A 57,671-nucleotide genomic window follows, 5' to 3' on the forward strand; every position below is an offset into this window, starting at 1 on the left:
ACAATGTTACCATTGTTCAGCTTTAATTTATAAATTTAATCCTTTAATAATCTGTATCGGTTATTTAGGACTAGACAAATATTTAAAAACTTTAAGAAAGCACTTCCTGTACTTTATCTGCAGCCTCTTGAAACTCGGTAGCACTTAATACATCTAAACCAGAGTTGTCAATTAATTCTTTTGCCACGTCGGCGTTGGTCCCTTGTAATCGCACAATAATTGGTACGCTAATATTACCCATGTTTTTATAAGCATCAATAACCCCTTGTGCCACTCTATCGCATCGAACAATACCTCCAAAAATATTGATTAGAATAGCTTTTACAGCTGGGTCTTTTAATATGATTTTAAAAGCGGCTTCAACACGAGCGGCATCAGCAGTGCCTCCTACATCTAAAAAGTTGGCTGGTTCACCACCCGCTTGTTTAATTAAATCCATAGTAGCCATAGCTAAACCGGCGCCGTTTACCATACAACCAACGTTTCCGTCTAAATCTACGTAATTCAGTCCTTTCTCACCAGCTTCAACTTCAATGGCGCTTTCTTCTCTAATATCTCTTAAATCAACATAATCTTTATGTCTATAAAGAGCATTGTCGTCAATCGTAACTTTGGCATCTACAGCCATTATTTTATTATCGCTTGTTTTTAAAACTGGATTAATCTCAAATAATGAAGAATCAGATTTTACATAAGCTGTATATAAAGCAGTAACAAACTTGGTCATTTCCTTAAACGCTGTACCCGATAAGCCAAGGTTAAAGGCTACTCGTCGAGCTTGGAAAGGCATAATTCCTACAGCTGGATCAATTTCCTCAGTAAAAATTAAATGAGGTGTTTCCTCAGCAACGGTTTCTATATCCATTCCACCTTCAGTAGAATACATAATCATATTGCGCCCAGTTCCTCTATTAAGCAAAACAGACATATAGAACTCACTGGTTTCACTTTCTCCAGGATAGTAAACATCTTCGGCAACTAAAACTTGGTGCACTCTTTTTCCTTCGGCTGAAGTTTGCGGAGTAACCAAATCCATACCAATTATTTGCCCAGCAATTTCTTCAACTTCTCCAAGGTTTTTGGCAAGCTTTACGCCTCCACCTTTTCCACGACCACCTGCATGAACTTGTGCTTTTATTACATGCCAACTGGTTCCTGTTTCACTTGTTAATTGTTTTGCTGCTGCAACTGCTTCTTTAGCATTTTGTGCCACAATACCGCGTTGAATGCGTACGCCAAAACTGCTTAGTATTTCTTTGCCTTGATATTCGTGTAAATTCATAATGTCCTTGATAAGTTTAAGAAGCACAAATGTAAATAATAGCGGTTACTTACCCTAATAATTAATTGCGAAAACTTATTAAGAATAGCAAACAACAATATTTAATGTTAAATAATTAACATTTTGTTTAATGTTTACAAATTTTTTACTGATTTCTTTTTTATAAGTTTTAATAAAATATCTTTGGCGAAAATTTGAAATCATGACAGAAAATCAATTGCTTAAAATTGTACAGGAGTTCGGTAGCCCCATATACGTTTACGACGGCCATAAAATTGAAGCACAATATAAAAGACTTACAAGTGCATTTAAAAATGTGAAGCACTTAAAAATAAACTACGCCGTTAAAGCGCTGTCTAATATTTCAATATTAAAACTTTTGAGATCTTTAGGTTCTGGAATAGACACGGTATCCATTCAAGAGGTAAAATTAGGTTTGGCTGCAGGTTTTAAGCCAGAGCAAATTATATTCACTCCCAACGGTGTTTCCTTAAGTGAAATTGAGGAAGCCGCAAAACTTGGTGTAAAAATAAATATCGATAACCTCTCTATTTTAGAGCAGTTTGGCACAAAACACCCTAAGGTACCAGTTTGTATTCGTATTAACCCACATGTTATGGCGGGTGGAAATGCCAATATCTCGGTGGGTCACATCGACTCTAAATTCGGTATTTCCATTCACCAAATTCCTCATATTCTGCGCATTGTGGAAAACACTAAAATGACCATCAATGGTATTCATATGCACACGGGAAGTGATATATTGGATATTGAAGTGTTTTTATATGCCAGCGAAATTTTATTCGAAACAGCCAAGCAATTTAAAAACTTAGATTTTATAGATTTTGGTTCTGGATTTAAAGTACCTTATAAAGAAGGCGATATTGAGACCAATATTGAAGAATTGGGCCAAAAACTAACCGAAAGATTCAACCAATTCTGTAAAAATTACGGTAAAGATTTAACCCTTGCGTTCGAACCTGGGAAGTTTTTGGTTAGTGAATCGGGATGCTTTTTAACACAAGTAAATGCAGTAAAACAAACAACGTCAACGGTATTTGCTCAGGTAGACTCTGGTTTTAACCATTTAATTCGCCCAATGTTTTACGGGTCGCACCACGATATAAGTAACATCTCTAACCCAAATGGCAGAGAGCGTTTCTATACCGTAGTGGGTTACATTTGCGAAACTGACACTTTTGGCAGTAATCGTCGTATTAAAGAAATTACCGAAGGTGACGTCCTTAGTTTCAAAAATGCTGGAGCCTATTGTTTTTCTATGGCCAGTAATTACAATTCGCGTTTCCGTCCAGCGGAAGTACTCTGGTATAACGAAAAGGCACATCTCATAAGAAAACGTGAAACTTTTGAAGACATTATAAAGAATCAGCTTGAAGTTGACTTTTCTACACAAGAAAAAAAGACTGCTATTAAGTAATTTCCAACTAATCTTAGTTATCAAAAAAAGGCTTTACAAATGTAGAGCCTCTTTTTTTTTACACTAAACTCTATCGATATATTGTCACAAACTTGATAATATTCAATATTTTACGTAATATTAGCTTATATATTCCCCTAAGTCTTTTTTTAAAGTTTAATATCAACAAAAAGAGGCTATGCAAAATCTCAATTCTTTAATTCAAAAAAAAAATGGCTCAATAATCTAGAGCCAAACCTCTTCTATCAATTTTCACACATACCTTGATTATTATTTAACCCGATACTATGATTAAATTTTGTTTAACCAATGTCCTCCCAATTTGAAAGCAAAAAAAACCGCCTCTATAAACAAGAAAAGAAAACCTTGGAAAAAACTTAATCTTGTATTATCTGAAAATTCTTTTTTAAGATATTTTAACTTTTCCGCACTTTATTTAGCTCAGGGCGCACCAGAGGGCATTACTTTTTATGCCATTCCCGCTTGGTTAGCCATGAACGGAAAAACACCCGCAGAAATTGCTAGTTTTGTTGCTGTCATCGGAATCCCCTGGAGCTTAAAATTATTTATTGCGCCATTAATGGATAGGTTTACAATTCTTTCAATGGGCAGAAAAAGGCCGTGGGTAATATTTGGTCAATTGGGATTGATTATAAGTTTTTTAGCCATTGGACTTGTCCCTGATCCATTAAATAATTTAAGTGGTTTAATGATGGCTGGGTTCTTTATTAGTTTTTTTGGTGCCTTTCAAGATGTTGCCACCGACGGAATGGCTGTTGAAATTGTTCCAAATAATGAAAAAGCGCGCGCAAATGGCTTAATGTGGGGCTCTAAAACCATAGGAGTTTCAATTACACTTGTTGTTGGAACATCACTAATAAATCTATTAGGATTTTCAACAGCGATACCGTTCTTATCTCTTGCCTTTGCTTTTTTTATATTAGTACCTATATGCTTTAGAGAACGCCCAGGTGAAAAATTAATGCCATGGACTAAAGGAAAGCCTTCTGCGGATGCAGAAAAAATCCAACTCCATAGTTGGAAAAAGATATTTAAAAGGACTTTTTAAAGTCATTATTCTTCCATCCAGCATCTTTATGAGTATAGCCATTTGTTTTAATGGCATGCTAAATGGTCTTGTTGATACGCTCTTGCCCATTTACACAATTCAAGAACTAGGATGGACAAACACCTCTTTCTCACAAGCTTATTCAACAACCAGTTTAATTAGTGGTCTATTTGGTATGTTTGCCGGTGGTGCCTTAGTTGATTACTTCGGTGAAAAGAGAATGCTTACTATATATTTAATAGCAACAATAGCTTTACTATTTGGAATTGGGTTGTCTTCGTCATTATGGGGATTCAATGAAATCATTTTCAGCTTTATTTTATTATCATCTTTATTGGCAACATTTATTAGTATTGCATTTTTCGCAACAGGAATGAAGCTATGTTTTAAAACAGTTGCAGCCACCCAATTTACCCTATACATGGCAATCTCTAATATGGGTAGAGCATATGGTTCGGGACTCATCGGTCAATTAAAGGCATTTTTTGAATGGGAGCAAATTTTCCTATTTATTGCAGTGAGTCCGTTGCTAACGGTATTGATATTACAGTTTATAAATTTTCGAAAACACAAAAAGTCGATGGAAAATTTTGTAGAAAAAATTATAATTCAATAAAACATGAAAACTAAAAGATATTGCATTGTTCTCAAAAGAATTGATATCAGTAAAAAAATTACTATATTTAAATTCTGGCTTTAATAATCGAAAGCTAGCCCCCCCTTCTCACAGCATTAGTAGCAAAAAATAAAACAACATAGCCCTAAATTAATATTTAAAATCCTGTGTTAGAATAGTTCTAACACGTGTATATATTAATTTAAAACCAACCGAAATGAAAAAATTATTGTTTTTAATGTTGTTACTACCGCTATTAGTAGTATCACAAGAGAATGAATCTTTTTTACTGAATCTATCAGAGATTACTGTTAAAACAGGTCATAACGCACAATTTATTGAGGGTGTAAAAGCATGGAAAGAATGCTATTTAGAAAATGATGGCGAAGACAAATGGAATATTTGGAAGCGTGTTCAAGGGGAGGGCAATGTATATACCATGACAAGTGCCATGGCTAATTGGGCAGAAATGGATGAAAAAGATGACCCAGCAGGAAAAGAATGTAGAATGATTGTTGTCAACTTAATCATGCCGCATGTTAAAAGTGTTCATTATAATATAGCGCGTTCTATGCCAGAGTTGAGCAGAAATGCCCCAATGCCTGAAGACACAGGATTAGTGTGGGTTTATAATGTAAAAGTTAATAATTCATCAGATTTTAATGACGTTGTTTCTGAAATAAGCAAAGCGGTTAAAAAAGCTGAAGGAGATAGCAGAGGAACTTGGTATAGTGTTATGGGTGGATCTCCAGAGGTAGCTGATTATTTTATTGGTGTTCCATTCAAAAACTTTGCTAGCTTAGATGTTGAACGAGATGGTGTTTGGAAAATTTATGAAAATGCAAATGGCAAAAACAAAACCGATGCGCTTAGAGCAAAATTTAGAGCTTCCGTTTCAAGTGATTGGTCGTATATATATACACTAAATAAAGAATTATCAAACTAAATTAAACAAGTTTTATTTATAATAAAAAGTCCATCTATTTGGTTGGACTTTTTGTGTATATCACTATAGATTTTCAGTTCATTACTACTAACCATTAAAATCAACCAAAATGAAAAACAGTTTAAAACTCCTTCTTTTCTCAATGTTTCTTTGTGTAATGTCTTGTAAAAATGCTCAATTAGAAAAAAACATTTCGATGTATACACAAACTTGGGATCAAATTATTAACGATGGTAATATTGACCTCATTAATAACACCAATTTCGTAGAAGACATTATTCTGGTTTCAAGCCCTGAAAATATCGTGGGTATTGAAAACGTAAAAGCCTACTACCAAAACTTTCTTACCGGATTTTCAGATATTGAGTTTACAACGGTTGATGCTTTTGGGCAAGATGATAAAATTGTAAAACATTGGAGTTTTAAGGGCAAACATACCGGTGAATTCTTTGGAATGCCGCCCACTGGAAAACCTGTAAATATTGAAGGTGTTACCTTAGTAAAAATGCAAAATGGCAAAATTTTACAAGAGCATGATTTTATGGACAATATGGCTTTTTTACAACAACTAGGTGTTGTATCTGCATATGAAAATACAAGTTTAGTCAACAATCTTTATACTGCCTTTGGGGAAGGTGATATTCCAAAAGTACTCGCTGGTTTAGATGCCGAAGTAATTTGGAACGAAGCAGAAGGTAATGCTTATGCAGACGGCAATCCCTACATAGGCCCTGATGCCGTACTAGAAGGTGTTTTTGCTCGTGTTGGCGAAGAACATGAATATTTTAAACTAAGTGATATTGAAATTCACGACATGTATAACAATCAGGTATTGGCCACCTTAAGGTACGACGCCAAACTTAAAAAAACAGGAAAAACGTATAACGCCCAAGCTGCACACCTTTGGACTATTGAGAATGGTAAGGTAGTAGCATTTCAACAATATATAGACACCAAAAAATTAGATGATGTAAGTAAATAATATGTTTTATATCATCAGTAATTATAAAAAAGCGTCTCAAATTTGAGGTGCTTTTTTATTTTAGTTTTGCGTACAAAATTTTCCCTAGGTTTAGAAATAATGTTTGTTTATTTCTAAAAGCCCTTAATTCTAGTTTTTTGGCGGAAATTGGAAAGACATGATTTTAACAAAAGAAGTAGTCGATAAGGCATTGCTAATCAATTATGGCTATACACTTTTTGTTGTTTATATAGTTTGGATTTTGGTTATTGGCCTGCTCTATTTTCCAAGTAAAAAATATATGTTGTACAAAGCGAGCAACAAAGACAAATGGTGGTTAAGCTATTTGTTATTTTAATTTACCCGTAAACAAACTCACTTTTGAAGTAAACGGATTACCTGATGCTCGTCTTAACAGAACTATTTGCCCACAATGCCAAACGGCATCTTCAATGGGACCATTTATAATATTCCAAAATGGAAATTTAGTATCAAACTGACTTAAATCTTCTGTAACTATTAAAATTTCTGAAGCCTTTTTTAGGTTTTCTAAGGTAAGTTTTCGTTTCTCATCAAAACTTAAATTTGAATGTTCTTTTTTTTGCTCAGAAGTTGAAACGGCATTCAAAATAAAATTTGAAAGTCCTAATATATGATTGATAGTTTCACCACAAGAACGGCCAGATTCACTTGGTTTATAATTCAAATCTTCATCCCTCAATCCTTCGGTCGCCCAGTAGTAACGAAACCCTAAACCATCAAGCATTCTCGCCATAACTGCTCCCGCTGTATAGCTAATAGAATAATCTGGTATTTCCTGATACGGCGATTTATTCTCCTCTTGTGCCATACAAAAATTTGAAAGTGTTAAAACTGTAATTAAGATTAGGTTTTTCATAGATTCAATTTAAAAAGTTAAAGATAGTATTTCTATAAACGCCGAATATTTTGCGTTAGGTAATTTTATGTTAACTACAACTTTTGGAACTTGATTATTTTGGAGTCAAATAAAGCAATAGAAACATACCTGAATTAATATTTTAAATTTTTACCTGAAATATAAACCTGTTGAATTTGATTTGCACCATACGAATATGGGATAAATTGATAAGAATTAATAGGTTTCGTAAGAATAAAATTCGCTTTTTTTCCTGCGGTAATACTACCTATTTCATTTTGTAAGCCCATGGCATACGCTCCATTTATGGTAGCCGCATTAATAGCTTCCTCAGGTGTGAGTTTCATTTTTATACAGGCTGTAGAAACCATAAAATTCATGTTTCCAGAAGGTGAAGAACCTGGGTTATAATCCGAGGCCAAGGCTAATGGCAATCCAGCATCGATCATTTTACGCCCCGGTGTGTATGGAATACCCAAAAAGAAAGAACAGCCGGGTAAAGCTACTGGCATCGTTTGGGTGCCTTTTAAGGCTTCAATATCTTCAGTTCGCATTTCCTCTAAATGGTCTACCGAAAGTGCCTGGTACTTTACTCCTGCTTGAATCCCTCCAATGGAATTGAATTGGTTGACGTGAATTTTCGGGATTAGTCCGTGTTGTTTTCCAGCTTCTAGAATGCGCTCGGTGTCTTCAACCGAAAAATAGCCTTCTTCACAAAACACATCAATAAAATCGGCTAATTTGGCTTCTGCAACCAATGGAATCATTTCTCTTATAATTAGCTCTAAATAGCCTTCCTTATTGTTTTTATATTCATCTGGAACGGCATGCGCACCCAAAAAAGTAGCTTTTATAGGTAAGTCATAATTTTCCTTTAAGCGCTTAATGACACTGAGCATTTTTAACTCCGACTCCACCGTTAAACCGTAACCCGATTTAATTTCGATTGCACCTGTTCCCATGGCAATAATTTCCTCTAATCGGATTTTGGTTTGTTGATATAAATCTTCTTCCGAAGTTTGTTGAAGCTTTTTAGCCGAATTTAAAATACCACCTCCTTTACTGGCTATTTCTTGGTACGAAACCCCATTTATTTTATCAACAAATTCACTTTCGCGGTTTCCGGCATATACTAAATGGGTATGTGAATCGCACCAGGCAGGCAAAATCATTTTTCCTTTGGCATCAATGGTTTTATCTGCTTTTATTTCAGGGCTATCCTCCATTTTTCCGAAATCAGAAATCACACCTTCCTCAATCAATAAATAAGCATTTTTAATAGTAGGCAAATGACACATATCCTTACCTGAAACGAAATCAATAGGCTCTTCTCGAACTTGAAGTAATGCTTTTATATTTTGAAATAAGATGCGCATTAAAATAGGTTTTCTAACATTTTATCATCTACTAAGTTAGGCAAAGTTACTTTTAAACTAGGCGTACGTTCCATTTCACGCTTTATAGCAAACAAAGCCTCATCGTTTCTAGCCCAACTCCGGCGTGCAATTCCATTATTTACATCATAAAACAACATGCTTTTTAATCGTTCTTCGGCCTCTTTTGTACCATCCAAGAACATGCCGAAACCACCATTTATTACCTCGCCCCAGCCAACGCCGCCGCCATTATGAATGGATACCCAAGTAGCACCCCTAAAACTATCGCCAATGACATTTTGAATCGCCATATCTGCTGTAAATTGACTACCATCGTAGATATTTGACGTTTCACGGTAAGGTGAATCTGTACCACTCACATCATGATGGTCGCGCCCTAATACCACTGGACCAATTTCTCCCGAAGCTACAGCATTATTAAAGGCTTCAGCAATTTTAGCACGCCCTTCCGCATCGGCATATAAGATACGTGCTTGCGAACCTACGACCATTTTATTTTTTTTGGCATCTTTTATCCAAGTGATATTATCTTGCATTTGTAGTTGGATTTCTTCAGGCGAATTTTTCATAATCCCCTGTAGGACTTCCATGGCAATTTCATCAGTTTTATCTAAATCTTCTGGTTTGCCCGAAGTGCAAACCCAACGGAAAGGCCCAAAACCATAATCGAAACACATGGGTCCTAAAATATCTTGAACATATGATGGATATTTAAAATCAATATTATTCTCTGCCATCACATCGGCGCCGGCACGTGAAGCCTCTAAAAGGAAAGCATTTCCGTAATCGAAGAAATAGGTGCCTCGTTCCGTATGCTTATTTATTGCTTCGGCATGTCTTCGTAATGAGGCTTGAACCTTTTCTTTGAAAACTTCGGGTTCTTCCCGAATCAATCGGTTTGATTCTTCATACGAAATACCCACCGGATAATAACCACCCGTCCATGGTATATGCAACGACGTTTGGTCTGAACCCACATCAATAAAAATGTTTTCTTCATAAAACCGCTCCCAAACATCAACCACATTCCCAATATAGGCAATAGAAACGACTTCTTTTTCCTTTTGAGCTTCTATTACTCGAGCAACTAAATCATCTAAACTATCAACCAAAACATCTACCCAACCTTGTTCGTAGCGCTTTCTAACTGCTTTTTCGTTAACTTCGGCAGCAATCGTTATACAGCCCACTATGTTTCCAGCTTTGGGTTGCGCGCCACTCATTCCGCCTAAACCAGCAGTTAAAAAAAGCCTCCCCTTAGTCCCCTCCAAAGGAGGGAAAACCACGGTATCCTGATTTTTTGAGTTTGGGAGAGCTGCTATTTTTCTAAAAGCATTCATCACCGTAATCGTTGTTCCATGTACAATACCTTGTGGACCAATGTACATAAATGAACCCGCTGTCATCTGTCCGTATTGTGTAACGCCCAAAGCATTGAATTTCTCCCAATCGTTTGGCTTAGAATAATTGGGAATCATCATCCCGTTTGTAACCACAACACGTGGCGCATTTTTAGATGACGGAAACAGTCCCATGGGATGACCAGAATACATGTGCAACGTTTGCTCTTCAGTCATGTTTGCTAAATACTGCATGGTTAAAAGGTACTGTGCCCAATTTTGAAACACAGACCCGTTTCCTCCATAAGTAATTAATTCTTCGGGATGCTGCGCCACGTCTGGATTTAGATTGTTTTGAATCATGAGCATAATAGCCGCCGCTTGCAACGATTTTGCCGGGTAATCTTCAATTGGTCTGGCATATATTTTATAAGATGGTTTAAACCTATACATATAAATTCTACCGAAATCTTGTAATTCTTGCGCGAACTCTAGCGCCAACACTTCATGCCATTTTTTTGGAAAGTATCTTAATGCATTTCGAATGGCCAAACGTTTTTCCTCTTTCGATAAAACATCCTTTCGCTTTGGCGCTCTGTTGGCATCTGCAGGATAATCATATTTTATTGGTAATTCTTGCGGAATTCCTCGTAATATTTGCGCTTGAAATGTCATTTTTAATATTACCTTAAATTGAAAGCTTTAATTTTAACAAGTTCAATCATAGTATTGATATCGTTTTTTAAAATTCTATCATTTTCTAATTTCGGAACTTGTTTTCTAATGATCTTATGATTTTCTTCTATAATATCTGAGAAGGTATTGGGTCTTCTAAACTCCAAAGCTTGGGCGCTATACATTAATTCGATGGCCAATACTTTTTCGATGTTCCCTAAAATCTGATTGAATTTACGCCCCGAAATACTTCCCATAGATACGTGGTCTTCTTGCCCCAAAGAGGTTGGAATGCTATCTGCAGACGGCGGAAAACATAAAGATTTATTCTCGGTTACCAAAGCTGCGGTGGTGTACTGCGGTATCATAAAACCTGAATTCAATCCGCCACCAGTGGTTAATAACCTCGGCAATCCAAATTTACCTTCAATAAGCAAATAGCACCTTCTATCTGAAATATTACCCAATTCGGCTGCAGCAATCGAGCAGTAATCTAAAGCCATTGCCAATGGTTGCCCATGAAAATTTCCACCTGAAATTGCTTCGGTTTCACTTAACACAATGGGATTATCGGTTACCGAATTCATTTCAATTTTTGTTAACTTCAACAAGTGGTAATATGCGTTTCTTGATGCGCCATGTACTTGCGGAATACAACGCATGGAGTAAGGGTCTTGCACGCGCTCGCAATTTTCGTGAGAGTCTACATTCTGTGATTTATAAAGAAGCATTGTCATTCGTTCTGCGACTTCAACTGTGCCTCTAAACGGACGCAATTTATGTAATTCGTCACGAAAAGGTGCCGAACTTCCTTGGTAGCCTTCAATACTCATAGCTCCGCAAACATCGGCCAAATCTAAAAGATATTCCATCTTTTTTAAACCAACAATGGCATGTGCCAAAATAAATTGGGTGCCATTTATTAATGCCAAGCCTTCCTTGGCCTGCAATTCTATGGGCTTTAAATTATGTGATTTTAAAACTGCTTTTGCAGGAACAATATCCTCTCCTATCCGAAATTCACCTTCTCCCATTAATGGTAAAAACAAATGTGCCAATGGTGCCAAATCACCCGAAGCACCAACCGAACCTTGTTCTGGAACTATTGGCAATAAATCGTTTTCAATGAAATACATAATACGTTCTATAACATGTAAACGAATACCCGAAAACCCATGACTTAAAGCATGCACTTTACAAATCATCATTATTTTTGATAGTTCCTTTGCAATTGGTTCGCCAACACCAACAGCATGTGTAATCAGTAGGTTTTTTTGAAGAAGGCTGGTTTCTTCTAGAGAAATTTTAACGTCGCATAAAGGCCCAAACCCTGTATTAATACCGTACATGGGCTTAGTGGAATTTGCTAAAGTTTCCACTTTCTCCCTGCAGTCATTAATACTTTTAATGGCTTGTTCTGTTAATGTTGCTTTAAAACTACCGTTAGCAATAGCCAAAACCTTATCTACCGTAAGTTTATCAATACCGTATGCAAACATCATTTTAAATTTAAATATTAAGTATTAAGTATTACAAATTTATTGATAAATTTGATGCTTAATAAGACCATTAATATCAACATTTAATAACTATGAGTTATCAAATAGAATTACGACATATCAGATATTTTTTAGCCGTCGCTAACGAACTTCATTTTAGAAAAGCTGCCGAAAAACTATTTATTTCACAACCCGGATTAAGTCGACAGATAAAGGACATGGAAAGCTTTTTGGGTATCAATCTTTTTGATAGGCATAATCGACAGGTACAACTGACCCCGGTAGGGCTATACTTAAAAATTGAATTGACCAAAAACCTAAATAGTCTAAACACCATTTTAAACCATGCCAAACTATTGCAGGAGGGCAAAGACGGAAAACTCAATTTTGGTTACGTGGGTTCTGCTATGCAACGCATTATTCCCGACCTTCTTTTGGATTTTACCCAAAACCATCCCAATATTTTGTTTAGCTTGAAGGAAATGGACAATAATAAACAAATTGAAAATTTGCTTGCGCAAAATATTGACATCGGTTTTGTACGATTGGAACGCATTCCTCGTGGATTGCACATTAAACCCGTTTTGAAAGAACCGTTTTGTTTGGTTCTTCCTAAAAATCATCCAATAGATGCTTCAAATTTTAAAAACATGTTGCAATTAAAAAATGAGCATTTTATATTATTCGATTCTGAATACAGTGCATCATACTATGAAAATGTTATGGAGATTTTTGACGATAGTGGTTTTAGCCCATTAATCACCCATAATACCATTCATGCCGGTTCCATTTATAAATTAGTAGAGAACAATTTTGGTGTTTCTATTGTCCCCAAATCGTTAAAAACCAAAAACAATTCAAAAATTAAATTTATAGAACTCACCAAAATTCGCCAGCGCACGGTGCTTTCAGCCGTTTGGAACAAAGATAATCGCAACCCTATTTTAAATCATGCGTTAAGCTTAATTCACAACAAAATCATAAAATAATGGTATTGATAAATAAAAGACTATCTTTGCGCCTTGAAACTCAGAAAATGAGTTAAATTCCTCAGGGTGAGGATGTGTTACTGGAAGTTTAGGTTTAAGTATGTCGATTCTCTTCTTATGTAACACTACATAACATAATCGAATACTTATATTAAAATGAGCACATTCCAAGATTTAGGTCTTAATGACAACCTATTACAAGCCATCAACGATTTAGGCTTTGAAACCCCAAGTGAAGTACAACAAAAAGCTATTCCACTTTTATTAGATACTGAAGATGATTTAGTGGCCCTGGCGCAAACCGGAACCGGTAAAACCGCAGCATTTGGTTTCCCTATGCTACAAAAAATTGATATCGAAAGCCGCACCACCCAAGGCTTGATTTTATCGCCCACACGTGAGCTTTGTTTGCAAATAACCAACGAAATGAAACTTTACGGCAAATACTGCAAAGGACTTAATGTAGTGGCCGTTTATGGTGGTTCTAGTATTACCGACCAAGCCCGTGAAATAAAGCGTGGCGCCCAGATTATAGTAGCTACGCCAGGACGAATGAAAGATATGATTAGTCGTCGTTTGGTTGATATTTCAAAAATAGAATATGCCGTTTTAGATGAAGCCGACGAGATGCTGAACATGGGCTTTAAAGAAGATATTACGGATATTTTATCGCATTCACCAAAAGATAAGAGTACTTGGTTATTTTCGGCAACTATGCCTAAAGAAGTAGCTGCTATTGCTAGAAACTTTATGCATAAACCCAACGAAATTACTGTTGGAAACAAAAACGAAAGCACTAGTAACGTATCGCACGAATATTATTTGGTAAATGCCAGAGACCGTTACCAAGCCTTAAAACGTTTGGCCGATGCCAACCCAGATATATTTTCGGTGGTTTTTTGTCGCACAAAACGCGACACCCAAAAAGTTGCCGAACAGCTCATTGAAGACGGCTACAATGCAGGAGCGCTTCATGGTGATTTAAGCCAAAACCAACGTGATTTGGTAATGAATGCGTTTAGAAAAAACCAAATTCAAATGTTGGTAGCTACCGATGTGGCTGCCCGTGGTATTGACGTAGATGATATTACGCACGTTATTAACTATCAATTACCAGACGAAATTGAAACCTACACACACCGTTCTGGTCGTACGGGTCGTGCTGGAAAAACTGGGGTTTCTATGGTTATTGTTTCAAAAAGTGAAGTTCGAAAAATTAAGAGTATCGAGCGTATCATAAAAAAACAATTCGAAAAAAAGGAAATTCCCGATGGTATGGAGATTTGCGAGGTTCAATTGATGTCTCTCGCCAATAAAATCCACAATACCGAAATAAACCACGAAATTGACAAATACCTTCTAAGCATCAACGAATTATTTGAAGACACTACAAAAGACGAATTAATAAAAAAATTCTTTTCAGTGGAGTTTACGAGGTTCTTTAATTACTATAACAAAGCAAAAGATTTAAATATTTCTGTAAGCGCAAGCGACCGTGATGGCGGACGTGATTATAAAGGTGGAAGCAAGGATTCAACACGCTATTTCATTAACGTTGGTGGAAAAGACGGCTTCGACTGGATGAAGTTGAAAGACTTTTTAAAAGAACAGCTTGATTTAGGTAGAGATGACGTTTTTAAAGTGGAAACCAAAGATAGTTTTTCGTTTTTCAATACCGAAAATGAACTAAAGGAAAAAGTTTTGGCACACTTTACCGACTTTAAACACGAAGGTCGTTATGTAAATGTTGAAGTGTCTGAAAACCGGGGAGGCGGCGGAAGACGTGATGGTAAAAAAGGCGGAAAAAGACGCGATGGTCGACGCAGCGGTAACGGTGATGACAGAAAAGCGACCTCAGGAAATAGAGGAGACAGAAGACGCTCAGAAGGAAAATCGAAACCAAGACGTTCTAATTCTGGTGATTTTGCCAGTTCAAGGCCACGTCGTTCTAGAAGGTAACCCTAGCGATTAAACTAATTTGTTAATATTTAGTCAAAATAAAAACAGAAAGGCATTGCTAAAATTTTCTTTAGTACTTTTATTCTTAAATTAACGTTTTACCAAATCATGAAGAACTACTTAATACTTTTTGCGATTTTGCTGGCTTCCACTATGGGCATGGCTCAAGAGGCCGATAAAGTATTGGGTGTGGTTATTAATTCTTCTGATGACAAACCCTTGGAAAATGTTAATATCGTTAACCTTAACCAAGTTATTGGAACAACGACCAACAGCAAGGGTGAGTTTCAAATTTCGGCCAAACCCAACGATACGCTCCACCTTTCATATTTAGGTTTTAAATCTATTAAAGTGCGTGTTACCAACGACTGGCTAAAGTTTGGAAGCTCAAAAATTGAGTTGACCGAATTGGCCTTAGCCTTGGAAGAAGTGGTTGTAAACCAATTGAGACTAACAGGTTATTTAGAAGTAGACATAGAACAAGTGCCCGATAAAAACACCAATTACCGATACAGTATTTCTGGTCTGGAAGGCACAGGTTATGAAGCCAGTAAAAAATCTGGTTTAACCAAGGTGATTGGTTCTATTTTTAATCCTGCCGATTTCCTTCACCGCATGTTTGGCAAAAAGCCAAATGAACTACGGAAGCTCAAAAAGATGAAAGAAGATGATAAAATCAGGAATTTATTAGCTTCACGTTTTGACAGAGAAATGCTTATGGTTTTGTTGAATGTAAATCGTGTAGATTTAGATGAAATTGTGAGTCAGTGCAACTACTCTGAAGGTTTTATCAAAACTGCCAATGATTTGCAGATACTTGATGCCATTAGCGGATGCTATGAAGAATATAAGCTTCTTAGCCGAAACCGTAGCAAAAGACTTTAAAAAGAATTTAGATTGAAATTTATATATTGAAAGGAATCCCAAAATGGATTCCTTTTTTCATTTTTGTGAATGCAATGCCACTCTATTTCCTTCGGTATCTATAAAGACCCCCATATAGCCATGCTCGGGAGAAATTTGTGTTTTCGGTTGGTAAATTTTTCCACCGGCACCTTCAATGCGATCTAATTCAATCTGCACATCGTCACATATAAAATAAACCAATGTACCTTCTTCACTGGGTATGTAAGATTCTTGTTTTATCAAGGTTCCTGCCGCACCTTCTTTACCTTCAGCAAAAGGAAACCAGCCCATCAACATCCCTCCAAAATCATGAATATCAATTTTCACATTAAACACCATTTCATAAAACGCCTTGGCCCTATCCATATCACTTACTGGGATCTCAAACCAGCCTACCATATTTTTTTTCATTTGACACTGTTTTTAGTTTATGTTTCTATAACCATCTTAACTTGATATCAACTAAAATTACAAAATTTAACTGTTGCTATAAAACCGCCCAACCACTTTTTCGTAGCTTTTAATCGTTTTTTTACACCAATCAAATCGCTTTTCAAGTATTTCGTTTTCAGATAATTGCCATTTAACATCTGTTTGTTTCAGCTTTGTGGTAACGTGCTGTAAAATAATGGCGGCAGAAACCGAAATATTCAAGCTTTCAGTAAACCCGACCATAGGAATTTTCAAAAAACAATCGGCTTCATCTAAAACTTCTTGCGACAAACCTTCCGTTTCCCTTCCGAAGAAAAAACAGGATCTCTTGGATACATCAAATTCATGCAATACACAATCGTTGGTATGTGGAGTTGTTGCTACAATTTGATAACCTTTTTGTTTTAAATCTGAAATACAACTTTTCACGGAATGATATCGATTTAAGTCAACCCACTTTTGGGCGCCCATAGCTATTTCTCTATCTATACGCTTGCTGTTATGTTCTTCAATAATATTGACTTCCTGAATGCCAAAAACATCACAACTACGAATAACTGCACTGGTGTTATGTAATTGATACACATCTTCGGTCGCCACGGTAAAATGCTTGGTACGTTGTGATAAAACCGTTTTAAAACGTTCACGCCTATTTTCGGTTAAAAAAGTTTCAAGATGTTCGATGAGTTTTAGGTCTACCATAGTTTCAAATATAAAACAAAACCTTAACTGAAAAGAATGAAATGATTTGATAGTCTATTCCCAACCCTAAACAAATAAATTGCAACATCCACCAAAAGAGCGATTTGCAATGGTAAAAAGTTTTTATATTTATACAATGAAACACCTTGTTGTACTAACCGGAGCGGGCATGAGCGCCGAAAGCGGTATAAAAACCTTTAGGGATGCCGATGGTTTATGGGAAGGCCATGATGTTATGGAAGTGGCCACTCCACAAGGTTTTAAAGCCAATCCAGAACTGGTTTTAGACTTTTACAACCAAAGACGACGACAGCTATTTGAAGTTGAACCTAACCAAGCACATTTTGATTTGGCCAAGCTTGAAAAGAAATTTAATGTCAGTATCATTACCCAGAATGTTGATGATTTACACGAGCGTGCCAGAAGCAGAAACGTTACCCACTTACACGGTGAACTTTTAAAGGTACGAAGTACATTTGACCATACGGATATACAAGATTGGAAAACCGATTTGGTTTTGGGTGATGTTTGCAAAAGAGGTCACCAATTACGGCCCCACATTGTTTGGTTTGGAGAAGATGTACCTATGATTGAAAAAGCAGTAACCATTTGCGAAACTGCCGATGTTTTAATGATTATTGGCACGTCTATGAAAGTATACCCCGCAGCCGGTCTGATACATTATGTGCCTGAAAACACCCCCACTTATTTTATTGACCCAAAACCCAATATTGAAAGCAATAAAAATTTAACGGTTATAGCTGACACAGCTACTGTTGGGATTAGAAAAGTTATAGGTTCTTTTTAAAGTTTTACTGATTCTTATTTTTCTCTTCAATCCATTTACTCATAAACTTGGTGCTTTGCATGGTATGATGTTGTAGCATTTGCCCTGTAAAGTTGTTAAGTCGGTGGTTGGTAAGCTGTTGAAATATATTTTTAATTTTTAAAATTAAATTGTTTTGATGCTCTTTTTCACCAAAACGTGCATTTACAATTTGAAATCCGTTCTGCTGTTTTTCATTCCACAGCGTTTCGTTTTGGTATAATTCAACTGCTTTTTGAGCAAATTTTTCTGGTTGGTCTGCAATAAACCCGTTGGATTCAAGAGTACCATATATGCCTTCTGCTCCAATAGAAGTCGCTACACAGGTAGTTCCATTTTGCATGGCATCAACTAATTTCCCTTTTAATCCAGCACCAAAGCGAATGGGAGCTAAACATACTTTGGCCGCCTGCATCACCTGGTTTACATCGGCAGCAAAGCCCTTAATTAAAAAACCTTCTTTTTCATTATTTAATTGACTTACTTTTTGCGATGTGTAGGCTCCATAAACATGCATTTCTGCACCAGAAAGTTGCTTTCTTATCAAAGGCCAAATGGTTTCTTTTAAATATAAAATCGCATTATAATTAGGTTCGTGCAGAAAATTCCCGATAGTTATAAAATGGTGTCTTTGGTTGAATTTTGGAAAACTTTTGATAGTTTCTTCTGAAATTTCATCCAACATAAATGGCAGATAAACTAGTAAATCTTGATTCACTTTAAAATTAGTTTTCAATATCTCCATTTCAGCTTCCGAAATAATCAAGCTTAAATCGCAACGGTAAATACTGGCAATTTCTCGTTTAGCAGCGACGTTAAACAAATAAGATTTATCGAAAGGTTCCCCTTCTTTGTAGGCTTGGTGGCGACCTTTTCGTAAACAGTGTAAGTCTTCGGTATCTAAAATTTTAAGAGCATTTGGGCATTGCTCTGTAACGCGCCATCCAAATTGCTCTTCGACCATAAACCTATCGAAAAGCACCACATCAGGATTTAGCTGCTTAACGAAAACATCAAACTCATGATTATTTAATTTTATAGACACTTGCTTGACACCAATGGTTTCCAATGGAAATGCCCGTTCGGTTTTGGCACAAGCACTAGCAAAAGTTAAAAGATAATTTTGAGCTTTAAAAAAATCGATAAGCTGCATCATTCGGCTACCTGCTGCCGAACTTTTGGGCTCAGGCCAAACAAAACCGATAATGAGTATATTTTTGCTTTTAGGGTTTTTCAAATCTCGAATTAAAAAAAACCAAATTCCGAAACTATGATAGTAATCGAAATTTGGAATACAAATTACATAGTTATCAATTTATTCTGGCTCAGCAGCTAAACTGTACTTAAACCTTACCATTTTGGCCCAGTCAGTTACTGCTTTTATCTCGACGTCGCTTAAATTGGCTTCGCTATGCGTCCAAGTATAGGATTTTAATGGCATTTCTTTCTCTTCAATCATTTCAATCAATTCATCAAACTTGTGGTCTTTTCGTTTTATGGAATTATCTACCCAATTTGAAACATTAAAATGTTTTTTCCCATCCTTTACATGACTTGCCAACCAATAATTTACTGGTGTTATATTATTATACCATGGGTAGTGGGTAATGTCGCTATGGCAATCATAGCAGGTTTCTTCTAAAATCTGTTTTACATCTTCAGGTGGATTGGTTTCTGCCAAAAATGGTTCAACAGAACTTAAATCACCTTCATTCTTTTCTGGACCAAAAAATTGAGCAATCCCAAATAAAACCAACAGGGCTAAAAGTATTTTTTTTATAATTTTCATTTTAATATTTTTAATTTTCCATAAAAATAGTAAAATCGGTTTGACTACAACTCAACTTTACAACGAATTAAATTATGTAAACCGCTCGCGCGAAAAACGACTGTATTATGCCAATCTGATATTAGCTGACCTCAGTTTAATACCTAAACTTCTGGAAGTCCTTTTTATGGTTGATGATAAATTATCACCTAAAGCAGCATGGGTTTTCGAATTTATTTGCAACGAAAATATTGAAATAATCATACCACATTTAGAGACTTTTACGGCCCATATGGGTAAAGTACACCAGGATTCTGCTGTACGGCCCGTGGCTAAAATATGTGAGTTTATCGCTAAAGCTTACACTTCCAATAAAGAGAATAGAATTAAAAACAGCTTAACGGAAACACACAAAGAGCGCATTATTGAAACGTGTTTTGACTATTTGATAAACAATGAGAAAATAGCCCCAAAAGCCTACTCTATGAACACCTTGTTTTTACTTGGAAAGGCATACGACTGGGTGCTCCCTGAATTGGCTCTTGTTTTAGAGCGAGATTTCCAAATGCAAAGTTCAGGTTTTAAGGCGAGAGCCAGGCATATTCTAAAAAAAATAAAGAAAAATAATCGGTAAAAACTTAAGGCATGCGGCTTCCTCCTTCCGTCTAAAAAAACTATCTTTGCAGTCTTAAAATTCAAACCGAATATGTCATTATCACCACTCAACGCCATCTCTCCAATTGATGGAAGATACAGAAGTAAAGTTAACGAACTAGCACCATATTTTTCTGAAGCTGCCTTAATCAAATATCGGGTTTTGGTTGAAATTGAGTATTTTATTGCCTTGTGCGAAATTCCATTACCACAGCTTGAATTGGTTGACCATTCTATTTTTGAAAGCCTAAGGGATATCTATAAAAACTTTACCGAAGAAGATGCCCAATCCATTAAGAAAATTGAAAGCGTAACCAACCACGATGTTAAGGCCGTCGAGTATTTTATAAAAGAAAAGTTTGATGCATTAAACCTTTCAGAACACAAAGAGTTTATACATTTCGGGTTGACTTCTCAAGACATCAATAATACCGCGATTCCGTTAAGTATAAAGGAAGCTATGAACGACGTTTATGTGCCTGAATATTTTTTGGTTTTAAACAGGTTGAAAGAACTTTCAAAGGATTGGGCTGCGATTTCTATGTTGGCCAGAACACACGGACAGCCGGCATCTCCAACCCGATTAGGCAAAGAAATTGAAGTTTTTGTAGTGCGTCTTAATGAACAATTTAATTTATTAAACGATATACCAAGTGCAGCAAAATTTGGTGGTGCTACGGGTAATTTTAATGCGCACCATGTGGCTTACCCAAACATTGATTGGAAAGCTTTTGGAGCAAAATTTGTTCAGGAAAAGTTAGGCTTGCAACATTCGTTCCCGACTACGCAGATTGAGCATTATGATCATATGGCTGCTCTGTACGATACGTTAAAACGCATCAATACCATAATTATTGATTTGAATAGAGATATTTGGACGTATGTATCGATGGATTACTTCAAACAAAAAATTAAAAAAGGTGAAGTAGGAAGTTCGGCCATGCCACACAAGGTAAACCCTATTGATTTTGAAAATTCAGAAGGAAACCTAGGGATTGCCAATGCTGTATTTGAGCATCTTTCGGCTAAATTGCCCATTTCAAGATTACAACGTGATTTAACAGACAGTACGGTTTTAAGAAATGTTGGCGTTCCTTTTGGTCACACCATTATTGGATTTAAGTCGACACTAAAAGGATTAAATAAATTATTGCTTAACGAAACTAAGTTTGCTGAAGATTTAGAAAATAACTGGGCTGTAGTTGCTGAAGCTATTCAAACCATTTTACGAAGAGAGGGTTACCCCAACCCATACGAAGCCTTGAAGGGTTTAACCAGAACCAATTCAAAAATTAATCAAGAGTCGATTTCAAATTTTATTGATACCTTAGAGGTTTCCAACACAATAAAAGACGAATTAAAATGTATTTCACCTAGTAACTACACTGGGATATAAATTTATGTTGAGCGACAAACAATCTTTAATATTAAGTGGTATCACGGGCATAGGCATTTTTGTTTTTGGCATATTTAACCTCTTGGATAATTTTATTGTTTTAACGCTAATGACCATTTCCTTTTTCGCGATCATCATCAACCTTTTGTATTCAAATACTAAAAAGAAAGAAGGTTCCAAGGAGCAAAAAGACCAAAAAAGATCTATTACTGAATAAAACGGAAAGCTTTAAAAGGCAAACTATAAGTCATTTAATTTCCTATTGATTTAATACGAAATCAAAAAAAACCCAGCCGTTTAGGCTGGATTTAAAAATTTCAATTCCATTTTTCAATTTAAGCATTTTGCCTTTTAATTAAGTTTAATGCAGAACCCTCTTTGTACCACGCAATTTGGGCACCGTTATAGGTATGGTTCAGTTTAATGGTGTCTTTTGAACCATCATCATGAACAACTTCTAAAGTTAACTGCTTGTCTGGAGCAAACTGATCCAAATCTAGAAAATTGAACGTATCGTTTTCCTGTATTAAATCGTAGTCGGATTCGTTATCAAAGGTTAATCCTAACATACCTTGCTTTTTAAGGTTTGTTTCATGGATTCTTGCAAACGATTTTACAATTACGGCAGCAACACCCAAATGTCTTGGCTGCATGGCTGCATGCTCACGTGAAGACCCTTCACCGTAGTTATGGTCGCCCACAACAACTGTTTTTATTCCAGCTTTTTTATATTCACGTTGCACATCTGGCACACCTCCATAATCACCAGTTAATTGGTTTTTTACAAAGTTTGTCTTTTGATTGAATGCATTAACAGCACCAATTAATGTATTATTCGCAATATTATCTAAATGACCTCTAAAGCGTAACCATGGCCCGGCCATCGAGATATGGTCAGTAGTACATTTACCAAATGCTTTTATTAACAATTTAGCACCTGTAATAGCATCTCCTAATGGCTCAAATGGTGTTAATAATTGTAAACGCTCAGAATCATCTTTTACTTCCACTTGAACATGACTTCCATCTTCTTCTGGCGCTAAGTATCCGTTATCTTTAACTTCAAAACCTTTTGGTGGCAATTCCCATCCTGTTGGCTCATCCAACATTACTTCCTGACCATCTTCATTAATCAACTTATCTTTAAGCGGATTAAAATCCAAACGTCCAGCTATGGCAATAGCCGCTGTTAATTCTGGTGATGCCACAAAGGCATGTGTATTAGGATTACCATCTGCGCGTTTCGCAAAGTTTCTATTGAATGAATGCACAATACTATTTTTTGGCGCATTTTTGGGATCCTTATATCTTGCCCATTGTCCAATACATGGTCCACATGCATTGGTAAATATCTTAGCATCTAGTTTTTCAAACACGGCAAGAATACCATCTCGTTCAGCAGTGTAACGTACTTGTTCAGAACCAGGATTTATACCGAATTCTGCCTTAGTTTTTAAATTCTTATCTAAAGCTTGTTGAGCAATTGAAGACGCTCTCGACAAATCTTCATAGGAGGAGTTGGTACAAGACCCTATTAATCCCCATTCTACTTTAATAGGCCAATCATTTGCTTTTGCTTTTTCAGACATCGCTGTACCAACTTCCGTTGATAAATCTGGAGTGAATGGTCCGTTTAACAATGGTCCCAACTCAGAAAGATTAATTTCAATAACCTGATCAAAATATTGTTCTGGATTGGCGTAAACCTCAGCATCAGCTGTTAAATGTTCTTTAACCGCATTTGCCGCATCGGCAACATCTTCTCTATCGGTAGAACGCAAATAACGCTCCATAGACTCGTCATAACCAAAAGTAGATGTGGTTGCGCCTATTTCGGCACCCATGTTACAAATAGTCCCTTTTCCTGTACAAGACATAGAAGTGGCTCCTGGGCCAAAATATTCAACAATAGCCCCAGTTCCACCTTTTACGGTAAGAATTTCGGCTACTTTTAAAATCACATCTTTTGGTGCCGTCCATCCAGAAAGTTTTCCGGTTAACTTAACACCAATCAATTTTGGAAACTTAAGTTCCCATGCCATTCCGGCCATAACATCAACGGCATCAGCTCCTCCAACACCAATAGCTACCATTCCCAATCCACCAGCGTTAACGGTATGTGAATCGGTACCAATCATCATGCCTCCTGGGAACGCATAATTTTCTAAAACTACTTGATGTATAATCCCTGCGCCGGGTTTCCAAAAACCAATACCGTATTTATTGGATACCGACTCTAGAAAGTTAAAAACTTCACTACTAATATCATTGGCATGCTTTAAATCGGTTGCAGCGCCTTCCTTTGCCTGAATCAAGTGATCGCAATGCACCGTTGTTGGCACGGCCACTTTGTCTTTTCCCGCCTGCATGAACTGTAATAGTGCCATCTGTGCGGTAGCATCTTGGCATGCTATTCTGTCCGGTGCAAAATCCACATAATCCTTGCCTCTTACATATGCCTGTCTTGTATTACCATCCCATAAATGAGAATATAGAATCTTCTCTGATAGGGTTAATGGTTTCCCTACAATCTCTCGAGCTTTGTTTACGCGCTCACCTATAGTGTTGTAAACACCTTTTATCATGTCAATGTCAAATGCCATATGTATTTTTATTTATTTTAAATGTTAAACTTATCAGTTCATCACTAAAATACTAAAAATCTAAGTTATAAGAAATATAAAAAGCCCAAATCGTCAGATTTGGGCTTTGAATAAATAATTAGTGAATATAATTACACGTTAATCAACTGTTTTTGAGATGGTTTAAACTTAGTTAAAACAATACCATCTACAGCCGCTTCGTATTCTTCCATTGTTGGGGTTCTACCCAAAACAGTAGATAAAACTACAACTGGGGTAGATGACAATAAAGATTCTCCTTTTTTCTCTCCAGAGTCTTTCACAACCCTACCTTGGAATAAACGTGTAGATGTTGCCATTACCGTATCTCCTGGCTCAGCCTTTTCTTGGTTACCCATACAAAGATTACAACCAGGACGCTCTAAATAAAGCATGTTTTCATACTTAGTACGTGCGGCAGCTTTAGGCGCATTATCATCAAACTCAAAACCCGAGTATTTCTGTAGCACTTCCCAATCGCCTTCTTCCTTTAATTCATCAACAATGTTGTAAGTTGGAGGAGCAACTACTAATGGTGCATTAAATTCAACCTTACCTTGTTGCGACTCGATGTTCTTTAACATCTGAGCCAAAATCTTCATATCGCCTTTATGAACCATACAAGATCCTACAAAACCAAGGTCTACTTTTTTAGTACCACCGTAGTAAGACAACGGACGAATGGTATCGTGTGTATAACGCTTAGAAACATCTTCATTATTTACATCTGGATCAGCAATCATTGGCTCAGCAATCTGATTTAAATCGATAACTACATCAGCGTAGTATTTCGCATTAGCATCTGGACGTAAAGACGTTTTAATCCCCGTTTTAAGTTCCTGAATTCTAGTATTCGCTTTATCTACTAACCCTTGTAGAACTTTAATACTGTTATCCATACCCTTATCAATCATGATTTGGATACGACCTTTCGCAATCTCTAAGGATTCTATTAAAGTTTCATCTTCTGAAATACAGATAGAAGCTTTTGCTTTCATCTCTGCAGTCCAATCCGTAAATGTAAAGGCTTGATCTGACGTTAAGGTACCGATGTGTACTTCAATAATACGCCCTTGGAACACATTCTCACCACTAAACTGCTTTAGCATTTGTTGTTGGGTAGCATGAACTACATCACGGAAGTCCATATAACTTTTCATATCGCCTTTGAAAGTTACTTTTACCGACTCTGGAATTGGCATTGAAGCTTCACCTGTAGCTAAAGCTAATGCAACTGTACCTGAATCAGCACCAAAAGCGACCCCTTTGGACATACGTGTGTGCGAGTCACCACCAATAATGATATCCCAATCATCAACGGTAATATCATTCAGTACTTTATGAATCACATCTGTCATTGCTGGATAAACGCCTTTCGGGTCACGAGCTGTGATTAAGCCGAAATCATTCATAAACTTCATCAGTTTAGGAATATTCGCCTTAGACTTATCGTCCCAAACTGAAGCCGTATGACAACCCGATTGGTAAGCCCCATCAACAATTGGAGAAATAACAGTCGCTGCCATAGCTTCCAACTCCTGAGACGTCATTAAACCTGTAGTATCTTGAGAACCTACAATATTAACCTCTACACGAACATCAGAACCAGCATGCAATGTTTTACCCGGAGTAGTTCCAACAGCATTTTTATTGAATATTTTTTCAACCGCCGTTAAACCTTGTCCTTCATGAGAAATCTCTTTTGAAGGTGCATATACCGTAGGAATTTCAATTCCTAAAATACCCGAAGCTATGGTTTGTAGCTTTTTACCGAAAACAACCGCATAAGAACCACCAGCCTTAATAAACTCCATCTTTTGCGGCGTTAATGCAGTAGAAATATCTTTTAATTCTTTATCTCCTTTATATAGCTTCTTTTCTTTTGTGTTGATGGTTAAAACAGTTCCTGTTTCAACTGAGTATGTTTGCTCTAATACTGGGTCTCCATTTTCATCAACAATAGTATTGCCTTCTGCGTCTGTTTTCTTTACCCAGTTTTTAAGATCGATACCAATCCCACCTGTTACGCCTACAGTAGTTAAGAAAATTGGCGAAATACCATTCGTACCTGCAATAATGGGAGCCATATTAATAAATGGCACATATGGGCTAGCTTGAATGCCTGTCCACAACGCTACGTTATTTACACCCGACATTCTTGAAGAACCAACACCCATTGTTCCCTTTTCAGCAATCAACATCACTCGTTTATCGGGGTATTGTTCTTTTAAAGCAATTAATTCTTGCTGCATTTCCTTGTTGTGCTCAAAAATACACTGTCCGTGCAATTCTCTATCAGAACGCGAGTGCGCATCAGCACCAGGAGATAACAAATCAGTTGAAATATCACCCGTTCCAGCAATGAAAGTAACTATATCAATTTTTTCCTCAACTTCAGGAAGTTCTGTAAAGAACTCAGCTTTCGCATAGCTTACAAGCAACTCTTTTGCAATAGCATTACCTGCTTTATAAGCATCTTCTAAACGAGCTACATCGGCCTCATACAAGAATACTTGGGTTTTTAAAACTTCTGCTGCTTGTTTAGCAATAGCCTCATCATTTCCCAAAGCTAAATCTAGAAGTACTTCAATAGAAGGGCCACCTTTCATGTGCGCTAAGAGTTCAAAAGCGAATTTTGGTGTAATTTCTTCAACAACAACATTACCAAGAATTATTTCCTTCAAAAACTTAGCTTTTACACCAGCAGCACCTGTTGTACCTGGTACTACATTGTAAATAAAGAATTTAAGCGAATCCTCTCTATTAGCATTATTGGCGTCTTTAATCTGCTCAATGATTTCTGAGATTAATTCTGCCCCTTCAATTGGCTTTGGGTGCAAACCTTGTTCTTTTCTTTCTTCGATTTCCTTGATGTAATCGTTGTAAATGTTCATGTTAGAAGTCTTTTCAATTTTATAGGCTTACCATAGGAAACCGCAACATCTGTACGCACAGTAAATACTGACCACAGACTATTTGGTTATACAAAAAGCCCTTTTATTAGTTTTCTTTGTTTTTAGTTTTTTAAAAAGCAACGCAAAATAATAAATTTAAAGTAATTTTTTAAAATTAGCCGCGTAATACAATCGGCAATAATACTTTATTATGATAGTGTTATAACTAACTTATTTGATTTGTATTTTTTTAATAAAAAAGTTAAAAAAATGAAGATTCAACAAAACAATAAACTATTTCCTTATCAAAACAGACTCTTTATGATCTGTTCTTCGAAAACACCTTCGGCTTCTGCCTTGTAGTTTTTAATAATTCGATGTCTTAATACACTTTGTGCTACAGCTTGAACATTTTCAATATCTGGTGAAAATTTACCATTTATGGCCGCATGGGTTTTAGCCGCTAAAATGAGGTTCTGTGAGGCTCTTGGCCCTGCCCCCCAATCGATATATGTTTTTACAATTTCTGGAGCTGCATCTGAGCTTGGCCTAGTCTTACCTACCAGAGCTACGGCATATTCAATAACATTGTCTGGCACTGGAATACGTCGAATAAGATGCTGAAAATCTATAATTTGTTTGGCCGAAAAAAGTGCGTTTACCTTCACCTCAACATCATTTGTTGTAGCTTTTACCACTTCAACTTCTTCCTTAAATGAAGGGTATTCTAGATTGATGGCAAACATAAAACGGTCTAATTGTGCTTCAGGTAATGGATAGGTCCCTTCTTGCTCAATAGGGTTTTGTGTTGCTAAAACAAAATATGGCAATTCTAATTTGTAATGATGCCCCGCAACCGTAACGGCACGCTCTTGCATAGCTTCTAAAAGGGCAGCTTGGGTTTTTGGCGGTGTTCTATTAATCTCATCGGCCAAAATTATGTTGGCAAAAATGGGGCCCTTTATAAATTTAAAATGACGGTCCTCATCTAAAATTTCACTCCCCAAAATATCACTTGGCATTAAATCTGGTGTAAACTGAATGCGTTTAAAATCTAAACCGAGCGCTTGAGAAATAGTATTGACCATTAAGGTTTTCGCTAAACCGGGAACACCTATTAACAACGAGTGTCCTCCTGAAAAAACAGAAATTAAAATTTGGTTTACAACCTCGTCTTGCCCAATAATAACCTTGGCAATTTCGTCTTTCAGGTTTTTGTATTGTTTTACAAATTGCTCGATAGCAGCAACATCAGACATAAATTTAATTTTTTAACCAGTTACTTGAAAACTCACAATCTCTATATTTACCGCTAATTTTTATGTAAGTATCCATTATTTTTTCTTCTTGCCACTTTTCTATTTCCCTAATTTTCTTCTCCTCTAGTGCCAATTCTTTAATCTTCAGGAAATCGCGTGCATAATCAGCTTCATGTTCGTCAATCCTATCTGTAACCATCAATATTTTAAACTTTACTTTTCCTGTTCGGTCTTCTTCCTTTAACACCAAACTCACCTCATCATCTTTAAGGTTCTGAATCTGGGCGTACAACTCAGGATCCATTCGTGTTAATTCAAAATTATAATCTTGTGTGGTTGGGTTAATTAACTGTCCGCCATCTGCTCGGGTTTCCTTTTCATCACTGGCTTCCCTGGCGGCATCAGCAAACGAAATATCGCCATCAACAATGCGTTTTCTAACTTTTTCCAATCGGGTTCTGGCTTCTTCGACAGCTTTATCAGACACTTTCGGAGATAATAAAATATGTGCCACATCATACTCCTGACCTCTAATTTTTTCAAGCGTGATAATATGGTATCCAAAATCTGTTTTAAACGGATCGGATACTTCGCCTTCTCGCAATGAAAATGCCACATCCCTAAACTCCTTAACCATTTTTGGGCGCTTGCGGTTTAGAGTATACTTACCGCCTCGGCTCGCTGAACCAGGATCCTCGGAGTACAAAACAGCTTTAGAGCGAAAACTTGCACCTTTTTCAACAATATCTTCTTTAAATTGCTTTAGACGGTCTATAACTTTTTGCCTTTCTTCTTCTGATACTTTTGGCTCGGCAACAATTTGTGCCACTTTAAGTTCGGTGCCAAAAGTTGGTCGTTCATCTTTCGGAATTTTATTGAAAAACGTACGCACTTCTTCTGGAGTAATTTCAATGTCTTCAACAATTTTGGCTTGCATTTTTGAAGCCAATTGATTGGCTTTGTTTATTTCAAACATTTCATCTCTAAAGGTCTTTTCGTCTTCCATATTATAGAATGCCAAAAGCCTTTCCATAGAACCGTTAGTTTGTTGCAAGAACTGTTGAATTTGATAATCGACACTTTGACGAATTTCGGCATCAGAAACGGGTAAACTATCTTGTACCGCGTGGTGGGCATAAAGCTTTTTTTCAAGCATCAAACCGAAAAGCTGACAATCGCCAATACCATCAACTGACCCTCCTGCCGCTTTTATTTGTTCACGTTCCTTCTGAACATCAGAGTCTAAGACAATATAATCGCCCACAACGGCCGCTACGCCATCAACCTTTTTGCCAGTTTGCACATTAGAAACCGAGGCTTTTGTTTCGGCCACAGCAACTTCTTTTTTATCTTCAATAATCTCTTGGGAAGTCAAAACATTGAATGCAAATAGTGTAAAACAAATTAATGTTAGGCGTTTTAGATTAATTATATATTTCAAATTGTTTGTTTTTAATAGCATCTTTAGTAATATCTTTTTCTAATTTCCTAATGAGGTCCAACTTCCGCTTATTGATAACTATTTGGTTGATTGTTGGCTTTACATACTCTAACGGCGCAGTTTCATTTCGCAACAAGACATCATTTATTTGCATCAAATATACTCCTAATGAATCTTTGAGTTGTACAAAATTAGATTTTTTTAACAGTTGGTCTTTATTTTCAGAGGTTACCGCTGGGATTTTATTAACAGCTTGACTGAGTTTTATCCAAACTGAATCTTTAAAGGAATATGATTTAAACTGAATGGAAATGGAGTCCAATATCCGTTTGTCTTTATCATTGTAACGCTTAAAACGCGTTTTCACTTCATCAAACGTAATCATATTTTCGTCAATATTCACATATCTGAATTTGATAAGTTCTTCATTAAGCTTAAAAACCTCTTTGTTATTATCATAGTACTTTTGAGCTTCGTCAAGCGGAATTACGGTATCTATACTTCGCTTTACCAAAGCTTCTATATATGCCTTGGTGTACAGGTCGTTTTTATATTGCTCAACCAGTTTATTAAAAGCGTTTTGCTTTTCTTCGCTTAGGTTAAACATAGCACCATCCATCAATAGTTGCTGCGTGGCCCAACGGTTTATAAAGTTCTGTACCAAAAGTGTACTATCTTCTTTAGATGCACCGTCTGGCATCAAATCCTTAATATCATCAGCAAACAAATAACTTTCGTTTACCCTGGCAACAGGCTCGCGTACTTCTGTTTTCTTTAAATATTCGCAAGAAAACATTAAAGTAGATAAAGCTATTATGATGAACTTTGTTCGCACTTATTTGTTTTTAAGTTGATTTTTTACGGCATCAAACACCTCTTGGTTGACTTTTACCGGATACTTTTTAGCCAAATCTTTTAGCCAATTTTCTTCTTTTTCATTTTGATAATCGGCAATAACAAGCCCTTTTGTTTCCTCGAAAGTTTTTTGAGCTTCGGGAAGTACTTCTTTTATTTTTACGATAACGTAAGCCCCATTATGCTTGTAAATTTTAGATACACCTTTTTTGAAATCAAGTCCTTCCGGAAGTGCTTGATGATTGGCGTCCATGATATCGGAAGTAAAAATTACCTCCACAGAATCATTACTATTTACCAACGATTTTATTTCATCTAAAGCCATATCCTTCTGAAGCAATTTACCTACCTTTTTCAACGTTTTCTGTTTTGAAGAAGAAGCAACAACCGCATCAATACGCTCTGGAGAAACATACTTGCTCTTGTTGGCCTCATAATAATTATCAATGGCCACTGTATCGGTCGATGCTACATTCCAAATGGTGTTTTCCATTAACTCAAACAACAATAAGCCATCTCGATATTCGGTAACAATATCGGCATAATCTTGGTTTTCATTTTCCAAATTCTCTTCTTGGTAATTGATTAAGCTTTGTTTCAAAAACCCTTCGTATTTATTTGAAACCAATTTATTAAAGGACATTTTAGTCGTGGTATTTCGCTGCTGACTTTCCAAATAATTAGCAAAATCACCAAACGTTAATTGTTTGTCGCCTATTTTTAAAAATGGTATTTCAGCTTCTAAGTTTTCAGGAAGTTTCCAAGTTCTACTAAAATAATCGTCATTTAAAATGGAAACAAAATACTCTAAACCAACTGGCGGAGTATTACTAATTTGATATTTTTCTTTAAGCTTATCTATCAATGCTTCATCAATTAACTGTGAGCGGCTATCGCGTTTTACTTTATTAACCAATTCTGGCTTTAAGGTTTCAAAATCTGGCACAGGGTTTTTCTTAATCAACTTGACGATGTGCCAACCGTAATCTGTTTTAAAAGGCTCTGATACGTCGCCCTCGTTCACTAATGCAAAAGCCACATCTTCAAACTCTTTAGCTCTAAGCTGTCCACTGGAAAATGGAGCTAAAACTCCTTCTTTAACTGCCGAATTCTTATCATCTGAAAATTGTTTGGCTAGGGCTCCAAAATCTTCACCCTGCTCTACTTTTTTGTAGATATCCTGTATTCTGTTTTCAGGTTTTTCGGCAAGTGAATCATTGGGTTTTTCAACCACCATAATGTGGGCTACCGTTACCTCGCCCTTTGATTTTCGTTTATCTAAAACATTAACAATATGATAGCCAAATCGAGTTCTAAATGGTTGTGAAATTTCACCTACCGGCGTATTGAAAGCGGCATTTTCAAATTTATATACCATTCTAAATCCAGAAAAATAGCCTAGCTTTTCTCCAAAAACCGTTTGACCATTATGTACCTCTTCCCTCAATTTTTCAAAACCTTCAGAAAGTGCTCTTTCACGCAATTTCAAAATTTTATTGTATGCCGCTAAGGTATCCTTTGGCTCGGCATTTTCGTCAACCTTTACCAAAATATGATTGGCATTTACATCATGTGAAACACGATCGTAGGCTTCTTCAACCAATGCTTCGGTCACCTGGCTATCGGTCAAATAATTTTTGGCCAACTGCTTTTTGTAATTGTTAAGTTCCCTTAAATAGTTTGCATCCTCATGCAAACCGAGTGTTTTAGCTTCTTTTAGTTTCAATTTATAGTTTGTAAAAAGCTTCAAATACTCATCAACATCTTTTTGTGATTCGTCTTGAACCAAATCGAGGTTTTTCTTGTAAACTTTAATAAATTCTGAAGCATAAACAGGCTCATTATCAACCGTGAAAAGTGCTTTTTTGTCATTGGTTTGTCCGTTTATACTAAAAAATAAAAAAGCAAAAAATAAAGTCAATAAATTGTTTAATTTCATCTGTTAATATTTATTGTTTTGTTAATGGTTTGTTGTAACACCCAAATAATCAATACACTTTACGATTATAATGAATAATGGATGTTTCATGGAATATTTTTTTCGATGGTTACAAAAATAGTAATATAAACCTATAATGCAAGTCGTTTTTCAAACGGTCAAAGATAGCAGATATTGCTTATTTTAAGCTATATTTAACACCTATTTTAACGCTTGAATAAAACATGCGAAAACTTAAACTAATTTGGGATTTTCGTGGGCCCAACGCCCATCTAACCGCCCAACACCACGAAATTCATTTAAAGGAATATATAAATTCTGAAAAATTAAACATTCATAATACAGGTGTTGAAGAAATGACACCCATGCACAGCATAGCATTTTTGGTGGTTAATGAAGATAAAATGAAACCGTTAAGAGATGCTTTAAAACCGCATCGTGGACAGGTTTATAACGAAAGTTAAAATCAGATTTAATTTTAAAAATTACAGCTAACCTAGTTAGACAATGGATTTAAAATATTGCAACGTTTTTGCATGCAATTAAATACAGTAATAAGTGAAACAATCTAAGTTAATTCTCCCGACAATCGTATTCTCTCAGTTCTGCTGTACATCACTTTGGTTTGCAGGGAATGGCGTGATGGGTGATCTAATAGTAAATTTCGCCCTTAAAACTAGTGCGCTAGGGCATTTGACATCAGCTGTACAATTTGGGTTTATTTTAGGCACGCTAATCTTTGCCATATTAAATGTGGCTGACCGTTATTCGCCATCAAAAGTATTTTTAACCTGTGCTCTACTAGGTTCTGCGTTTAATATAGGGACGATATGGGAAGGCAACAATTTCACAAGTATTCTCTCACTTCGTTTTATTACGGGTTTTTTTCTTGCCGGCATATATCCAGTAGGTATGAAAATAGCTGCAGACCATTATGAAAAAGGACTAGGTAAGTCTCTTAGCTTTTTAGTCGGTGCTTTGGTAATAGGTACTGCATTCCCCCATTTAGCAAAGAGTATGACTGACACTTTTCCATGGAAATCGGTGCTAATTTTAACTTCATTCCTTGCTGTGTTAGGCGGTATATTGATGTTAACAATGGTCCCTGATGGCCCCTACCGTAAACCCGTTAAAGATTTGGATTTATCTGCTTTTTTTGGAGTATTTAAAAATCGCTACTTTCGTTCGGCCGCGTTTGGCTATTTTGGGCACATGTGGGAGTTGTACGCCTTTTGGGCATTTGCACCTATCATACTGAAGACATATAGCTCAGAACATATTGAAGCAACATTTAATATTCCGTTATTATCATTCTTAATTATAGGAATAGGTGGATTGGCCTGCGTTCTCGGTGGGTATATTTCACAAACGATTGGAACTAAACGATTGGCGTTTATAGCACTTCTACTATCATGTACCTGTTGCCTAGTTTCGCCATTTATATTCGAGACTAAATCTGAAAGTTTGTTTATAGGCTTTCTTCTTTTTTGGGGAATGGTTATCATTGTCGATTCGCCCCTTTTCTCAACCCTTGTGGCTCAAAATGCATCAGCTGAAATAAAAGCAACTGCACTTACGATAGTAAATTGTATTGGTTTCTCAATAACCATTATCAGCATACAACTTCTGAACGCTTTTCAAGATTTAATAAATCCAAAATATATTTACACTATTTTAGCTATAGGTCCAATTTTAGGTTTGATGGCTTTATACGATAAGAAAAAAACAACAATACCCACCAAAATCTAAATGGCATCAAAATGCAATTCACCTTAACCGTTTTAACAAAACATTAAATCCATCAACAAAAATAACCTTATGAAACATTTAATTCTAATCGGTCTCTGCCTATTCTTTTTTGTAAACTGCAAACAAAATGCAAAGACGGAAACCATCGAAATAGAAACTACAATTGCTCGAAAAATAGCCAATGCCCATGGTTTTGAAAACTGGAAATACGTTTCTAAAATAGAGTTTACATTTGCCGAAAAACGAAGTTGGACATGGAGGCCAAAAACAAACGACGTTACTCTAAGAACAGAAACCGACACCATCATCTATAACCGAAAAGTACTTGACAGCACTTCGTTAAAAGCCGATCAAGCTTTTATAAATGACAAGTTTTGGTTGCTAATTCCGTTTCAATTGGTTTGGGACAAAAGCGTATCTATTACTGAATCTGGAAAAACAACTTCACCCATTAGCAAAACCGTACTCAATAAAATTACCATAACCTATCCGAACGAAGGCGGCTATACCCCCGGAGATGCTTATGATATTTTTTATGATAATAATTACATCATTAAAGAATGGACTTTTCGTAGAGGCAACCAGCAAGAACCTTCGTTGAGCAACACGTTTGAAAACTATCAAGATTTTAAGGGCATTAAAATAGCTTTGGACCACAAAAAGGCAACGGGTGATTGGAATCTTAAATTTTCAGAAGTTTCTGTTACTCTCTAATAATTTTGTAATTATAACATCCATTTTAAGACTTATAGACGTATATAAAATGAAAGAAATTACTATTCCGCTTATGCGTCTATATATATTAAAGCGCTCAAATCATTGGTTTAAGCGCTTTTTTATTTTTACATACCAGTTCTTGTTTAAAATTATTGTAAAAGAAATGGTGATTTTTTTGTTTATACGAAGAAGGAAATTCAAGCATAGCCTCAACTACAGTTCTATTTTATTCTGAAATAGAAAGGAAAAAAGCAAGTTTTATTTCGGTAAATTCAAATAGGAAATTGTATCACTAGCCTTTAAATTTGGATTTAACATGGCTTCCGTCGCAATACGGCTTGTTACTGGATTGTCCACATCTACAAAAGGCCGTGGTTTTGTTTTTCATTTCGGTAGAACCATCTGAGCTAATCACCTTTATAGTACCATGAACCAACAATGGCCCATTACTCATTACCTCAACTTTGGCCTCTTCCAAAGTAGATGCCACATTTACATGAGCGTTCACATAATAACTTAACGCCCCGGATGGACATTGTGTTACTTGATTTATCAAATCTTCAGACTCCGCACCGTCAATCTTTATCCAAGGTCGCATATCAGGCCGAAAAACCTTGGGTAACCCCTTAACACAAATTCCGGAGTGAATACACGACTCTGGTTTCCAGACAATGGTAACCTCACCATTAGTAAATTCCTTAGTTCCTATCATCGCACAAAGTTTTTATTAAATATACGAAAAATTCAGGCAACTAAATCTTCTTTTCCCTGTTGATATTTCTATCTTTAGAATTCTTATTTTTGTTATAAATACTAAATAAAAAAGCTTTGCTCAATTATAAAACTGGTCTTGATTATGCCTTGGAACAAGATCAAAATGATAAATTAAAAAACTACCGAAATCAATTTCACATTCCAAAAGATGGTAACGGGTATGATTTAATATATATGACTGGAAACTCGTTAGGGCTTCAACCCAAAACCACCAAAGCTTATGTGAATCAAGAACTGGAAGATTGGGCTAATTTGGGTGTAGAAGGTCATTTTGAAGCTAAAAACCCTTGGTTGGGATATCATGAGTATTTAACCGAAAGCATGGCTAAAGTAGTTGGCGCTAAACCCATTGAAATCGTGGTGATGAATACCCTTACTGCCAACCTTCATTTTATGATGGTTTCGTTTTACCAACCCACCAAAACACGTTATAAAATATTAATTGAAAGTGACGCTTTTCCATCTGACAAATATGCTGTGGAGTCGCAATTGCGCCATCATGGTTTTGATTACAAGGAAGGATTGGTTTTATGGAAACCGCGCAAAGATGAGGAATTATTGCGTTATGAAGATTTAGAACAGATTTTGGAACAACAAGGCGATGAAATTGCGCTCATGATGATTGGTGGGGTAAATTATTATACAGGGCAGTTTTTCGATTTAAAGCGTATTACTCAACTGGGCCACAAATACGGTTGTAAAGTAGGATTTGATTGTGCCCATGGCGCTGGCAACGTAAAACTTAATTTACACGATTCGGGAGCCGATTTTGCCGCATGGTGTACCTATAAATATTTAAATTCTGGCCCAGGAAGCTTGGCAGGTTGTTTTATACATGAGAGACATGCGTACAACAAAAACCTCAACCGATTTGCTGGCTGGTGGAGCCACAATAAACAAACACGGTTTAACATGCGTGGGGAATTTGACCAACTTCCAGGTGCCGAAGGTTGGCAACTTAGCAACCCTCCTATTTTATCGATGGCCGCTATAAAAGCTTCGCTAGATTTATTTAACGAAGTTGGTATTGAGAAATTATCTAAAAAATCAAAACAACTAACAGGCTATTTCGAGTTTTTATTGGAGGAATTGAACGAAGATAGTATTAAAATCATCACCCCAAGTAACCCAGATGAGCGCGGTTGCCAATTATCCATTCAGGTAAAAAATGCTGATAAAACGTTACACGACAAATTGATTGAGGCTGGTGTCATTAGCGATTGGAGAGAACCCGATGTTATCCGGTGCGCTCCAACCCCCTTTTACAATTCATTTGAAGACGTTTATCGTTTGGTGGAGAAATTGAAAAATATTTTAAATGCATAAACAACAAAACATACTCGTCATTGGAGCAGGACTTTGCGGAAGTCTTTTGGCATTGCGGTTAGGGCAGCGCGGATACAACGTTTCGGTTTACGAGAAACGTCCCGATTTACGCAAAGTTGATATTAGTGCAGGGCGTTCAATCAATTTAGCTTTTTCTAACCGCGGCAACAAAGCCATGAAATTGGTTGGTTTAGAAGAACAGGTTAAGGCACTCTGTATTCCAATGAATGGCCGCATGATTCACGATGTCAAAGGCCATACGTTTTTGTCTAGTTATAGCGGAAGAGATTACGAGTATATCAATTCTATTTCACGAGGCGATTTGAATGCACTCCTTCTGGATGAAGCCGAAAAGCTTAAAAACGTCAATATTTATTTCAACAAAAAATGTAAGTCGGTTGATTTTGAAAAAACCACCGCTCTTTTTGAAGATTACAAATCAAAAAATCAATTTGTAGAAGATGCCGACGTTATTATCGCGGCGGATGGTGCAGGTTCAGTCCTACGAAAAAGCTATTATTTAGGTAAAAAGTTCTTGTTTAGTTTTTCACAAAACTACTTAACTCATGGCTATAAAGAACTCAGTATTCTTCCCAAAGAAAATGGCGATTATAAAACCTATAAAAACGCGCTTCATATTTGGCCACGCGGTGATTTTATGCTCATAGCCCTACCCAATTTAAATGGTAGTTTTACGGTAACGCTCTTTTTAAATTACGATGAAGGTAAGTACAATTTTAAAAATTTAACGACCGAAAAACATGTTTTAGAATTTTTTACCAAAGAATTCCCAGACGCTTTAGCCATGATGCCCCATATTTTAGACGACTTTTTTAAAAACCCAACGGCACCTTTGGGTACTGTAAAATGTTCGCCATGGCATTATAAAGGCAACACCCTATTAATGGGCGATGCTGCTCATGCTATCGTTCCGTTTTATGGCCAAGGAATGAATGCTTCTTTCGAGGATGTTACGGTTTTTGATTCTGTTTTGGAAAACCATCAAGGCAATTGGGAAACTACGTTTAAAACTTATGAACAAACCAGAAAAAAAGACACCAATGCTATTGCCGATTTGGCCATAGATAATTTTCATGAAATGAAAGACCATGTAGCCAATCCTATATTTCAAGAAAAAAGAAAAATAGAAATGGCTTTAGAAAAGGAATTTCCAAATGAATATTCCTCGAAATATTCTTTGGTCACTTTCAATGAGCATATTGGTTACCGCGATGCCATGCTAAAAGGTAGAGCGCAAGACAAAGCCATTTTAAACCTGCTCACCGACAAAGAAATTGAGGTCAACGGCGATTTAAAATTGAACCTTAAAAAAATCAAAAAAGAAACCGAAGCGATTTTAGAAGATGATAGAATTGCCGGATTAAATTAAAAATAAAGCTTGCCCTAACCCTTCCTAATGAAGGGAACTATAGGTGCTTTAATAAGTTTAACAAAATTTCTTAACCGCCCGAGTAAGAATCCCTTCCCATTGGGAAGGCTAGGATGGGCTCAAATTATGAACAAGGACCAAGTAACACCCCGAGGCGCATACCCGCACACCAAACGTGTTGGTGATTTTATATTTGTTTCGGGTACGAGTTCACGCAGGGCAGATAATAGCATTGCCGGTGTAGATATTATTGACGAAATGGGCACTAAACACCTCAATATCGAATTGCAAACCCGTGAAGTTCTAAAAAACATAGAAAGGAATTTAGGCAAGGAAGGAGCCAGTTTAAAAGATATAGTTGATGTGACCTCGTTTTTGGTAAACATGAACGACTTTGCTGGTTACAATAAAGCCTACAGCGAATTTTTCGATATCGAAACCGGTCCAACTCGAACAACCGTGGCCGTACATCAGCTACCGCACCCAGATTTGTTGGTTGAAATAAAAGTGGTAGCTTATAAAAAATGAAAATCCAAAACTACATAAACGGCGCGTTTTTTAATCCAACATCGAATGATTGGATTGACAATTATTGCCCCGCCAATGGGGAGGTTTATGGGCAAATCCCGAATTCTTCAGCAGAAGATATTGAAAAAGCCTACCAATCTGCTAAATCTGCCTTTAGCCACTGGTCGCAAACGTCCTTTGAGGAACGAAGTAGAGTTCTTTTAAGGATTTCCGAATCAATAGAGGAAAACATCCAGCAATTGGCCGAAGCCGAAAGCAAAGACAACGGCAAACCCATTTCATTAGCCAAAGCCATTGATATTCCCAGAGCTGCCAATAATTTTAGGTTTTTAGCCAATGCGATAACACAGTTTGCAAGCGAAAGTCATGAAACAGTAGGGCAAAATGCTATCAACTATACGTTAAGACAACCTATTGGCGTGGTGGGATGTATTTCACCTTGGAACCTTCCACTATATCTATTTACTTGGAAAATAGCTCCGGCCATTGCTGCTGGAAATTGCGTGGTAGCCAAGCCCAGTGAGGTTACGCCTATGACCGCTTATCTGTTAGGTAACATTTGTAATCAAGCGGGATTACCTAAAGGTGTTTTGAATATTGTTCATGGCACCGGACAAGAAACAGGAAAAGCAATTGTTGAGCACCCAAACATCACAGCTATTAGCTTTACGGGCGGCACTGAAACTGGTGCTAAAATTGCCAGAATAGCCGCGCCCATGTTTAAAAAACTATCTTTAGAATTAGGCGGAAAAAACCCAAACATTATTTTTGCTGATTGTGATTACAGCGATATGCTTAACACCACAGTAAAATCGTCGTTTTTAAATCAAGGACAGATTTGTTTGTGCGGCAGTCGGATTTTTGTTGAATCCTCAATTTATGAAAAGTTCAAAACTGATTTTATAAAGAAAGCAAAACAACTTAAAGTAGGGCATCCATCCGATAAAAACACCGATATTGGTCCTTTGGTTTCAAAACCACATTTAGAAAAAGTCTTGGGTTATATTGAAATTGCCAAAAAAGATAACGATAAAATTCTTTGTGGAGGCCACCAAGTAAGTTTAAAAGATTATGAAAACGGATACTATATGGCTCCCACTATAATTGAAGTAAAATCCAACTCATGTCAAATAAACCAAGATGAAGTTTTTGGCCCAGTAGTAACCCTTATGCCATTTGATACTGAAGACGAAGCGCTTCAATTGGCCAACCAAACAAAATATGGTCTCACAGCAACCATTTGGACCAACAACTTAAAACGCACCATGCGAATGAGTAGTCAAATTCAATCCGGTATTATCTGGGTAAACACCTGGATGTTACGGGATCTGCGAACTCCCTTTGGAGGCACCAAAGCCTCTGGAATAGGACGAGAAGGCGGGTTCGAAACATTGCGTTTTTTTACGGAACCAAAAAATATATGTATAAAGTATTAAAAATAACCAATAAAATATAACCAAGGAACAAGTTTAAAATCATTATTCTTACCTCTTGACCATTTAACTTTTAAATATGGATTTAAAAATAAACAATAAAAACGCCTTAGTTTGCGGCAGCACACAGGGCATTGGAAAAGCAACTGCAATTGCACTAGCAAACGAAGGTGTTAATATCACTTTAGTAGCAAGAAATAGAGAAAAGTTAAAAGAAGTCATCTCAGAACTTCCTGAAAACGGAAACCACAGTTATATTGTAGCCGATTTTGCAAATCCAAGAGATTTACAGGAGCAAGTCATTAAATTTATCGAGAAAAACCATGGCTTCCATATTGTTGTCAATAACACAGGAGGTCCAAGAGGTGGTGAAATCTTGACAGCTAGCCTTGATGAATTTGATAATGCCTTTATCATGCATGTAAAATGCAATCATATTTTGGCTCAAGCCACCGTTCCGTTTATGAAAAAGGAGGGTTATGGAAGAATCATCAACATCATTTCAACATCTGTTAAAGAACCCATACCTGGTTTAGGCGTGAGCAATACCATTCGCGGCGCCGTAGGTAACTGGAGCAAAACCCTTTCGATTGAGTTAGCGGCTTTTGGAATTACAGTAAACAATGTTCTTCCTGGTTTCACAGAAACCGAAAGATTGAATGAAATCATAAAGATTAAGGCTGCAAATGAGGACACCTCCTTTGAAAAAATGACTGAAATCATGCAAAACTATGCGCCAGCCAAACGATTTGCACAACCTGAAGAAACAGCTAACGCCGTTGCTTTTTTAGCCAGTGGGGGAGCTGGCTACATTAACGGTATTAACATTCCTGTTGATGGTGGGCGCACAAAAAGTTTGTAACTTTATAAAGTAAATTTTTGAATTATGAGCAAACTAGTTTCCCCATTAAATTTTAAGGATTGGATTGAAGACAACAGACACCTTTTAAAACCACCTGTTGGCAACAAAGTGGTTTGGAAAGATGCCGACTTTATTGTCATGGTTGTTGGGGGCCCAAATAATCGAAAAGATTATCATTACAATGAAACCCCGGAGTTTTTCTATCAAGTTGAAGGTGATATCGTTTTAAAAATAATAGACAATGGCACCCCAAAAGATGTTCATATCAAGCAAGGTGATATTTATTTACTACCACCTAAAGTACCGCATTCTCCCCAACGAGGAGCGAACACCGTGGGGTTGGTTATTGAGTATAAGCGCCTTGAAGGCATGAAAGATGCCTTGCTCTGGTTTTGTGAAAATTGCACAACCAAACTCTATGAAGAAGATTTTACCTTAGGTAATATTGAAACCGATATGCCAAAAATATTCGACAAATATTATGGAAACTTAAATCAACGCACTTGTCCCAATTGTGGTGAAGTGATGCAGCCACCGAAAAAAGTTAGGGTTAAATAAGAATGGATCTTCAATGAAAAGGTTATCAATTATCTCGATTATAACTGTAATTACAAAAATTCTGAAAATATATTCAGAAAGAAAATGAAAAAAAGGAAACTTCGCATAAACGGTCATTCGCACTTACTACCCTATCCTGAAGAAATACCCAAATACATGCAGGAGAAAGGTATTTTTTGGGTTGACAAAGAACGTAAGTTTATGCTCCAAAAAGATTGGAGCCGACCCGTCACAGACTCTAGTTTTTTCTTGACCGAAAAACTAGAATGGATGGATCGTTACAAAATAGACCATGCTGTAGTGTTAAACCTTTCGCAATTATACGGTAATGGTTTACGGGTTGAGGAAATGAAAAAGGCATTACGTTTTCAAAACGATTTTAATGCCAGAATTCAACATAATAACCCAACTAAATTTACATGCGGGTTTGTTGTTCACCCTGGTTTTGTTAGAAGTGCATGTTGGGAAATTGAACGTTGCGTTGAAACCCACGGCATGCAACTTCTATGCTTACCAACTCATTATATGGATACCATTGGTACATGGCGCTGTATTTTTGATGAAGAAAACGAACCTATTTTCGAGTTAGCTAATAAATACAATTTAGCCGTTGAAATCCATCCCTACGATGGCGAAAAATTCATTAAGCTTGAAAATACATCATGGCGTTTCCATTTAATTTGGATGTTGGCCCAATGTGCCGATGCTTATCACTTTCTAACCTTAAATGGTTATCAAGAAAAATACCCTAACATGAGGACCTGTTTTGCCCATGGCGGACAATTGGCACAAATTAATTTAGGAAGACGCATACAAGGGTTTGACGGTAGGCCAGATCTTTTTGAAGGTAAGCACCACCCCAGAAAGGCCGTAGGACATAAAAATATCTTTTTTGACACCTTAGTCCATGACACTGGCGGTTTAGATTTATTGATTAAGAATCATGGTGCGAAGCAAGTTATTATGGGCTTGGACGACCCTTACCCATTGGGTGAAATGGAAAGCACCCAACAATCATCCTATCCTGGTAAAATTTTAGATTTAGCCAAAGAGCGACATATAATAACAGAGGATGAACAAGATGCCATTTGGGAAGACAACGTTATTCAATGGCTGTGTGGAGATAACGCCAGTTCCAAACAAAAATTAATTGATAGAATATTACGCTAATGCATTTTATACCAGAAGATATAGACCAATATGTTGTAAACCACTCGGAAGATGAACCTGAGTTATTGAAACAGTTAAATAGAGAAACCTGCCAAAAGATTTTGCAACCACGTATGCTTAGCGGTCATTACCAAGGTCGGGTATTGAGTATAATTTCTAAACTAACCCACCCTAAAAACATTTTAGAAATCGGAACCTATACTGGTTATTCTGCACTTTGCCTAGCTGAAGGCATGCAAAAAGAAGGCACTTTAGATACCATTGACATCAACGAGGAGTTGTATGATTTTCAAAGAAAATATTTTGATAAATCTGAATTTGGGCAACGCATTGTTCAGCATTTGGGCAACGCACTCGACATTATTCCTCGTTTAAATAAAACATACGATTTGGTTTTTATAGATGCCGATAAAGAAAATTATGCAAGTTACTTTGAAATTATATTAAATAAATTAAATACTGGTGGCATTATTCTATCTGATAATGTTTTGTGGAGCGGAAAAATACTAGAAACTACCTTTAAAAAAGAGGACACCTCAACCCCTGCCCTAATTGAATATAATAAACTTTTAAAAGAAGATTCACGAGTTGAAACCGTGATTTTACCAATTAGAGATGGGTTAACTATTAGCAGAAAAATTTAGGAAATTCAATTAAGGAAGCATTTATGGCTTGCAAGCGTCTTTCTTAAGCAGAATTATAATTCTTCATTAAACCACAAATGTTGCCCAAACTATAATTTGCTAAAGCACATCCATAATGGTCACGAAAAGAATCTGTTAATATACTTGCTTTGGCAAATCGTTTGAAGGGTTTTAGCATTTCACCATTATCATAAAAAAGAATAGCTCAGGCATTGATATCATCAATTTCTATGATATCGTATCATTCTTCTTTACCAAACGTAAGTAGGCAGAATAAAGAAAACAATCGATAGGGTAAGTTTTTTTTAATTAGATCATAGATTCCGGACTCGGAAGGGGAGGGGTAATCAAAATGAAACCTGAATTTTCACTAAAGTCCAAAAAGAACTGGGCAATAGATAAAAAGGATATCGACAAAAAGATAAACGCCTAAAACTTCCGTTTAATTGAACCCGTAAAATCCTCCAGATCGTCTTTTACCTGATCTAATTCCTTTTTCACATCTTGGGTTATGCTCGTATCAATACCGTTTTTTTCAGCAGTTTTAGTGATTTCGTGCTTTATATCGTTGGTAGCATCTTTAAGCGTTCGCATGCCTTTTCCCAAACCACGAGCTATTTCGGGCAACTTATCTGCACCAAAAACCATAATAGCAATAAATAGTATAAATGCTATTTCTGCACCGCTTATAAATAGAAATATTGCTTGTTGTATCACTGTGCAAATATACTAAGTTGTTTTGTGAGAATAAAAAAAAGCCGATTCTAAAAAAAATCGGCTTTCAAATAAAATTACTTTCTTATCCTTTAATCTTTTCTTTAAATTGATCAAAATCGCTTTGCTGTTCTTTTCGTGGCCACGAGTTATTGGATGTATCAATATCGGCCGTTTCTTCATTAGGATCAATTTCTATACCTACAATGGCCTTGTCTGATGCAATTGCTTTACTTACCTCATTATCATCAAACCTCCATATTTGAGCAGGATAGGTTTCTTCTTTTGAGGTGCCATCTTCATAAGTATATTTAACTATAATAGGCATAACCAGGCCTCCCGGCTTTTCAAAAGTCACATTATAAAAGTACTTGGGCTCCTTTATTTTTTGACGTTCTTGTGGCGAAAAGTTATCCATAATGTACTCTTGCAAAGGCTTAGAGTTTTCCAATAACGACCCCTTTTTCATCTTTTCCTTAAAATCTTCACTTCCCTCTTCAACTAAAAACACCAATGGCCTTAATTGGCTCCTTTTTATACCTCTTTCCTCCATTAAATCTCTCATATAAGCATTGGGTTCTTCAGATACATAATATTTTTTTACATCTTTTACGCCAATATCCACCCAATCGGTAGTATAAAACCAACCCCTCCAAAACCAATCTAAATCAAAAGCTGAAGCATCTTCCATAGTTCTGAAAAAATCTTCTGGTGTGGGGTGCTTAAACTTCCATCGATTGGCATATTCTTTAAATGCATAGTCGAAAAGGTCACGCCCCATAACGGTTTCTCTTAAAATATTTAAAGCTGTTGCTGGCTTTCCATAGGCATTGTTTCCAAATTGGTATAAGTCCAGGTTAAGCCCCTTAGTCATTATTGGATCGATAAAAGACTGATCACCTCCCATATAAGGAACAATCATTTTTGCAGGCCCGCGATCGGACGGAAAATGTTGGTCATTAGGAGATAAGGCTGTTGGGTATTTTTCGCCAAAATCTTGCTCGGCCACATACTGAACAAACGTGTTTAGACCTTCGTCCATCCAGGTCCATTGGCGCTCGTCACTATTAACAATCATGGGGAAAAAGTTATGCCCGACTTCATGGATAATAACACCCATCATGCCATACTTTACACGATCACTATATGTACCATCAGGGTTTGGGCGACCATAGTTCCAACAAATCATGGGGTATTCCATACCCTGTTGTTTGGCGTGAACCGAAATGGCTTTGTGGTAGCGATAGTCAAAAGTCATTCTTGAATAAGATTCAAGCGTGCTGGCTACCGCGCGGGTCGACCATTCTTCCCAAAGTGGATTTCCTTCTTTAGGGTACATAGAAACAGCCATAATATCTTTACCTCCAATTTTGACGGCCATCATATCCAAAATAAATTTTCTTGAAGTTGCAAAACCAAAATCACGTACGTTTTCAGCCTTAAGCTTCCAAGTTTTTGTTTTCTCAGAAAACCCTTTTTCTGCAGCCTCAGCTTCAGCTTGATTTACTATTAAAACGGGTTTGTCAAAAGATTTTTTGGCAGCTTCGTATCGCTGTAACATGGTTTTTGAATACACTTCTTTTCTGTTGGTCAGCACACCTGTTCCGTCCAAAATATGATCGGCTGGCACTGTAATGTTCACCTCATAATCCCCAAAAGGTAAAGCGAACTCATCTCGTCCCCAAAACTGTGAATTTTGCCAACCTTCCACATCGCTGTAAACTGCCATTCGTGGAAAAAACTGGGCAATCACATAGGCTCTATTTCCATCTTTTGAGAAATACTCATATCCTGAACGACCACTCCCATTAATAGGTTCTGCTTCTTCAACATGATTGTTAATATTGTACCACCATTTAATAGAAAACGAAAATTTACCTCCTGTTTTCAAAGGTTCTGCCAGCTCCACCCGCATCATCGTTCTATTAATCATATGTGGAAGCGGTTTACCACTTGTATCGGTAACCTGTAAAATGTTAAAACCACGATCTAGTGGCTCCCTCATAAATTCTGAAGTAAATGCATTTGGAAGCATAACTGGTGCAACACCACTAGTTTCTATTAAAGGTGATTTAGAGTCTTTCGCTCTTTTATTTTGTTCTAATTGTACCCATAAATAGTTAAGTTCATCTGGAGAATTGTTGGTATATGTAATGGTTTCATAGCCCGATATTTTAGCATTTTTATCATCTAAGACAATATCCATTTCGTAATCAGCCTGTTGTTGATAATATGCAGGACCAGGGGCTCCTGAAGCAGATCTAAACATGTTGGGCGTAGAAAATTCGTCATACAACTGCTTAAATTTATTGGTATTTGTATGTCCTTTTTTTACCGCTACACCAACTTGTTCCTGAGCTTTGACGGTAAACGAAATAAAAATAAATGCTAAACAGAAATAGGCTATCTTTTTCATTCTCATTTTTTGTGTTTTATTTAATAAAAGTTTGATTTTAGCTACTTTTTTTAAGGAATTATCATAGAAATTGATCAAAACTAATAAATTACAGAAAGACTTAGTTTATTTTAATTAAACTTTAACACGGCGGTATCCTTTTGAGGAATAAGAATTACACTTTTTTGCTGAGAATTTATTTTAGTTTTTATAATATTTTGCTGCTCTTGAATTAAATCGAATAAAATCCGGTTGGTTACCTCAAAAGCATCTATGCTTTTAACATCCTCAATTTCAAGATAGCACTTTATAATATCGATATCGTATTCCTTGCCTATATAAATAAAGTCCGCTTTTTTTCCATTAATTTTAAAAGTCAAATTATCCTTTAGGTATTGCTCAATGTACTCATCGAGGTTTTCTGTTTCATTTTCCCCACCAAATGTTAAGGCCTTATTATAGCGGGTGCGCAATGCACTTTCAAAATCATCAACAAACAATCTGGAAATAATTTGTACTGATTGGGTTTGGTCTACATACTCCACTTGTGTGAGACTTATATAATAATCGTGAACTGAGGAGAATGCAAAACACGACAATGCAAAAGCTACAACTAATATTTTAACAAGTTTCATTCAAATTTTGTTTATGCGAATGTAATGCTTTCAAAAAGTATTCCAAAAATATTCAATCAAGCTTAGGTATTCTTGGTACTATGTGTATTTTATCCAAAGGAAGATTTGCCAATAATCTAATTTATTTGTGATAAGGCGTTTAAATCGCAAAAAACTTTCATCAAAAAAAGACAAATTGCTTTTAATTTTTTAGAGACATGTTTATGATTAGCTCTTAGACTTTAAAAACTCCTGGCTTCTTTGGTGCAACAATTCTAAAAACTCCATTTCCTTTCCGTAATTAAGTAGTGAAAAATCAAAGCCATCAGCTTGCACAAATTGAATAAAATCCTCTACACGATGCTTTGGAATATTAAAATTATTCGTCAAAAATTCTGAACCAAAATAATATTTAATTGATTCGATGGGTACTTCAGGCACTTGCACCTTCTTCTTGTCCTTAACTTTAGCCCTAAATAAAGGCAACAACAATTGGTCAACAACATTCACTATATTCAACCCATTTACAACTTCAATTCCCTCTGTGTTCATGGCAACATTCTCTGCCTCGGTTTTATAATCTTTTTTAAATTCGTATTCAGCACTATGTTTTACACCAAAATAAAGAGCGTCCAACTTGGGCTTAAAAGGCTTAGATCGGTCCATATCGGTATCTAAATTACCCGTTAACCCTTTTGTTAGCACAATTACCTCGTCAAGTTTATTTATCTCTTCTATCAGGAAAAGTTTCATCTTTTTCGACTCAATGATATCTTCATTTATCTTAAAACTAAAATTTTGGTATTGCAGCGCACTAACTTCAATCTGATCATTCAAAGCTACTTTAAGAGAAAAAGCTCCGTTTTCATCGGTTATCGTACCAGTATTCGATGAAGCATTAAAAACAGTAATACCAGCTAAATCGCTACCTTCAACAATTATTTGTCCAGAAACCGTAATTCGATTTACGGTTTGCGAAATTGCTGATGATGAAATTAAAACGGCCAATAAGAATATAAGTCTGTTCATGTTTTTTCTTTTGAAAATACCACTTTATTTTCAAAATTTAAAGAATAGCGGCTTAAATTATGACGAAATTTCATTTTTTAACTAGCTTTACATTAAACCATTTTTATGAAGAATATAATTATTGCAAGCACATCTACAGTACATGGAAGCGGTTATTTAGAATATATAATGCCCGAACTTGAAATATTATTTAAAAATACTTCTGAAATCGTTTTTATTCCCTATGCCCGCCCAGGAGGAATCTCGCATAACGAATATACCCAAGTGGCCAAAAACGGGTTTTCTAAAATAGGAAAGAACGTAAAGGGCATTCATGAATTTAAAAACCCTGTTGAGGCCGTCAAGAACGCACATGCTTTATTTGTTGGGGGCGGCAACACCTTCGTTTTAACGTATCAACTATATAAAAACGACTTAATAAACCCTATAAAAGAAGCCGTAAACTCCGGCACTCCATATCTAGGAACTAGCGCTGGCAGCAACATTTGCGGGCTTACAGTAAAAACCACCAACGACATGCCTATTGTATACCCACCAAGTTTTAATGTCTTAGGGCTAGTACCTTTCAACATTAATCCGCACTACCTAGACCCCGATAATTCTAGCAAACATATGGGCGAAACTCGCGAAACAAGAATCAAAGAGTTCCATGCTTACAATACGCCTCCTGTTATAGGTTTAAGGGAAGGTAGCTGGCTAAGAGTAAAAAATAACACTGTTACCTTAAAAGGAAGTTTATCGGCCAGAATATTTGAATATAACAAAACACCTTACGAAGTAAATACCGAAACAGATTTAAGCTATTTAAAATAAAAAAGCCTCACTATTTCTAGTGAAGCTTTCTGAGCGGGAGACCGGGTTCGAACCGGCGACATTCAGCTTGGAAGGCTGACGCTCTACCAACTGAGCTACTCCCGCCTTAATTTGGCTGCAAATATATAAACTGTTTATTCTTTCACAAGGAAAAAACGCATCTTTTTTCACTAAAAAACTCTATCTAACTATAAGTCTTTTTAAGTTTAAAAATCTCTTCATATTTTTCTGCCTTAACACAATGAATTACAATATAAAACAAATCACCGCAAATAAAACTTACGAAATCAGACAGCCCATTTTAAGGACAGGTCAACCTATTGAAACTTGTTTTTTTGAAGGCGACAACTTAGAAACCACATATCATTTGGGCATTTTTTCAGAGGAAAAACTTGTCGGTGTAAGCTCATTTTTTAAAAATAATAATTCATTATTTACAATAAGTTCGCAATATCAACTGCGCGGTATGGCCATTTTGAAAAACTACCAAAAACATGGTCTGGGGCGTGACATTTTAAAGCAAGGTGAACAGATGCTTAAATTAAAAAATGTAAATCTCATTTGGTGCAATGCCCGCGAGGTTGCTATCAATTTTTATGCTAAAAACGGATATCAAATTATAGGTGACCCATTCAATATTAAAGATATTGGCCTGCACTTTGTGATGTACAAATCACTTTAAACTTGTGACTACAAAATAAAAAAGAGTCTTAATCTATAAACTGAAATTTTGTAATTTTAAGAACAGTAAATCATTTCAAAATGAGAGGAGGAAATCTAAAGTTAAGGTTGATAATTGGAGTGGCAATTGCCTTATTTTTTATTTTTAAAAAATGTAGTCAACAGGAAGTAAACCCATACACCGGCAGAACCCAAACCATTTCGATGACACCAGACAACGAAATAGCCATTGGCTTGCAAAGTGCTCCGCAAATGGCGCAACAACATGGCGGACTGCACCCCAATAAGCAATATCAATCTCTGGTAGACAATGTTGGCAATAAATTAGTAAACAGCAGTATTGCCAGAAAAACACCTTACAAGTACGAGTTCCATCTTCTTAACGATCCCAACACCATAAATGCCTTTGCACTTCCTGGTGGTCAAATATTTATAACATTTGCTTTATTTTCTAAATTAGACAATGAAGACCAGTTAGCCGGTGTACTAGGGCACGAAATAGGTCATGTTTTAGGCAGACACAGTGCAGAGCGTATCGCGGAGAGCGAATATTGGCAAGGGTTAACCACCGCGGGAGCGGTTGGCGCAGATATGGGAGGGTTAGTTAGTGGTATTGGCCAAAACACACTTTTAACCAATGGAAGAGATGACGAACTAGAAAGCGATGATTTAGGGGTTAAATTTATGATTAAATCCGGATATAACCCCCAGGAAATGATTGGTGTAATGGAAATATTAAAAACAGCGGCTGGCCCAAACCGAGTTCCTGAATTTAAAAGCACGCATCCCGATCCCGATAATCGAATTGAAAAAATACAAGAAGCCATCGAAAAATACAAAAACCAATAAAAAAAAGCCCAAATAGGGCTTTTTTGGAGTGACTAACTCAAAATAATTATCTATAAATTATTTTCTTTTTTTGGCTTTGACCTCTGCCAAAGCTTTTTTGATGATTTCTGCCGCATCCGTTGCTCCATGTAACTCAGCATATTTTAAAGCTGTTTTCTTCTTATCACTTCTGGCTTTTAAATCGGCGCCGTGCATGATAAGCAATTTCAAAATTTCAGTTCTGTTAAATTTTGCGGCATACATTAAAGGCGTCATGCCATTAGATTTAGCATTTACGTCGGCTCCTCTAGCAATAAGTTTCTGAACCGTTTCTAAATCACCCTTAGCGATAGAAACACAAAACGTGTTCACTTTAAAATAAGATTCTACAGTGTAATTTACCTTTAAATTTTCTGTGTTTGCATTTGCTGATACTACAGAAAAGCATAATGCGATTGCGGAAATAATGATTGTTTTTTTCATGATGAAAGATTTTAATTTGATTAATTGATTACGTTTTTTGATATACTAAAGAGACGACTTTATTTTGATACTGTTACACAAAAAAAGTTTTATAACGTATTTTTAACGTTTAATTAGTATAACATTAACGGAAACCAATCTTTTTTAAAAAAATGTCAAAACCCTTAAAAACGCTAGCTTTTAAGAGGTCTTTTTCCTCTTTTTCTAACAAACTTCGCTATCTTTGCTCAATCTTAAAATTTTAACAAAAAATGAACAAAAAAGTTATCTTAATGATACTTGATGGCTGGGGGAATTCTCCAGACCCAAAAGTTTCTGCCATAGACCACGCCAATACGCCATTTATCGATTCTTTATATACTAAATACCCCCACGCTACTTTGCGCACCGACGGGGAACACGTTGGATTGCCAAAAGGACAAATGGGAAACAGTGAAGTGGGTCATATGAATTTGGGAGCAGGGCGCATTGTCTATCAAGATTTGGCAAAAATTAATCTGGCTATCGAAAAAGATACTTTAAAGAACGAAAAAGTGCTTATTTACGCACTAAAATATGCCTCAGAAAACAATAAAAATGTGCACTTTTTAGGTTTATTAAGTAATGGAGGAGTACATGCTCATACCAATCACTTAAAAGGGTTTATAGATGCAGCAAATAAAGCAGGAGTAAATTCTTATGTCCATGCTTTTACCGATGGGCGCGATGTAGACCCAAAATCGGGGAAGGGCTATGTTGAAGATTTAGAAAAATATATTGAAGGCACCCAAACAAAATTGGCGACTATTACAGGACGATATTATGCCATGGATCGCGATAAAAGATGGGAACGCGTAAAACTTGCTTATGATGCTATTGCTAAGGCAACTGGGACTAAAACTCAAAATGCAACAGCATCCATTCAAGCCAACTATGATAACGATGTTACCGATGAATTCATAAAGCCTTTAATACTTACCGATAGTAGCAACGAACCTGTTGTAACAGTTAAAAATGATGATGTTATTATATTTTATAATTTCAGAACCGATAGAGGCCGTGAGCTAACAGAAATGTTATTTCAAAAGGACTTTCCAGAATACGACACCAAAAAACTTAACTTGTATTATGTAACAATCACCAATTATAGTGATCATTTTAAAGGCATAAAAGTTATATTCAACAAAGACAATATTACCGAAACCATTGGTGAAGTGCTCTCCAAAAAAGGCAAAAAACAAATCCGAATTGCCGAAACCGAAAAATACCCACACGTTACGTTTTTCTTTTCTGGTGGCCAAGAAGAGCCTTTTGAAGGAGAATCGCGCATACTTAAAAATTCTCCAAAAGTAGCTACCTACGATCTGCAACCAGAAATGAGTGCTTATGAGCTACGTGACGCATTGGTTCCTGAACTTGAAAAAGGTGAAGCAGATTTTGTTTGCCTAAACTTTGCAAACGGTGATATGGTAGGTCATACCGGAGTTATGGAGGCTGCCATAAATGCATGTGAAGCGGTTGATGCCTGTGCAAAAGATATTATCACCACAGGATTAGAAAACGGATATAGCACATTATTAATTGCCGACCACGGTAACTGTGAGACCATGATAAACCCGGATGGATCGCCAAACACGGCTCATACTACAAATCCCGTTCCTGTTATTTTAATCGATAATGAATTAAAGGAAATCAAAGATGGTATTTTGGGTGATGTGGCACCAACCATATTAAAACTCATGGGTATTGAGCAACCAAAGGCAATGACACAACATCCATTGGTGTAAACATAAAAGGTGTAACTTTGCAAAATTAATGCCTTCAGTTTAAATGAATTTTAATGACACCCTAATTATTGCTGTTGATTTTGATGGTACCATAGTTGAAGATGCCTACCCAAAAATCGGAAAACCCGTTTTGTTTGCCTTTGAAACATTGAAAAAGCTGCAAGAAGATGGACACCGACTAATTTTATGGACTTACAGATGTGGTGACCAATTGGCGGAAGCTGTAAAGTTTTGTGAAGAAAACGGTATTGAGTTTTATGCCGTAAACAAAAGTTTTCCTGAGGAGAATTACTCCGACGATATTAGTAGAAAAATTAATGCTGATTTGTTTATCGACGATAGAAACATTGCTGGCTTTCCTGGCTGGGGGGAAGTATATCATATGCTAACAGACAATTCAGCACCTACTTTAAAAGAAAAAAAGAAAGGTTTTTTCGGGTTATTCAATTAATTAAAATCCCCTATAATTTCAAATTAAAAGACATTTAAGTTTTTGAGTATCTTTGCACTCCTATAATTGATAGTTATGATTATTGTAAAAACTAGAGAAGAAATTGAATTGATGCGCGAAAGTGCTCTAATTGTATCAAAAACATTGGGTGAACTCGCAAAAGAAATAAAACCTGGTGTAACCACATTAGAACTAGATAAAATTGCCGAAACCTGCATAAGAGACCATGGTGCCGTTCCTGGTTTTCTGGGCTTATATGATTTTCCGAACACACTTTGCATGAGTCCTAACTCGCAAGTGGTTCATGGTATACCAAATAACAACCCTTTAGTTGAAGGCGACATTATTTCTATTGACTGTGGTGCTTTAAAAAATGGATTTTATGGTGATCACGCTTACACCTTTCCTGTCGGTGAAATAGCTCCTGAAACTGAAAAACTACTTGAAGTAACAAAAGAATCTTTATACGTCGGCATTCGCGAATTTAAAGCGAACAACCGTGTTGGTGATGTTGGCTATGCCATTCAAAAGTACTGCGAAGACCATGGCTATGGTGTAGTTAGAGAACTGGTTGGTCATGGTTTAGGAAGCAAAATGCATGAAGACCCCGAAATGCCTAACTACGGCAAACGAGGCCGAGGCAAGAAATTTATTGAGGGCATGGTTGTTGCCATAGAGCCTATGATTAATATGGGTACGCAACGCATTGCTCAGCATAGCGACGGATGGACCATCACCACGCGAGACGGCAAACCTTCAGCACATTTTGAACATGATGTTGCCCTTATTGACGGAAAACCAGAACTTCTTTCAACTTTTGCATATGTTTATGAAGCTCTGGGCATAGAAAGCGATGAAGAAAATGAATTTCGTCGTGAGGCATTAGTGCTTTAAGGTTTTAATGAAAAAAATCTTCAAATTCATATTAAATTTATTCCCTAGACCTCTTTTAATTCGGATGAGTTACATTGTACGTCCGGTTTTAGCGTTCTTTCTTAAAGGCAATACATATACCGATCCTATTGACGGGAAAAGATTTAAAAGTTTTTTGCCATATGGCTACGGCACTCAGCGTAACAATGTATTATCACCGTCAACTTTAAGTTTAGAACGCCATAGATTGTTATGGCTATATCTTAAGACTGAAACTAACTTTTTTTCAGAAGACCCCAAAAAAAAATCACCACTTCGGGTACTTCATTTTGCGCCCGAACAATCATTTTTTAAACGCTTTAAAAAAATGGAGCATTTAGATTATGTGACTACAGATTTAAATTCGCCTTTGGCAGACGTAAAAGCTGATATTTGCAATCTCCCATTTGAAAATGGTAGTTTTGATGTAATTCTTTGTAATCATGTTTTGGAACATATTCCTGATGACGCCAAAGCCATGCAGGAACTTTACCGTGTTATGAAATCTGGTGGGATGGGCATTTTTCAAATCCCACAGGATTTAAATAGAGAAAAAACTTTTGAAGACGATAGTATTACAGACAAAAAAGAGCGGGCCAAAATTTTTGGACAATACGATCATGTCCGAGTATATGGCCGTGATTATTTTGATAAACTTCGTTCTGCTGGTTTTAAAGTTGAAGAAGTGGATTATACCACAAACCTTTCCGCGGAAGCAATAGAAAAATACTGCTTGGCCAAAGGTGAAATATTACCTGTGGTTTATAAAAGTTAATCTTCAGGAAATCCGTTTAAAGACAAAGTTTCAAACTCCTTTTTATCGTTTTCAAAAATTAAAAACACTCTTAATTCCGAATGGATTTTTAAAAATGTTTTTACCTTTTCAATACCCATGGCCTTGAATGCCGTGGCATAGGCATCGGCTACCATACAATTATCAGCAATTACCGAAATGCTCAATAAGTTGGTTTTACTTGGGTATCCTGTCTTTGTATCAATAATGTGTGCGTAACGATTGCCTTTTTCATCTACTTTAAACTTTCTATATGTACCCGAGGTGGCCATAGACGCATCTTTTAGAGCAATTGCCTTTAAAAGCGATCGTGTTCCATCAAAATGAGGCTGCTCTACCCCTACTTTCCATGGACTGCCTTTATCTACGTTTAAACCTTTTACTCTAATTTCTCCCCCAATTTCAACTAAAAAGTTTTCAATCTTCTGGTTTTCTAAAAATTCCGCGATAACATCTACGCCGTAACCTTTTGCAATGGCATTAAAATCTATAAACGCACCTTTGGGTTTTGATATATTATTTTTAACTCGCTCTACTTTATCAAAACCAACAAAAACCATGAGGCTATCTATTTTTAAGCTATCGAGGTTGGCTATTTTTTCTTCTGGACCAAAATCCCAAGCGTTTACAACGGCTCCTATTGTAGGATCAAAAGCACCATTGGTTGCATTATGAATTTCTTTAGAAGCTTCAAATACTTTAATAAAATGGTCATCAATCAAAGTCGCTTCGTTTCTATTTAATTTAGAAATATCTGAATTGACCTGATAAGTAGACATCGAACGGTTTATAACATAAAACAAACTATCGAACTGCTTTTGATAATCGATCTCAGAATCATAAATTACAGAATATGAAGTTCCGAAAACAGACCCAACGAGATGGGTATTTCTTATCTCAGGTTCGCACGAAAAAATTAGGAAAACAAAGAGAAGGACAAATATTTTTTTCATCTATTAAACTTAAGTGCCTATTATGGGTTTTCATTTAATTTAAATTGGTTTCAACCACCTGAATACCATTATATTCCATCAAATATTCTTCATTCAAGTAAATCGGTGTTTTTTCTCCTTGTAAACTACCAATACCAACACCTGCATAGAGTACTTTGGCTTCCTTTTCGCGAGCGTGTTTTTTAAAGGTCTCCATCCATACAACATCATAATTGTTCGGGTTATCAGGCAAAATAACTGCTCTAACAATTACAAAATAGTATTGCTTTTTTTTGTCGATGCAAACAAATTGTGGATGCTTTTTCAGTTTGCTATTAACTGCTATAAACTCAAAGCCACGTTGTTCTAAATCTTTGCCCACATGGTTCATAGCAAGGTTATGCAATTCCTGTTCAGTAAGTGGTCTGCCCATAAAACAAAAATATAAAATCTTAATGAGGTGATGACATTTTTAAATCATTTCATTAAATCGAAACAAGCAAAACTATAAGTACTCAGTAATCATTCCCATTTATTCGATTAAATTAGGCAAATACAATATAATAAACAGTTTGGTAGTTCTGTACTTGGTGCAACATGAAATAATTGTATCTTTCATTTAGCTAAGGATATATGTAAAAAAACTATGCTTAGAACGAACTCACTAATTAGACCTTCAAAAAAGTAATTATTAATTTTTATGTGGTGAATTTCAAATCATAAAAATCCTTTTAAGCATAAGTCATGGCCAAACATCCTGCCTCAAAAACAATTGGACTTTTTCTTGGTCCGCTATTATTTATAATCGTTCAATTTATAACTCCCGAAATTATTTCGCATAAGGCCAATACAGTAATCGCATTGGCACTTTGGATGATTTTTTGGTGGATTACAGAAGCTGTTTCCATATCTGTTACATCGCTACTTCCTCTTTTAATTTTTCCTCTTTTTAAAGTAATGCCGATGGCAGATGTTGGAGCAAATTACGGCAGTCCTATTGTGTTCCTTTTCTTTGGAGGTTTTGTGTTAGCACTTGCTTTAGAAAAAGTAAACCTACATATACGCATTGCTCTTAATATTATAAAATGGACAGGCACATCGCCCAATAAAGTGGTTTTGGGGTTTATGATTGCCACAGGTTTTATGAGTATGTGGATTAGCAATACAGCCAGTACTGTGGTTATGCTGCCCATTGCCATGTCGGTTATTAAGCTATTGATAAACGATGCCAATGGATTTACCAAAAACGATAAGAATTTTGCTAAGAGTGTTATGTTGGGTATTGCTTTTTCTGCAAATGCTGGAGGCATCGCAACTGTTATTGGAACGCCACCAAACTCCGTTTTA

Annotated in this window: 54 protein-coding genes and 1 tRNA gene (1 of these 55 running past the window's edge); 31 read left to right on the forward strand and 24 right to left on the reverse strand. The window is 36.4% G+C overall.

Annotation, left to right across the window (positions count from 1 at the left end):
• Nucleotides 1-91 precede the first annotated feature (91 nt).
• On the reverse strand, nucleotides 92-1,282 hold the full coding sequence (gene sucC, locus ACIEHO_RS12560; protein WP_406972227.1) for an ADP-forming succinate--CoA ligase subunit beta: 1,191 nt from the start codon (nucleotides 1,280-1,282) through the stop codon (nucleotides 92-94).
• Nucleotides 1,283-1,484: 202 nt separating this feature from the next.
• Between sucC and lysA the strand changes: the two genes are divergently transcribed.
• From lysA to ACIEHO_RS12590, 6 genes are all read left to right on the forward strand, one after another.
• Entirely contained in the window at nucleotides 1,485-2,720 is a 1,236-nt protein-coding gene (gene lysA / locus ACIEHO_RS12565) for a diaminopimelate decarboxylase (protein WP_406972229.1), read from the forward strand.
• Nucleotides 2,721-3,042: 322 nt separating this feature from the next.
• A complete protein-coding gene (locus ACIEHO_RS12570; RefSeq protein WP_406972231.1) occupies nucleotides 3,043-3,789 on the forward strand; it encodes an MFS transporter in 747 nt (248 codons plus the stop codon).
• Nucleotides 3,790-3,817: 28 nt separating this feature from the next.
• Nucleotides 3,818-4,405: an MFS transporter gene (locus ACIEHO_RS12575; RefSeq protein WP_406972233.1), complete on the forward strand. Its 588-nt coding sequence runs from the start codon at nucleotides 3,818-3,820 to the stop codon at nucleotides 4,403-4,405.
• Between the two features lie 217 nt (nucleotides 4,406-4,622).
• A complete protein-coding gene (locus ACIEHO_RS12580; protein ID WP_406972235.1) occupies nucleotides 4,623-5,351 on the forward strand; it encodes a hypothetical protein in 729 nt (242 codons plus the stop codon).
• 109 nt (nucleotides 5,352-5,460) lie between these two features.
• Nucleotides 5,461-6,333 carry an ester cyclase gene (locus ACIEHO_RS12585; RefSeq protein WP_406972237.1) on the forward strand — a complete coding sequence of 291 codons (873 nt, stop codon included), beginning with the start codon at nucleotides 5,461-5,463 and terminating at the stop codon, nucleotides 6,331-6,333.
• A gap of 157 nt (nucleotides 6,334-6,490) precedes the next feature.
• Nucleotides 6,491-6,670 carry a hypothetical protein gene (locus ACIEHO_RS12590; RefSeq protein WP_406972239.1) on the forward strand — a complete coding sequence of 60 codons (180 nt, stop codon included), beginning with the start codon at nucleotides 6,491-6,493 and terminating at the stop codon, nucleotides 6,668-6,670.
• Here ACIEHO_RS12590 and ACIEHO_RS12595 read toward each other — a convergent pair.
• The 4 genes from ACIEHO_RS12595 to hutH form a co-directional block, all read right to left on the reverse strand.
• Nucleotides 6,662-7,210: a DinB family protein gene (locus ACIEHO_RS12595; RefSeq protein WP_406972241.1), complete on the reverse strand. Its 549-nt coding sequence runs from the start codon at nucleotides 7,208-7,210 to the stop codon at nucleotides 6,662-6,664. The two genes, ACIEHO_RS12590 and ACIEHO_RS12595, sit on opposite strands and share 9 nt — an antisense overlap.
• A 134-nt stretch (nucleotides 7,211-7,344) precedes the next feature.
• Entirely contained in the window at nucleotides 7,345-8,586 is a 1,242-nt protein-coding gene (hutI, locus tag ACIEHO_RS12600) for an imidazolonepropionase (RefSeq protein WP_406972243.1), read from the reverse strand.
• On the reverse strand, nucleotides 8,586-10,622 hold the full coding sequence (locus ACIEHO_RS12605; protein WP_406972245.1) for a urocanate hydratase: 2,037 nt from the start codon (nucleotides 10,620-10,622) through the stop codon (nucleotides 8,586-8,588). The genes hutI and ACIEHO_RS12605 overlap by 1 nt, the downstream gene beginning before the upstream one ends.
• 8 nt (nucleotides 10,623-10,630) lie before the next feature.
• On the reverse strand, nucleotides 10,631-12,121 hold the full coding sequence (hutH, locus tag ACIEHO_RS12610) for a histidine ammonia-lyase (RefSeq protein ID WP_406972498.1): 1,491 nt from the start codon (nucleotides 12,119-12,121) through the stop codon (nucleotides 10,631-10,633).
• 92 nt (nucleotides 12,122-12,213) lie between these two features.
• Between hutH and ACIEHO_RS12615 the strand changes: the two genes are divergently transcribed.
• From ACIEHO_RS12615 to ACIEHO_RS12625, 3 genes are all read left to right on the forward strand, one after another.
• Nucleotides 12,214-13,110, forward strand: coding sequence for a LysR family transcriptional regulator (locus ACIEHO_RS12615; protein WP_406972247.1), 897 nt, complete (start codon nucleotides 12,214-12,216; stop codon nucleotides 13,108-13,110).
• Between the two features lie 156 nt (nucleotides 13,111-13,266).
• Complete coding sequence (locus tag ACIEHO_RS12620) at nucleotides 13,267-15,069, forward strand: DEAD/DEAH box helicase (RefSeq protein ID WP_406972249.1); 1,803 nt, start codon at nucleotides 13,267-13,269, stop codon at nucleotides 15,067-15,069.
• A gap of 108 nt (nucleotides 15,070-15,177) precedes the next feature.
• Nucleotides 15,178-15,954, forward strand: coding sequence for a carboxypeptidase-like regulatory domain-containing protein (locus ACIEHO_RS12625; RefSeq protein WP_406972251.1), 777 nt, complete (start codon nucleotides 15,178-15,180; stop codon nucleotides 15,952-15,954).
• 57 nt (nucleotides 15,955-16,011) lie between these two features.
• Here ACIEHO_RS12625 and ACIEHO_RS12630 read toward each other — a convergent pair whose 3' ends face one another.
• Together ACIEHO_RS12630 and ACIEHO_RS12635 are read right to left on the reverse strand one after the other, a co-directional pair.
• Complete coding sequence (locus ACIEHO_RS12630) at nucleotides 16,012-16,386, reverse strand: VOC family protein (RefSeq protein ID WP_406972253.1); 375 nt, start codon at nucleotides 16,384-16,386, stop codon at nucleotides 16,012-16,014.
• Nucleotides 16,387-16,452: 66 nt separating this feature from the next.
• Complete coding sequence (locus ACIEHO_RS12635; protein ID WP_406972255.1) at nucleotides 16,453-17,109, reverse strand: TrmH family RNA methyltransferase; 657 nt, start codon at nucleotides 17,107-17,109, stop codon at nucleotides 16,453-16,455.
• A 136-nt stretch (nucleotides 17,110-17,245) separates the two neighbouring features.
• On the opposite strand from ACIEHO_RS12635, the gene ACIEHO_RS12640 reads away from it, so the two are divergent.
• A complete protein-coding gene (locus ACIEHO_RS12640; protein ID WP_406972257.1) occupies nucleotides 17,246-17,917 on the forward strand; it encodes an SIR2 family NAD-dependent protein deacylase in 672 nt (223 codons plus the stop codon).
• Nucleotides 17,918-17,921: 4 nt separating this feature from the next.
• Here ACIEHO_RS12640 and ACIEHO_RS12645 read toward each other — a convergent pair whose 3' ends face one another.
• Both ACIEHO_RS12645 and ACIEHO_RS12650 read right to left on the reverse strand, forming a co-directional pair.
• Nucleotides 17,922-19,172: a glycosyltransferase gene (locus tag ACIEHO_RS12645; RefSeq protein ID WP_406972259.1), complete on the reverse strand. Its 1,251-nt coding sequence runs from the start codon at nucleotides 19,170-19,172 to the stop codon at nucleotides 17,922-17,924.
• Nucleotides 19,173-19,250: 78 nt separating this feature from the next.
• Nucleotides 19,251-19,724 (reverse strand): heme-binding domain-containing protein, encoded by a 474-nt coding sequence (locus ACIEHO_RS12650; RefSeq protein WP_406972261.1) that lies wholly within the window; start codon nucleotides 19,722-19,724, stop codon nucleotides 19,251-19,253.
• Nucleotides 19,725-19,764: 40 nt separating this feature from the next.
• Between ACIEHO_RS12650 and ACIEHO_RS12655 the strand changes: the two genes are divergently transcribed.
• Complete coding sequence (locus tag ACIEHO_RS12655) at nucleotides 19,765-20,337, forward strand: adenylosuccinate lyase (RefSeq protein WP_406972263.1); 573 nt, start codon at nucleotides 19,765-19,767, stop codon at nucleotides 20,335-20,337.
• A gap of 72 nt (nucleotides 20,338-20,409) precedes the next feature.
• Nucleotides 20,410-21,753, forward strand: a complete 1,344-nt coding sequence (gene purB, locus ACIEHO_RS12660; protein ID WP_406972265.1) for an adenylosuccinate lyase — start codon at nucleotides 20,410-20,412, stop codon at nucleotides 21,751-21,753.
• Nucleotides 21,754-22,088: 335 nt separating this feature from the next.
• Here purB and ACIEHO_RS12665 read toward each other — a convergent pair whose 3' ends face one another.
• The 6 genes from ACIEHO_RS12665 to ACIEHO_RS12690 all read right to left on the reverse strand — a co-directional run bounded on the left by ACIEHO_RS12665 (nucleotide 22,089) and on the right by ACIEHO_RS12690 (nucleotide 32,762).
• On the reverse strand, nucleotides 22,089-24,356 hold the full coding sequence (locus ACIEHO_RS12665) for an aconitate hydratase (RefSeq protein WP_406972267.1): 2,268 nt from the start codon (nucleotides 24,354-24,356) through the stop codon (nucleotides 22,089-22,091).
• A gap of 131 nt (nucleotides 24,357-24,487) precedes the next feature.
• Nucleotides 24,488-27,268: a bifunctional aconitate hydratase 2/2-methylisocitrate dehydratase gene (locus ACIEHO_RS12670; RefSeq protein WP_406972269.1), complete on the reverse strand. Its 2,781-nt coding sequence runs from the start codon at nucleotides 27,266-27,268 to the stop codon at nucleotides 24,488-24,490.
• 305 nt (nucleotides 27,269-27,573) lie between these two features.
• On the reverse strand, nucleotides 27,574-28,527 hold the full coding sequence (locus tag ACIEHO_RS12675) for an AAA family ATPase (protein ID WP_406972271.1): 954 nt from the start codon (nucleotides 28,525-28,527) through the stop codon (nucleotides 27,574-27,576).
• A 4-nt stretch (nucleotides 28,528-28,531) separates the two neighbouring features.
• A complete protein-coding gene (locus ACIEHO_RS12680) occupies nucleotides 28,532-29,989 on the reverse strand; it encodes a peptidylprolyl isomerase (RefSeq protein WP_406972273.1) in 1,458 nt (485 codons plus the stop codon).
• A complete protein-coding gene (locus ACIEHO_RS12685) occupies nucleotides 29,952-30,803 on the reverse strand; it encodes a peptidyl-prolyl cis-trans isomerase (RefSeq protein WP_406972275.1) in 852 nt (283 codons plus the stop codon). The genes ACIEHO_RS12680 and ACIEHO_RS12685 overlap by 38 nt, the downstream gene beginning before the upstream one ends.
• Nucleotides 30,804-32,762: a peptidylprolyl isomerase gene (locus ACIEHO_RS12690; protein ID WP_406972277.1), complete on the reverse strand. Its 1,959-nt coding sequence runs from the start codon at nucleotides 32,760-32,762 to the stop codon at nucleotides 30,804-30,806. It lies immediately after the preceding gene.
• Between the two features lie 224 nt (nucleotides 32,763-32,986).
• On the opposite strand from ACIEHO_RS12690, the gene ACIEHO_RS12695 reads away from it, so the two are divergent.
• The 3 genes from ACIEHO_RS12695 (at nucleotide 32,987) to ACIEHO_RS12705 (ending at nucleotide 35,225) form a co-directional block, all read left to right on the forward strand.
• On the forward strand, nucleotides 32,987-33,226 hold the full coding sequence (locus ACIEHO_RS12695) for a hypothetical protein (RefSeq protein WP_406972279.1): 240 nt from the start codon (nucleotides 32,987-32,989) through the stop codon (nucleotides 33,224-33,226).
• A 94-nt stretch (nucleotides 33,227-33,320) separates the two neighbouring features.
• The gene (locus tag ACIEHO_RS12700) at nucleotides 33,321-34,511 is read left to right on the forward strand and encodes an MFS transporter (protein ID WP_406972281.1); all 1,191 of its coding nucleotides are present in this window, start codon (nucleotides 33,321-33,323) and stop codon (nucleotides 34,509-34,511) included.
• A 69-nt stretch (nucleotides 34,512-34,580) separates the two neighbouring features.
• The gene (locus ACIEHO_RS12705) at nucleotides 34,581-35,225 is read left to right on the forward strand and encodes a hypothetical protein (protein ID WP_406972283.1); all 645 of its coding nucleotides are present in this window, start codon (nucleotides 34,581-34,583) and stop codon (nucleotides 35,223-35,225) included.
• Between the two features lie 295 nt (nucleotides 35,226-35,520).
• On the opposite strand, the gene ACIEHO_RS12710 is transcribed toward ACIEHO_RS12705, so the two are convergent.
• On the reverse strand, nucleotides 35,521-35,940 hold the full coding sequence (locus ACIEHO_RS12710; protein ID WP_406972285.1) for a (4Fe-4S)-binding protein: 420 nt from the start codon (nucleotides 35,938-35,940) through the stop codon (nucleotides 35,521-35,523).
• Nucleotides 35,941-36,056: 116 nt separating this feature from the next.
• Here ACIEHO_RS12710 and kynU point away from each other — a divergent pair, with 116 nt between their 5' ends.
• The 8 genes from kynU to ACIEHO_RS12750 all read left to right on the forward strand — a co-directional run bounded on the left by kynU (nucleotide 36,057) and on the right by ACIEHO_RS12750 (nucleotide 43,913).
• Nucleotides 36,057-37,328 carry a kynureninase gene (kynU, locus tag ACIEHO_RS12715; protein ID WP_406972287.1) on the forward strand — a complete coding sequence of 424 codons (1,272 nt, stop codon included), beginning with the start codon at nucleotides 36,057-36,059 and terminating at the stop codon, nucleotides 37,326-37,328.
• On the forward strand, nucleotides 37,321-38,718 hold the full coding sequence (locus ACIEHO_RS12720) for an FAD-dependent oxidoreductase (RefSeq protein ID WP_406972289.1): 1,398 nt from the start codon (nucleotides 37,321-37,323) through the stop codon (nucleotides 38,716-38,718). Before kynU ends, ACIEHO_RS12720 begins: the two co-directional genes overlap by 8 nt.
• Nucleotides 38,719-38,844: 126 nt before the next feature.
• Nucleotides 38,845-39,246, forward strand: a complete 402-nt coding sequence (locus ACIEHO_RS12725) for a RidA family protein (RefSeq protein WP_406972500.1) — start codon at nucleotides 38,845-38,847, stop codon at nucleotides 39,244-39,246.
• A complete protein-coding gene (locus tag ACIEHO_RS12730) occupies nucleotides 39,243-40,682 on the forward strand; it encodes an aldehyde dehydrogenase (RefSeq protein ID WP_406972291.1) in 1,440 nt (479 codons plus the stop codon). The genes ACIEHO_RS12725 and ACIEHO_RS12730 overlap by 4 nt, the downstream gene beginning before the upstream one ends.
• 76 nt (nucleotides 40,683-40,758) lie before the next feature.
• Complete coding sequence (locus tag ACIEHO_RS12735; RefSeq protein WP_406972293.1) at nucleotides 40,759-41,541, forward strand: SDR family oxidoreductase; 783 nt, start codon at nucleotides 40,759-40,761, stop codon at nucleotides 41,539-41,541.
• Between the two features lie 24 nt (nucleotides 41,542-41,565).
• Entirely contained in the window at nucleotides 41,566-42,099 is a 534-nt protein-coding gene (locus ACIEHO_RS12740) for a 3-hydroxyanthranilate 3,4-dioxygenase (protein ID WP_406972295.1), read from the forward strand.
• Between the two features lie 84 nt (nucleotides 42,100-42,183).
• Nucleotides 42,184-43,269 carry an amidohydrolase family protein gene (locus ACIEHO_RS12745; RefSeq protein ID WP_406972297.1) on the forward strand — a complete coding sequence of 362 codons (1,086 nt, stop codon included), beginning with the start codon at nucleotides 42,184-42,186 and terminating at the stop codon, nucleotides 43,267-43,269.
• Complete coding sequence (locus ACIEHO_RS12750) at nucleotides 43,269-43,913, forward strand: O-methyltransferase (RefSeq protein ID WP_406972299.1); 645 nt, start codon at nucleotides 43,269-43,271, stop codon at nucleotides 43,911-43,913. The genes ACIEHO_RS12745 and ACIEHO_RS12750 overlap by 1 nt, the downstream gene beginning before the upstream one ends.
• Nucleotides 43,914-44,342: 429 nt before the next feature.
• Here the strand turns inward: ACIEHO_RS12750 and ACIEHO_RS12755 are convergent, their stop codons facing one another.
• The 4 genes from ACIEHO_RS12755 to ACIEHO_RS12770 all read right to left on the reverse strand — a co-directional run bounded on the left by ACIEHO_RS12755 (nucleotide 44,343) and on the right by ACIEHO_RS12770 (nucleotide 48,665).
• Nucleotides 44,343-44,630 (reverse strand): Sec-independent protein translocase subunit TatA/TatB, encoded by a 288-nt coding sequence (locus ACIEHO_RS12755; RefSeq protein WP_406972301.1) that lies wholly within the window; start codon nucleotides 44,628-44,630, stop codon nucleotides 44,343-44,345.
• A gap of 82 nt (nucleotides 44,631-44,712) precedes the next feature.
• Nucleotides 44,713-47,043: a M1 family metallopeptidase gene (locus ACIEHO_RS12760; protein WP_406972303.1), complete on the reverse strand. Its 2,331-nt coding sequence runs from the start codon at nucleotides 47,041-47,043 to the stop codon at nucleotides 44,713-44,715.
• 110 nt (nucleotides 47,044-47,153) lie between these two features.
• Nucleotides 47,154-47,657, reverse strand: a complete 504-nt coding sequence (locus ACIEHO_RS12765; protein WP_406972305.1) for a DUF6702 family protein — start codon at nucleotides 47,655-47,657, stop codon at nucleotides 47,154-47,156.
• A gap of 207 nt (nucleotides 47,658-47,864) precedes the next feature.
• Entirely contained in the window at nucleotides 47,865-48,665 is an 801-nt protein-coding gene (locus ACIEHO_RS12770) for a carboxypeptidase-like regulatory domain-containing protein (protein ID WP_406972307.1), read from the reverse strand.
• A 105-nt stretch (nucleotides 48,666-48,770) separates the two neighbouring features.
• Here ACIEHO_RS12770 and pepE point away from each other — a divergent pair, with 105 nt between their 5' ends.
• Nucleotides 48,771-49,478, forward strand: coding sequence for a dipeptidase PepE (gene pepE / locus ACIEHO_RS12775; RefSeq protein WP_406972309.1), 708 nt, complete (start codon nucleotides 48,771-48,773; stop codon nucleotides 49,476-49,478).
• 32 nt (nucleotides 49,479-49,510) lie between these two features.
• On the opposite strand, the gene ACIEHO_RS12780 is transcribed toward pepE, so the two are convergent.
• Nucleotides 49,511-49,583, reverse strand: a tRNA-Gly gene (locus ACIEHO_RS12780).
• 136 nt (nucleotides 49,584-49,719) lie between these two features.
• Between ACIEHO_RS12780 and ACIEHO_RS12785 the strand changes: the two genes are divergently transcribed.
• A complete protein-coding gene (locus ACIEHO_RS12785) occupies nucleotides 49,720-50,160 on the forward strand; it encodes a GNAT family N-acetyltransferase (RefSeq protein ID WP_406972311.1) in 441 nt (146 codons plus the stop codon).
• A gap of 80 nt (nucleotides 50,161-50,240) precedes the next feature.
• Nucleotides 50,241-51,008, forward strand: a complete 768-nt coding sequence (locus tag ACIEHO_RS12790) for a M48 family metalloprotease (RefSeq protein ID WP_406972313.1) — start codon at nucleotides 50,241-50,243, stop codon at nucleotides 51,006-51,008.
• 57 nt (nucleotides 51,009-51,065) lie between these two features.
• Here ACIEHO_RS12790 and ACIEHO_RS12795 read toward each other — a convergent pair whose 3' ends face one another.
• A complete protein-coding gene (locus tag ACIEHO_RS12795; protein WP_406972315.1) occupies nucleotides 51,066-51,470 on the reverse strand; it encodes an ankyrin repeat domain-containing protein in 405 nt (134 codons plus the stop codon).
• Nucleotides 51,471-51,721: 251 nt separating this feature from the next.
• Between ACIEHO_RS12795 and gpmI the strand changes: the two genes are divergently transcribed.
• The 4 genes from gpmI (at nucleotide 51,722) to ACIEHO_RS12815 (ending at nucleotide 55,374) form a co-directional block, all read left to right on the forward strand.
• On the forward strand, nucleotides 51,722-53,236 hold the full coding sequence (gpmI, locus tag ACIEHO_RS12800) for a 2,3-bisphosphoglycerate-independent phosphoglycerate mutase (RefSeq protein ID WP_406972317.1): 1,515 nt from the start codon (nucleotides 51,722-51,724) through the stop codon (nucleotides 53,234-53,236).
• Between the two features lie 43 nt (nucleotides 53,237-53,279).
• A complete protein-coding gene (locus ACIEHO_RS12805; protein WP_406972319.1) occupies nucleotides 53,280-53,687 on the forward strand; it encodes a BT0820 family HAD-type phosphatase in 408 nt (135 codons plus the stop codon).
• A gap of 75 nt (nucleotides 53,688-53,762) precedes the next feature.
• Nucleotides 53,763-54,581 (forward strand): type I methionyl aminopeptidase, encoded by an 819-nt coding sequence (map, locus tag ACIEHO_RS12810; RefSeq protein WP_406972321.1) that lies wholly within the window; start codon nucleotides 53,763-53,765, stop codon nucleotides 54,579-54,581.
• 7 nt (nucleotides 54,582-54,588) lie between these two features.
• Nucleotides 54,589-55,374 (forward strand): class I SAM-dependent methyltransferase, encoded by a 786-nt coding sequence (locus ACIEHO_RS12815; RefSeq protein ID WP_406972323.1) that lies wholly within the window; start codon nucleotides 54,589-54,591, stop codon nucleotides 55,372-55,374.
• On the opposite strand, the gene ACIEHO_RS12820 is transcribed toward ACIEHO_RS12815, so the two are convergent.
• Both ACIEHO_RS12820 and ACIEHO_RS12825 read right to left on the reverse strand, forming a co-directional pair.
• Nucleotides 55,371-56,345, reverse strand: a complete 975-nt coding sequence (locus ACIEHO_RS12820; protein ID WP_406972325.1) for an FAD:protein FMN transferase — start codon at nucleotides 56,343-56,345, stop codon at nucleotides 55,371-55,373. The genes ACIEHO_RS12815 and ACIEHO_RS12820 overlap by 4 nt on opposite strands.
• A 34-nt stretch (nucleotides 56,346-56,379) precedes the next feature.
• Nucleotides 56,380-56,757 (reverse strand): Na(+)-translocating NADH-quinone reductase subunit F, encoded by a 378-nt coding sequence (locus ACIEHO_RS12825; RefSeq protein ID WP_406972327.1) that lies wholly within the window; start codon nucleotides 56,755-56,757, stop codon nucleotides 56,380-56,382.
• Nucleotides 56,758-57,068: 311 nt separating this feature from the next.
• Here ACIEHO_RS12825 and ACIEHO_RS12830 point away from each other — a divergent pair, with 311 nt between their 5' ends.
• A protein-coding gene (locus ACIEHO_RS12830; protein ID WP_406972329.1) for an SLC13 family permease crosses the window boundary here: on the forward strand, nucleotides 57,069-57,671 show its beginning. 837 nt of this gene lie beyond the right edge of the window; the window shows 603 of its 1,440 coding nt (coding positions 1-603); the start codon lies at nucleotides 57,069-57,071; its stop codon lies off the right edge, out of view.

The organism is Flavisericum labens (genome assembly GCF_045446075.1).
GTDB lineage: Bacteria > Bacteroidota > Bacteroidia > Flavobacteriales > Flavobacteriaceae > Flavisericum > Flavisericum labens.

What these genes read in the sequence shown, in the direction of transcription:
- ACIEHO_RS12825 (WP_406972327.1), bottom strand. Translation starts at nt 56,757, where the DNA reads ATGGGCAGACCACTTACTGAACAGGAATTGCATAACCTTGCTATGAAC.
- ACIEHO_RS12620 (WP_406972249.1), top strand. Translation starts at nt 13,267, where the DNA reads ATGAGCACATTCCAAGATTTAGGTCTTAATGACAACCTATTACAAGCC.
- ACIEHO_RS12760 (WP_406972303.1), bottom strand. Translation starts at nt 47,043, where the DNA reads ATGAAAAAGATAGCCTATTTCTGTTTAGCATTTATTTTTATTTCGTTT.
- ACIEHO_RS12790 (WP_406972313.1), top strand. Translation starts at nt 50,241, where the DNA reads ATGAGAGGAGGAAATCTAAAGTTAAGGTTGATAATTGGAGTGGCAATT.
- ACIEHO_RS12595 (WP_406972241.1), bottom strand. Translation starts at nt 7,210, where the DNA reads ATGAAAAACCTAATCTTAATTACAGTTTTAACACTTTCAAATTTTTGT.
- ACIEHO_RS12590 (WP_406972239.1), top strand. Translation starts at nt 6,491, where the DNA reads ATGATTTTAACAAAAGAAGTAGTCGATAAGGCATTGCTAATCAATTAT.
- ACIEHO_RS12795 (WP_406972315.1), bottom strand. Translation starts at nt 51,470, where the DNA reads ATGAAAAAAACAATCATTATTTCCGCAATCGCATTATGCTTTTCTGTA.
- ACIEHO_RS12680 (WP_406972273.1), bottom strand. Translation starts at nt 29,989, where the DNA reads ATGCTATTAAAAACAAACAATTTGAAATATATAATTAATCTAAAACGC.
- ACIEHO_RS12770 (WP_406972307.1), bottom strand. Translation starts at nt 48,665, where the DNA reads ATGAACAGACTTATATTCTTATTGGCCGTTTTAATTTCATCATCAGCA.
- ACIEHO_RS12575 (WP_406972233.1), top strand. Translation starts at nt 3,818, where the DNA reads ATGAGTATAGCCATTTGTTTTAATGGCATGCTAAATGGTCTTGTTGAT.
- ACIEHO_RS12725 (WP_406972500.1), top strand. Translation starts at nt 38,845, where the DNA reads ATGAACAAGGACCAAGTAACACCCCGAGGCGCATACCCGCACACCAAA.
- ACIEHO_RS12805 (WP_406972319.1), top strand. Translation starts at nt 53,280, where the DNA reads ATGAATTTTAATGACACCCTAATTATTGCTGTTGATTTTGATGGTACC.
- ACIEHO_RS12640 (WP_406972257.1), top strand. Translation starts at nt 17,246, where the DNA reads ATGAAACACCTTGTTGTACTAACCGGAGCGGGCATGAGCGCCGAAAGC.
- ACIEHO_RS12815 (WP_406972323.1), top strand. Translation starts at nt 54,589, where the DNA reads ATGAAAAAAATCTTCAAATTCATATTAAATTTATTCCCTAGACCTCTT.
- ACIEHO_RS12605 (WP_406972245.1), bottom strand. Translation starts at nt 10,622, where the DNA reads ATGACATTTCAAGCGCAAATATTACGAGGAATTCCGCAAGAATTACCA.
- ACIEHO_RS12735 (WP_406972293.1), top strand. Translation starts at nt 40,759, where the DNA reads ATGGATTTAAAAATAAACAATAAAAACGCCTTAGTTTGCGGCAGCACA.
- ACIEHO_RS12665 (WP_406972267.1), bottom strand. Translation starts at nt 24,356, where the DNA reads ATGGCATTTGACATTGACATGATAAAAGGTGTTTACAACACTATAGGT.
- purB (WP_406972265.1), top strand. Translation starts at nt 20,410, where the DNA reads ATGTCATTATCACCACTCAACGCCATCTCTCCAATTGATGGAAGATAC.
- map (WP_406972321.1), top strand. Translation starts at nt 53,763, where the DNA reads ATGATTATTGTAAAAACTAGAGAAGAAATTGAATTGATGCGCGAAAGT.
- ACIEHO_RS12615 (WP_406972247.1), top strand. Translation starts at nt 12,214, where the DNA reads ATGAGTTATCAAATAGAATTACGACATATCAGATATTTTTTAGCCGTC.
- ACIEHO_RS12730 (WP_406972291.1), top strand. Translation starts at nt 39,243, where the DNA reads ATGAAAATCCAAAACTACATAAACGGCGCGTTTTTTAATCCAACATCG.
- ACIEHO_RS12785 (WP_406972311.1), top strand. Translation starts at nt 49,720, where the DNA reads ATGAATTACAATATAAAACAAATCACCGCAAATAAAACTTACGAAATC.
- ACIEHO_RS12765 (WP_406972305.1), bottom strand. Translation starts at nt 47,657, where the DNA reads ATGAAACTTGTTAAAATATTAGTTGTAGCTTTTGCATTGTCGTGTTTT.
- ACIEHO_RS12675 (WP_406972271.1), bottom strand. Translation starts at nt 28,527, where the DNA reads ATGTCTGATGTTGCTGCTATCGAGCAATTTGTAAAACAATACAAAAAC.
- ACIEHO_RS12690 (WP_406972277.1), bottom strand. Translation starts at nt 32,762, where the DNA reads ATGAAATTAAACAATTTATTGACTTTATTTTTTGCTTTTTTATTTTTT.
- ACIEHO_RS12695 (WP_406972279.1), top strand. Translation starts at nt 32,987, where the DNA reads ATGCGAAAACTTAAACTAATTTGGGATTTTCGTGGGCCCAACGCCCAT.
- ACIEHO_RS12585 (WP_406972237.1), top strand. Translation starts at nt 5,461, where the DNA reads ATGAAAAACAGTTTAAAACTCCTTCTTTTCTCAATGTTTCTTTGTGTA.
- ACIEHO_RS12670 (WP_406972269.1), bottom strand. Translation starts at nt 27,268, where the DNA reads ATGAACATTTACAACGATTACATCAAGGAAATCGAAGAAAGAAAAGAA.
- hutI (WP_406972243.1), bottom strand. Translation starts at nt 8,586, where the DNA reads ATGCGCATCTTATTTCAAAATATAAAAGCATTACTTCAAGTTCGAGAA.
- ACIEHO_RS12635 (WP_406972255.1), bottom strand. Translation starts at nt 17,109, where the DNA reads ATGGTAGACCTAAAACTCATCGAACATCTTGAAACTTTTTTAACCGAA.
- hutH (WP_406972498.1), bottom strand. Translation starts at nt 12,121, where the DNA reads ATGTTTGCATACGGTATTGATAAACTTACGGTAGATAAGGTTTTGGCT.
- ACIEHO_RS12650 (WP_406972261.1), bottom strand. Translation starts at nt 19,724, where the DNA reads ATGAAAATTATAAAAAAAATACTTTTAGCCCTGTTGGTTTTATTTGGG.
- ACIEHO_RS12630 (WP_406972253.1), bottom strand. Translation starts at nt 16,386, where the DNA reads ATGAAAAAAAATATGGTAGGCTGGTTTGAGATCCCAGTAAGTGATATG.
- gpmI (WP_406972317.1), top strand. Translation starts at nt 51,722, where the DNA reads ATGAACAAAAAAGTTATCTTAATGATACTTGATGGCTGGGGGAATTCT.
- ACIEHO_RS12820 (WP_406972325.1), bottom strand. Translation starts at nt 56,345, where the DNA reads ATGAAAAAAATATTTGTCCTTCTCTTTGTTTTCCTAATTTTTTCGTGC.
- ACIEHO_RS12580 (WP_406972235.1), top strand. Translation starts at nt 4,623, where the DNA reads ATGAAAAAATTATTGTTTTTAATGTTGTTACTACCGCTATTAGTAGTA.
- ACIEHO_RS12625 (WP_406972251.1), top strand. Translation starts at nt 15,178, where the DNA reads ATGAAGAACTACTTAATACTTTTTGCGATTTTGCTGGCTTCCACTATG.
- ACIEHO_RS12710 (WP_406972285.1), bottom strand. Translation starts at nt 35,940, where the DNA reads ATGATAGGAACTAAGGAATTTACTAATGGTGAGGTTACCATTGTCTGG.
- ACIEHO_RS12745 (WP_406972297.1), top strand. Translation starts at nt 42,184, where the DNA reads ATGAAAAAAAGGAAACTTCGCATAAACGGTCATTCGCACTTACTACCC.
- sucC (WP_406972227.1), bottom strand. Translation starts at nt 1,282, where the DNA reads ATGAATTTACACGAATATCAAGGCAAAGAAATACTAAGCAGTTTTGGC.
- ACIEHO_RS12750 (WP_406972299.1), top strand. Translation starts at nt 43,269, where the DNA reads ATGCATTTTATACCAGAAGATATAGACCAATATGTTGTAAACCACTCG.
- pepE (WP_406972309.1), top strand. Translation starts at nt 48,771, where the DNA reads ATGAAGAATATAATTATTGCAAGCACATCTACAGTACATGGAAGCGGT.
- ACIEHO_RS12740 (WP_406972295.1), top strand. Translation starts at nt 41,566, where the DNA reads ATGAGCAAACTAGTTTCCCCATTAAATTTTAAGGATTGGATTGAAGAC.
- ACIEHO_RS12705 (WP_406972283.1), top strand. Translation starts at nt 34,581, where the DNA reads ATGAAACATTTAATTCTAATCGGTCTCTGCCTATTCTTTTTTGTAAAC.
- lysA (WP_406972229.1), top strand. Translation starts at nt 1,485, where the DNA reads ATGACAGAAAATCAATTGCTTAAAATTGTACAGGAGTTCGGTAGCCCC.
- ACIEHO_RS12720 (WP_406972289.1), top strand. Translation starts at nt 37,321, where the DNA reads ATGCATAAACAACAAAACATACTCGTCATTGGAGCAGGACTTTGCGGA.